A 57,671-nucleotide genomic window follows, 5' to 3' on the forward strand; every position below is an offset into this window, starting at 1 on the left:
GGTAGAACATTATCGCCTCAAGTCGCATAGTTTTGGCGAAGAACCAAATAGAAGATTGCGGATTTATCCGGCATAACCTCACCGAATTTACGATGTTTAAATTTTGGATTTTGGTGAAGCAGCGCGGTCTTGGGGGTTTCCCCCATGAGTGACTGCACCAAGCCGTAGGGATTGAAGATTCAAAATCCAAAATTTAAACAGGTCTGATATTATAGCAACCGCCAAGGCAGTTAGGACGCTGTACGAAGAACATCTTCTATGGCATCTCGGAGACAGTCAAATTCAATTATTTGTTTACGAATCCGACTCTTCAACCATGACCAACATCGCTCAATTTTGTGTTTTGGTCAGGTGAATAAGATGGCAAGTATTTTATAGTGACAGTCCGCCGCTTCAATTATAGCAACGGACAGGAAGCTTAGGACAACGATAAATTCACAATGTATCCTATTGAGGGCGTCTACCGCCAACTTGTCCTAACGGCTTTGGCGACTGCTATAAATCTTTAAGTACCCGGACAGAAATATTTACACATGGTTTTTAGTCTGGATAAAGGTTTCAGGTCTAATTTTGTGTAATTAATTCTGTCTTACTACTTAGTTATGCTCATCGTGGCGAATGGAACGGGAAATGCTATTTTCTCGGCGATTGAGTTGTTGTCGTTCACGACGATTTAAACGTCCATCTCTCAAGTCACGCCTCCGAGCCGCATTTAAAGATGCTTCTCTACGCTCCAATGAACGATATTCACGTTTGTTAATACTGCCATTTTCAACACCATGAGTAATCCGATGTTGCTGATTAACTTCCCGATGATAAACTTCTTGAGCAGAAGCTACTGTCGGCAAAAAAATTGCCGCCGCGCACATTGCAGCATATGCTAAACGTTTCATACTAATTTCCTCAAATAATTTTAGGAAGCAAGCGATAAATCTAGATTTTTTCAATATATCTAAATACTAGTGCTTGATATAACCACTATATTCACCTCTTTGCAAAAGCACCTGTGACTAAAGTCATCAGTCTGACTATGACTTTAGTCACTGTGTCTGGAGTGAGATCGCCGTGTTTTAAACGCTCATCACCACGGTGAAATGCTGCCAAGGTTCCTGGTGTTCCTACTTAGGTTATCAACGGCCATTACAGATTCTCTACAAGCAATTGCAAAAATCAACGCATTCAAGCGCGATCGCACTCTTAGCAACGGCTAGCTCTCCCGATTCGGACTTAACCCTTAACGGGGTACAAGTATAGTAACCGCCTTGGCGGTTGCTATATCTCCGCCAGATTACCCATAATAAAAGAATCCCACACCTTAATCCCCTCCCCGCTCTTCGGGAGGGGAGACAAAGCGTAGCATTGGCGGGGTGGGGTTCTTCGGGTTTAATAAGCAATCAAGCGGACATGATATCAAGTTGTAAATCCAGTTCCGCAAAAGACAGCCAATTACAGAGTTTAAACTCTCGTAAACCTTGTTTTAACCTTGCAGTATCAAGCTATAAAGCGTAGATTTGCGAGGGTTGAAATATGCTTCGGCTCAAAGGTTATGTATTATTTATCTGCTTTTTTGTAGCATTATCTGTTTCAGTCATTCTAGGGAGTATGAATTTTGTTCAGGCTATTGAGAGCCGCAACCCAAAGCTTCCCAAGCTAAATACTCTATACGGACAAGCTCCGATAGTAATCGGTCATCGCGGCGGTGGAACTGGTTATCGTCCAGAACATACGGTGGGAGATTTTGGACGTGATTTGATTGGTTCTCACAACTTAGGAATTGAATTTGGTGCAGACTACATTGAACCTGATTTGGTAATAACCAAAGATGGAGTCCTGATTGTTCGCCACGAACCTCTATTGGCAACAGTGAAAACAGATAACAATGGCAAGATTGTTTACGATGCTCATGGGAAACCTACTATCCAAGAAGCCACAACAAACGTTGCCGATGTTTCCGAATTTGCTAAACGTCTAACAACCAAAGTCCTTGACGGGAATAGTGTTACAGGTTGGTTTGCAGAAGACTTTACTTTAGCTGAGATTAAGAAACTACGGGCAATCGAGCGCCTGCCCAAGATTCGTCCTCAGAATACTAAGTATAATGGTGTGTTCCAAATCCCCACTTTTGATGAAGTTATCAATCTTGCCAAACGCAGCGAAGCAAAAACTGGTCGGAAAATTGGTATTTATCCCGAAACCAAGCACCCAACATATTTTGCTGAAGCTGGTAAATATTTAGATGGCACTCCTATCCATGTGAATACTTCACAACTTCTAATTGATCGCTTGGTTGCCAACGGCTACACTAATCGCGATCGCATTTTTATTCAATCTTTTGAAGTCTCTAATCTGAAAGAATTAAAAAATAAGATCATGCCTGCTGCTGGAGTCGATATTCCTCTGATTCAGTTAATTGATAGCAGTGGCGCTCCTTATGACTTTATTTACCACAAGCTTCCTCAAACCTACGCTGATCTGATCACTCCTAAAGGGTTGACCCAAGTTAAAACTTACGCAACCGGAATTGGCCCTGACAAGCGGCTAATTGTACCTGCCTCTCCACATTTGAATAACCAAGGTCAACCGATTGATATTAATGGAGATGGGCAGATTAGCGATGGTGATAAGTTCCTCGGAAAGCCAACTTCCTTAGTTAGTGATGCTCATAATGCTGGCTTGCTACTCCATCCTTACACCTTCCGCAGCGATTCATATTTTCTGTCCCCTGACTACCACGGGCAACCGCTTCTTGAGTTTGAACAGTTCATTAAGTTAGGAATAGATGGCTATTTTACTGACTTTGCTAATTTTGGATATGTTGCCAAGCAACAAGCGTTACATGCACCGGTGAACCTCAAAGAATTAGAATATGGGAACTTCCAAAAATAAAATAGCCCACAGTAAGGTTTACACCTCAACTACGGCAAATGACTGAGCGATCGCTCTTGCTCAAAAAGCACCTCTGATAACTACCAAGCTCGAAAAACTGGTTAAGAAGATGTTTGAAAAGTATTATTGCTAACATCAAAGCATCAGGAACCTAACCCCCCTAGCCCCCCTTCCCTATGAGGGAATGGGGGTTTCAAAGCCTCTCTCCGCTTCGGGGAGAGGTTTGGAGAGGGGTTTTTAGTATACTTTACGACTTTCAAACATCCTTTAAGCCTGAAGAAGATTCGATAGGATTGTATGTACTTGATGGCGGGGCAATCAAGGGAACAATTATATCCAGTTCGGAAATTACTGGACAAAAGCAAACAATAGTTTTATGATTAGTGTATCAGCTTGATGTTTGGCAAGTCGAAGCGGGGGCTAAAAGCCTGGGGGATCTGCCAAAATCGCCAGAACCTTGACAAATCAATAACTATAGCGTTTCATAAATGCGGGAAGTTGCAAATTACTTGCAATAAGGCAGGCTGGAATTGACCAAAATTTTCGATCTGCCAAAACCCTTCCCAGAAAGCTTGCTCTGTAACGGTTTCAGTATGGAGCGGTTTCCATCAACAAAATCCCCTCACGGGGACTGAAACCACCAGGATCTTTGAGCTGCAATGCCCAGGCGATGGTGGTTTCCATCAACAAAATCCCCTCACGGGGACTGAAACGCTAGAGCTTTGGATGTTCCCCCGGAGTCAATATTCAGGTTTCCATCAACAAAATCCCCTCACGGGGACTGAAACACGAATTCATAAAATATGGGACAAGCAGAGCGGTTGGGTTTCCATCAACAAAATCCCCTCACGGGGACTGAAACTTATCCTCTTGAAAACTCTCCAAAGCCTCACGCAACAAAGTTTCCATCAACAAAATCCCCTCACGGGGACTGAAACAGCCAACACTGATATTACTAGTATTTGTAGAAAAATTGTAGGTTTCCATCAACAAAATCCCCTCACGGGGACTGAAACCTGTAAATATCACTGGCTGTTGCTGTCCCCAAAGAAGTTTCCATCAACAAAATCCCCTCACGGGGACTGAAACGCTATCAAGGATCTCAATGGTCGAAATAGTAGGATAATGTTTCCATCAACAAAATCCCCTCACGGGGACTGAAACACCCCTCAACGACGGTTACACGGTAGAATGGAATAGGTTTCCATCAACAAAATCCCCTCACGGGGACTGAAACTGTAATTGGGGGGCTTCCCCCTTTTATTATTTGTGGGTTTCCATCAACAAAATCCCCTCACGGGGACTGAAACAGAACAAGAGAATAATTAAGTGCAAATGTGGCTCTAGTTTCCATCAACAAAATCCCCTCACGGGGACTGAAACGCGGAAAAAGGTGCAAGATAGCCAGAAATTCTAGAAGTTGTTTCCATCAACAAAATCCCCTCACGGGGACTGAAACCTAGAATCCCTCCGGGTAGCACCGAGTAAGGTAGATAAAACAAGTTTCCATCAACAAAATCCCCTCACGGGGACTGAAACCATTCTTTTATCCATCTGCTGAGGGATACGATGGAGTTTCCATCAACAAAATCCCCTCACGGGGACTGAAACGACAATGGGATTCCTCTTTATAACGGCTGGGTAAGGTTTCCATCAACAAAATCCCCTCACGGGGACTGAAACCTACTTACGGGTCATGCGCGTAAGTAGTGGGGTTGGGTTAGTTTCCATCAACAAAATCCCCTCACGGGGACTGAAACCAAAGCTTATCTCAACTACTCACTCAGGCATTGGTACTTGTTTCCATCAACAAAATCCCCTCACGGGGACTGAAACATAAGGAACTTTCTGAATTTAGAGAAATGGATTTTAAGTTTCCATCAACAAAATCCCCTCACGGGGACTGAAACCTAAAGGAATTTCAACTCATACTACCCGTCGGAGTTTGTTTCCATCAACAAAATCCCCTCACGGGGACTGAAACACGTCGTAACTGAACGTGACCAACCCAGAGGATTTTGAGTTTCCATCAACAAAATCCCCTCACGGGGACTGAAACTGGCAGGTAACGGGTCATGCGCGTTACCTGGGGAACGGAGTTTCCATCAACAAAATCCCCTCACGGGGACTGAAACTCAAATCAACAATAACAACAGAGGTTTTTAACGACAGTTTCCATCAACAAAATCCCCTCACGGGGATTGAAACTTATCAATCGCAGTCTGAACGTCGGGCGGCACCGTGCCCGTTGGTTTCCATCAACAAAATCCCCTCACGGGGACTGAAACATTCATAAAGTTGAAAAAAGCCTAACAGCATATACAAAGCCAGGTTTCCATCAACAAAATCCCCTCACGGGGACTGAAACCTATCAGGAGAAAGGCTAAGGGAGACAGTCGTGAGTTTCCATAAACAAAATCCCCTCACGGGGACTGAAACCAGCGACAGCGTGGGAGAGTGAACTACTCAGACTTGCCTATGGCTGAAGTCTGAGCTTCCCAATTCATTGGGAATAGCCTCAAAAACTCCGTAGTTTTTTTGGTCTGACATTCCCTCCAAGGGCAGGAGTCCTGGTTCCCAAGACCCAAATCTTTCTCTTGCAACATGTACCTATTAGCTTGGTTTTCGCTTGTGGCATTGATGGTCAAGACATTTTATATTCTACCAGAAAATCCTGGGCATTCGTCATACATCCAGAAGAGAGTTTTTACTGTGTAAAAAATCAATTCCAGATGTAATCCTCATCCCCCGCTCACAATCCCCACAGAGATGAGTACATTGAAGGTGGGGACTTCCGCGACACGTTAAAGGCGGGAGATACCCAAAGTTTCCTTCAACAAAATCCTCTCATGGGGACTGAAACGATGCAGGACAGAGAATTCACACTCAGTCAGCTTACCTTGGGCTTTTTGAATAAAAAGCCGGAAAACTTAGGTTGGCCAAGGTTTTTCCGCAATGCCTCCATGTAAATGTAAAACACTGGAGTTAGATAGAGAGTCAATATCTGAGAGAACAACAATCCACCAACGATCGCAATCCCCAATGGACGACGCGCTTCTGAACCTACACCCGTCCCCAAAGCAATGGGCAATGTCCCAATTAAAGCTGCCATTGTCGTCATCATAATCGGGCGGAAGCGAGTTAAGCAAGCCGCATAGATGGCATCAAAGGAATTTTTCCCTTCCTTTCGCTGTGCTTCAATGGCAAAGTCCACCAGCATGATACCGTTTTTCTTGACGATGCCCACTAGCAAAATAATGCCGATGAAAGAGTAAAGATTTAAATCAACTTGGAAAATCAGCAGCGTCAGTAATGCGCCAAAACCCGCCGAAGGTAAACCAGAAAGAATGGTGATCGGGTGAATGAAATCCTCATAAAGGATACCGAGAATCAGATAGATTACTACAATAGACACCAACAACAGCGCCCCTAAATCGTTGAAGGACTGTTGAAAAGTCTGGGCTGAACCCTGAAAACTGGGGGTAATTGTTGAGGGTAGCAACTCACTCGCTACTTGCTTGATCGCATCTGTAGCCTGACTTAGAGACGTTCCTGGGAGCGTATCAAAAGAGATAGTCGAAGAGGGGAGTTGAGCAACGTGAGCGACGGTGAGGGGTCCAACATTCTGGGTGATATTTGCGATCGCACTCAAAGGAACCAGTTTTCCAGTACTCGATTGCACATATAGTAGCGATAGGGCGCTGGGATCTCGCTGAAACTCCGGTTTCACTTCTAAGATTACATAAAATTGGTCATTTGGGGTATAGATAGTAGAAACCTGGCTAGAACCATAAGCGGCGCTGAGGGTTTGTTCAACTTGTTGGGCGGTAATCCCCAGAGTTGCGGCTTTGTTGTGGTCAAATTGGACTTGGATTTGAGGAGTGCTGAGTTGTAAATCGCTATCAACGTTCTGGAGTCCTGGTAGGGTTTTGACTTTATCTACAAGTTTCGGAACGTATTGGCGCAAGTCTTGCAAATTCAAGCTCTGCAAGGTGAACTGATAAGTAGAATTAGTTTGTTGTCCACCGATGGGAATGGCTGGCGGAGAGCGGAGGAATGTCTTAATCCCAGTTGTCCGTCTCAACTTTGGGGTTAATTCTTGAATGATTTGGTCAGCATTCAGTTGACGTTGAGAACGTGGCTTGAGCCGAATAGTAATTCGCCCGCCGTTGACTGAACCGTTGGGGCCACTTGCACCCACAATCGAGTCAACTGCTTCAATGTTGGGGTCTTTACGAATAATATCAACAACCGTTTGCTGGTGACGCACCATATCATCAAAAGAAATATCTTGGGCGGCTTTCGTGTTCGCCATCAGTTGTCCGGTGTCTTCCGTAGGAATAAATCCTTTGGGAACGATGACGAACAGATAGACGGTCATTAGCAGCAGAATGCCAGAACCAATCAGCGTCATCAGGCGGTATTTTAAGACGGGTTTGAGCGTCCAATCATATCCCCGCAGTAGAAAATCAAATCCCCCTTCTAAGACTCGATAGAGCCGATTTGGTCTTTGGTGATGGGATGAACTTAAGAATCGACTGCACAACATGGGGGTGAGACTGAGGGAAACAAAACCTGAAACCAAAATTGCCACTGCGATCGTCACGGCAAATTCATGAAATAATTTACCGATTATTCCACTCATAAACATGATCGGGATGAACACCGCCACTAGGGAGAGGGTCATTGACAAAATTGTGAAACTGATTTCTTTTGATCCCTTCAATGCTGCGTCTAGGGGAGATTCGCCCATTTCCCGATAACGGACGACATTTTCCAACACCACGATCGCATCATCCACGACAAAGCCCACGGAGAGGGTCAACGCCATAAGTGAGATGTTATCTAGGGAGAAGCCCGACAAATACATCACGGCAAAAGTGCCAATGATCGCTACAGGTAGCGCCAAACTGGGAATCAGCGTCGCAGTGATGTCACGCAAGAATAAGAAAATTACCAAGATAACTAGACAAACCGAGAGAACCAAGGTAAACTTTACATCGTTGACAGAGGCTCGGATGGTTTGGGAGCGATCGTACATAATCCCCATCTCAATGGATTTGGGAACTTGTTCGCGGAGTGTAGGTAAAAGTTCCTGGATGGAATCAACGATATTTACAGTGTTAGCACCCGGTTGCGGCTGCACGGCGAGAACAACAGAATGGCGGTTTGTTACCTTGCGATCGCTATACAAATTCGAGACTTTGACGTTTTGTGAGCTGTCAATTACGTCCCCCAAATCCTGGAGACGCACGGGCGCACCATTCTTGTAAGTTACAATTAGCTGGCGATAGCCGGCAGCATCGGTGAGTTGACCGTTTGCCTGAATCGTATAGCTTTTGTAAGCATCAGAGAGACTACCAGTTGGCAAGTTGACATTTCCCTGTTGAATTGCAGTTTTTACCTGAGTTAGACCAATTCCCCTTGATGCCAACTCTCGCGGGTCAAGCTGGACGCGGACTGCATATTGCTGTTGACCATAGACCTGTACCTGAGCAACACCATCAATCATCGAGATTGGTTGACCAACTGTTACCTCCGCGTATTCATCTACTGTGGAGATTGGCTGTGTCTCAGAATACATATACAGATACAGAACTGGTGAGACAGACGGATTGACTTTGCGGTAGGTGGGCGGGTGAGGCATTCCGGCGGGCAGTTGTCCGGCTGCGGCTGAGATGGCTGCCTGTACATCTTTGGCGGCATCTTCCACTCTGCGGCTAAAGTCAAATTGTAGGGAGATGTTGGTGCTACCAGTTGAACTGGTGGAATTAAATGAATTGAGTCCGGCAATTTCAGTAAACTGTCTTTCTAGAGGTGCGGCGACCGAAGATGCCATTGTTTCGGGGGTGGCACCAGGGAGACTAGCAGAGACAGAAATAAAAGGATATTCAACGTTAGGCAGGGCACTGATGGGTAATAGTACATAACTCATCAGACCGAAGATGAGGATACCGATCATTACCAAGGTGGTCATGACTGGACGACGGATGAAGAGTTCTGAAAGGTTCATGGGTTTTGTTCTCCCAGAAATGTGATGAGGATGCGATCGCTAAATAGCAATGTGCTTGGGTTAAGGCTTAACTCTTTACGAACCGCAGAGGCGCAGAGGACACTGAGAGAAGAAAGAAATGCTTAACTGAATGTTGGGTTTTAACACAGGAGACAGGAAAAAAACGGCTTTAATATCTGGTGTAAAAAACTCTCTTAATTCTCTTCTCTGTGTCCTCCGCGTCTCTGCGGTTCGTTTAAATATCACGATCGCCCGCCTGAAAATGAAAATACCCGACGGAACTTAACTTGAGTAAGTTTTTTCCGCCATGATTCCATATATATATAGAACACGGGAGTTAAATATAGGGTCAATATCTGAGAAAATACCAGTCCGCCCACAACTGCAATCCCTAGAGGACGGCGGGATTCGGAACCAGCCCCAAATCCGATCGCGATCGGTAAAGTTCCCATTAACGCTGCCATTGTCGTCATCATAATCGGGCGAAAGCGCACCAAGCAGGCTTGATAAATCGCTTCAGAGGGCTTTTTCCCTTCATTTCGCTGGGCTTCAATGGCAAAATCCACCATCATAATGCCGTTTTTCTTGACGATGCCTACCAAGAGAATTATGCCGATGAAGGAGTAAACATTCAGTTCGACATGGAATATTATCAGCGTTAACAATGCGCCAAAACCTGCTGAAGGCAAACCAGAAAGAATCGTAATCGGGTGAAGGAAATCCTCATAGAGAACACCCAGAATCAGATAAATTACTAAGACTGCGATCGCTAACAATAAACCCAAACTCGGCAGTGAACTCTGAAATACCTGACTTGCGCCCTGAAAGTTCGTGCTAATGCTGGCAGGAATCACCTGATTAATCAGTTTTTCAATCTCTTCGTTGGCATTTCCCAAGGACACACCGGGAGCGAGGTTAAAGGAAATGGTCGCGGCGTTCATCCGACCGTTATGATTAACCATTAACGGGCTGACTCCCTGAGATAGTTTGGCAAATGTCTTCAGAGGAACTGCCACTCCAGTACTAGAGTTAATGTATAATGCCAACAAAGCATTGATATTCTCTTGATACTGAGGCGCTAATTCCAGAATCACTTGATACTCATTGGTAGCTGCATAGATGGTTGACACTTGGTAGGAACCGTAAGCACTTCTCAAGGTATTTTCGATTTGCTCGGCGGTAATCCCATAAGTTGAGGCTTTATCGCGGTCAATGTCAATTTGGATCTTAGAAGCAAACTGTAAATTGCTGTTCACATCCTGGAGTTCTGTCAAGTTCTTCATCTTGAGAACAAGTTGGGGAACATACTCCTGCAAGGGTTTGACATCAGAACTCTGGAGTGCTAATTGATAAAGTCCTGTGCTTTGTTGAGCGCCAATCGGAATCGCCGGGGGATTTTGTAAAAATACTTGGATACCTGGAACAGTAGCAAGTTTAGTTCGCAAATTTTGAACGATTTCGTCGGCAGTAAGTTGGCGCTGCGATCGCGGTTTTAACCGAATAAACAAACTACCAGAATTAGCTGCAACTGCTGCCCCACCGCCACTACCACTCGCTCCCGCCCCGATATTGGAGTTGACTGCATCCACGTTTGGGTCTTGGCGAATCAGGTTAACAACTGTCTGCTGATGCTGCACAAGATTATCGAAGGATGCATCCTGGGCTGCTTGGGTAATGCCTGTAATTTGTCCGGTATCTTCGCTAGGAATAAAGCCCTTGGGAACTATCACCAACAGCCAAACTGTCACCAGCAATAGAAAGCCAGATAAAATCATCGTGGTGCGGTGATATTTTAAGACTTTTTTGAGACTCCAATCGTACAGACCGAGGAAGCGCTCGAATACATATTCGGAAGCTTGATATAACCGACTTTGATGGGCGTGATCCACCGGACGCAGAAAACGGCTGCACAACATCGGAGTTAGACTCAAAGACACAAAACCAGAGACGAGAATTGCAACTGCGATCGTCACAGCAAATTCATGAAATAATCGTCCCAAAACTCCACTCATGAATAACATGGGGATGAAGACTGCAACTAAGGAAAGGGTCATTGATAGGATGGTGAAACCAATTTCTCTTGACCCATTTAACGCCGCTTCTAGGGGACGTTCCCCCATTTCTATATGACGGACGATATTTTCTAGCATGACGATCGCATCATCCACTACGAAGCCCACCGAAAGGGTCAACGCCATCAGCGACAGGTTATCTAGTGAGTAGTGCAGCAAATACATCACCGCAAAGGTGCCAATCAGCGAAACGGGTAACGCCAAACTGGGAATCACCGTCGCCGAGAGGTTCCGCAAAAATAGGAAGATTACTAAGATAACTAGAGCGATCGTCAGAATCAACGTAAATCTGACATCATCTACTGAATCTCGAATCGACTGAGACGCATCATAGAGAATCCCAATTTCCACGGATGCCGGAATCTGCGATCGCAGATTCGGGAGCAATTTCTTAATCGTGTCTACGACTTCTACCGTATTGGTTCCGGGCTGTCTTTGAATGGTGATAATAATCGCGCGAGTATTGTTATACCAGCTTGCTAACTTGTCATTTTCTACACTGTCAACAATCCGACCCAGTTGATTCAGATAGATGGGCATTCCATCTTTATAAGACACAATCAACTGGCGATAAGCAGCCGCATCCTGGAGTTGCCCGTTAGTTTGGACTGTAAAATTCTTGTGATTTCCCGAAAGACTGCCGGTAGGTAAATCGACGTTACCCTGTTGAATCGCCGTCGCCACCTGATCTAGCCCAATTTGCCGCGTTGCCAATTGCTGCGGATCAAGTTGAATTCGAGCCGCATACTTTTGGGAACCGTAGACAGCTACCTGTGCCACCCCATTGATTGTAGATAACTTTTGCGCTAGATAAGTCTGGGCATAATTATCTACTTGGGAAAGGGGCAGAGTCGGAGAGTCGAGATAAAGGTAAAGAATAGGTTGATCTGCGGGGTTAACCTTGCTGTAAGTGGGAGGATTGGGTAAATCCGTCGCAATTTGCCCCGATGCTCCCGATATCGCGGCTTGCACATCCTGCGCCGCGTCATCAATATTCCGACTCAGATTAAATTGCAGGGTAATTTGAGTCTGTCCCAGAGTGCTAGTTGAGTTGAGGGAATCGAGTCCCGCAATGCTGGAAAATTGCTTCTCTAAAGGACGGGCAACCGATGCGGCCATCGTTTCGGGGCTGGCTCCCGGTCGAGCGGCACTTACCTGGATTGTGGGATAATCCACACTTGGTAAATCGCTGATTGGCAGCAAGCGATAACTCATGAAACCGAAGATTAAAATCGCCGCCATCACCAGAGTCGTCATGATCGGGCGGCGGATAAATGGTTCTGAGAGGTTCATGATTCACCTCCGCCTGACTTAGGAGATTGTCCCCCCTGCTCCCTGCCCCCTGCCCCGCTTCCTCTTCTCGATTTCGAGGAATTCCCATCTGTATTTGAATTATTGCCGGCTGTTTTGATGCGGATTTTGCTACCCGTAACCAGATTAGCTTGACCATCGGTGACAATTTTATCGCCTGGTTGCGGTCCTTTCTGAACCACATCTAGCCCATCAATGCTGCTGCTAACTGTAACTGGAACATTTTCCACTGTCATGTCTGGCTTAACTACAAAAACAAACTGTCCATCTGGGCCATTCTGCACAGCTTGGGAGGGAACAACCGTTGCATTCGGTTGTTGAGTCAGCGTCAGCGTTGCATTCACAAATTGACCGGGAAATAAATGTCCTTGCGTGTTGTCAAAGTCGCCAATCAGTTGAATTGTTCCCGTAGTGTTATCAACCGTATTATTGACAAAAGACAAAGTACCTGGTAACGGACGAGCTTGATTATCCGGGAACGTCACATCTACCTTCAGCTTGCCATTCTGCATATACTTTTGTACTTGGGGTAGATTTGTTTCGGGAATCGAAAAAGCAACTTGAATCGGGCGAATTTGGGTAATATTCACCAATGGAGTCGTGCTATTAGCTTGCACCACATTGCCCAGAGTCACTAGAATATTGCCAGCGCGACCATCAATGGGCGCATAAATTTTGGCGTAAGATAATTGCACCTTGGTATTATCTAATGCTCCCTGGTCTGAACTGACAACGGCTTGAGCATTAGCGATCGCAGCTTGATCGCCTTTAACAACGGCTTGAGCATTACTTATAGCCACTTGATCGCTTTTCAAAACAGCCTGAGCATTAGCGATCGCTTCTCGATCTGCTTGCAGAGTTGCGGTAGCCGATTTGCTATTAGAAACGTATTGCTGTGATTGATCTAAACTAATCGCGCCCTTCTTATACAAGGCACCATAGCGATCGCTTTGTCCTTTGGCAAATTCTGCTTGCGCTTGATCCTTGGCCAAAGTCGCCTGGGCTTGTCGCACCAAAGCTTGGTCTTTAATTAAATTCGCTCTAGCTTGGTCTACCTGACCCAAATCTCTAGTTAATGCAGCTCTTGCTTGTTGTACCTGCGCTTGGTCTTTGGCGACAGTTCCTTGAGCTTGCTGGATTGCAGCAGTTTGCGATCGCTCATCCAGGGTAAACAAAAGTTGTCCCTTTTTCACCTCTTGACCTTTCTTAAAATAAACTCCAATGATCCGTCCACTGGCTTGGGGCGTAATCGCTACCGTAGACCCCGATTGCACGTTACCGATCGCCTGCAATTGGATTGGAACCGTTTTTTGTGTCACCATTGCCACAGTTACAGGTGTCACTTGCTGCTTATTACGATCAGCTTTTCCCGTTTTCTCTGTCTTGGCTGCACCCGCATGGATACCAAAAACAACTAGTCCAGCCAGCACCATCACGCCCAAAATTACCCAAGTAATCTTTTTTGGCGATCGCGGGAGCTTCGGTTCCATACTCTTCTCAGTTAAACTCTCGTTAGAAATTTCATGGATCATCAGAACCTCCAGAGGATTTTAGTTTATTAGAAATAGCCAAATCCTTTACTCCCTCAACTCCCGCTTCTACCAATTTCATTTGCGATCGCTATACTTACAGCACCTACGCAAAAAAGTTCTGAAGTAGTGGTAATTCATGAATTACCACTACGATAAATCAGGTTTTTGAGACAATTTTGCGTAAGGAACGTGGATTAAATAAAATACAAAACGTCATCCTGTCTCACGATCCCTCTCCTTTATAAGGAGAGGGATTGAGGGTGAGGTAAGTCGGGGACATAAATTGGATCTTATTTAATTCTTATTCCTAAGTTCTGACTTATTTCCCACGCTGTAAACTTAAATGATTAGCCTCAGACTGAATCAATTTGCTCAGGTCAGCAACGGCGTTAGCATACTGAGGATCAGCTAATGTCCCCAAGGTTCGATTTTGCACTAAGGCTTTCTGTTGTGCCTCAGTTAATTCCACAGTAATATCTGGTGCAATGCCGATATGATTGATATCTCGACCTTTCGGTGTGTAGTATTTAGCGATCGTTAGTTTCAGCGCCGAACCATCCCCTAGTGGCTCTACGGATTGAACTAAACCTTTACCAAAGGTGCGAGTCCCGACTAACCGGGCGCGATGATCATCTTGCAGCGCTCCCGACAGAATTTCGCTGGCGCTAGCAGATCCCTTATCGACCAGTATCACTAAGGGTTTATTGGTGAGAGGATGTCCCGACGCATTGTAGCTTTCTTTAACTTTGTCTCGATTTACCAAAGACACGATCGCTCCTTGCTTTAACCACATACTGGCAATTTGCAAACTCGCATCCAGGAGTCCACCTGGATCGGAACGCAGATCCAAAACGTAGCCCTGCACCTGTTGTTTTTCTAATGCTTGAATTGCTCGATGCATCTCTGCCGCCGCAGTTTGCGTAAATTCTGGTAAACGAATGTAACCAATCTTACCTAATTGTGTTGTTTGTGTATTGTAAGTTACAGGATGGATCGCAATATTTGCGCGGGTAAGTTTGAAAATTTGCGATTGGCTACCCCGTTGAATCGTGAGTACTACCTTGGTTCCCACCGGGCCGAGAATCTGCTTAACGGCATCCTCAATTTTCATCCCCTGAGTTCTTTGACCGTTAATCTGGACAATTACATCGTCGGGCAAAATACCCGCTTTAAAAGCAGGCGTTCCTTCAATCGGGGCAATAACAGTTAAGGCTTTGGTTTTTTCATTCAGTGCTAGTTCCAGCCCGACACCACTAAGGTTGCCAGAAAGGTCGTTATTTAGGGCTTGAAATTCCTGGGGGTCGAAAAACTCGGTGTAGCGATCGCCTAATTTGCCCACCATTTCTTGAATCGCCACATAAGCCTGTTTCTTGGAACTATAGGAACGGCTAATATACTGCTGTCGAATTGCTTTCCAATCTTGATGATTAAAGCTAACATCAACATAGTTTTTATCGAGGATTTGCCACACCTGATCCACGAGTTTTTGAGGACTAGGTTGAGGTTGACCTAGAACTTTGGAGGCGTAGAGACTAGTTCCTGTAAGGATTACTGCGATAACGGCGAGTTCTATCTTGACGAGTAATTTTTGCTTGAACATACTTTAATTATTGAATAACAATCCAAAATTCAGTAATACTTGAAGTAGGCGACTGAATACCCCACTGTCTCTGGTTCTCTCGTTACCATGCTCTGCGTGGGAATGGCTCATTAGGGGCTGCTGCCTCGAGTCAAACATTGAGTCAGAGCCTCAATGAATGCATTCCTATGCAGAGCATGGGAACGAGGAACTAGGAACAGAATGCAATCAGTAACGGGTTTCAATCCCACTGATTTAAAAAGCAACACCGAAATTTATATCCCAAGAAAACGACCAAATTTAAATGTCTAAAACCCTTACGTAACAGTAATTAAAAATTAGGAATTACGAATTATCTTAGGATTGCCCTTTACGGTGAGGATAGGCAGTCTTAAAAATATCCTGAATTTTAGTCTTTTGTTCAGCCGTAAGATTCAGGCTCAACACTGCTTGACGCATTTTTTCACCTTGTTGCAATTTCGCTGACAATTGCTTTACCTGATCTGGGGTCAGAACTGCCTCAATTTGCTTGCGAACTGCTTCGCGCTTCTGGGCGCGTTCTGGCGTATTCGCTCCAGGAGAGCTTGGCGCAGAAGTGTTGGTATCAGATACCTTTGTTCCACCAGAGTTGTCACCTTGAGACACATCTGGAGACTTAGAACTGTTGCAACCTGTCATTCCTCCAATAAGGATAGTTGCAAGTAGAAGGGTTGGTAAAATTATCTGTTTTTTAATCATTTACTTCTCTGGTTTTTGTTGTGTGTAATATGACTGTTCTGACTGAATTTCGATTTATGACTGCTTGAAGATGTTTGAAAAGTTGCTGCTTGACTCATACCAGCTAATCTTAAAAGTTGGCATGGGTTTGTGCATGAGCTAGAATTCCTAACCTGTCCAGTAAAAAAGTACTCAAGTTATTGTGACTTTTTTCCTAATTCAGGAATAGTTAATCAGTCAGAACGGCTCTATCGATATTAGAGACAGATTCGTTATATAGAAAGAAGAATTTCATCCTAAAATTGTGAAAATACCTATGGTTTTGTTACAAAGGCCATTGAGTTGGAACAGTTCTATGGTTCGCTTGACCTACCCATCGTTTCGTCTGTTGCTTTACCTAGAGTGGCTGTTATTAGCCACGGCAGTGTTTATGGAAGTTCTGCTGCCGTTTCAGTTGTGCTGGTCTTTGCTGCTACGAGTTCTGGCGATCGCCACTTTCAGCTTGATGGGCTTGAGACTACCAATGCTGAAGCTGGAAACAAAATTAGTTTATACAGCCTTGGAATTCGTTTTAATTTTGCTGCCAGCGACTCAACATATTTTATCTCCTCGCTCCGTTTTCCTGCTGTGTCTGGTACTGGTGATGCGGAGTTGTCTGATATTTAAACTATCAGGACAGTTGGTTGTCTTGGGTTCATCTCTGCTTTCTTATGGAATAATTCTTTTGTCAAGACCGATTGTACCTGAAAATTTTATGAGAGATAAGCTGATCGCTATGTCTTGGGATTGGCGATTAAGTAATATTTTATTGTTTTGCTTAACGTTAATATTCGCTTTATTGTTAATTAATGCCCTGCTTGCAGAGCGCCAAAGTCGAGAGCAGCTAGAAATTGCCCATCAGCAATTAGAGATCATCAATCAACAACTGTGCCAGTATGCGCTACGGATTGAAGATCAGGCAACTTTGCAGGAACGCAACCGAATTGCCCGCGAAATTCATGATGGGTTGGGACACACTCTCGCCGCCCAAACCATTCAGATTAATAACACTTTGTTATTCTGGCAATCAAATAATGACAAAGCATTGACATTTCTCAAACAGGCAAAGCAACAGGGGGCTGAGGCGCTGCTAGAAATTCGGCGATCGCTTTCTGTTTTGCGTTCAAATCCTTTGCAAGGGCAAACTCTCAAATCAGCCATTGAAAAGCTGCTGACAGATTTTCAGCAAACCACAGGTATTGAACCGTCCTGTAAAATTGATCTACCGCAGACTTTACCAACAGAAGTAAATACCGCCCTTTATCGGATTGTGCAAGAATCGTTGACAAATATTTGCAAACACGCTCAGGCGACGAATGTCACGGTTGGACTACTGGCTCATGCTGGGATAATTCATCTGTCAATCGAAGATAATGGTAAAGGATTCAACCCCACTCAAAATACAACCGGGTTTGGGCTACAAGGGATGCGAGAACGGGCGGTTGCACTGGGCGGTCAGTTGAATCTCCACAGTCAATTAGGAACAGGTTGTTGTATTTCTGTTTCTTTGCCACTATCAAAGCTATTGGTGTTTTAGCTATGATTCGGATTTTATTAGTTGACGATCAGCATCTGATTCGCCAGGGACTTAAGAGTATGCTTGAGTCGAATGCCCAGATGCAGGTAATCGGTGAAGCGGAGAATGGGCAACGGGCGCTTGAACAAATTGCCGCACTACAACCCGATATTGTGCTAATGGATATCAGGATGCCTGTTATGGATGGCGTTGCCGCCACAAAGGCGATCGCTCAACAATATCCTGAGATTAAGGTTCTCGTCCTCACCACCTTCGATGATGATGAGTATGTTTACCAAGCGATGCGGCTGGGTGCAAAGGGCTATTTGCTCAAGGACACCGAACCAGATGAATTAATGTTAGCAATTCTATCCGTTTACAAAGGACAAACGCTACTGGGTCCTGGATTGTTTGAGAAAGCGCTCATGCCGATTGCCGCACCTGTCGCATCTGTGGAACCTCGAAAAGAATTGGCGCAACTCACAGCCAGAGAATTAGATGTATTGCGGTTAATTGCTTGTGGAGCCAATAACCGGGAAATTGCCGAATCGCTGTTTCTTTCAGAAAACACTGTTAAGAATTATGTTACCAATATTCTGAGTCGGTTGAATTTGCGCGATCGCACTCAAGCCGCTTTGTTTGCCCATTCGTTGTTTGATGGACTTACCTAACGTTCTTCATGACTTTCGCTAATTAAAAATCAAATTAACCTCACCCCGATAAAAAATAAGCGGTTCTCCCCTCTCCTTAGTAAGGAGAGGGGTTGGGGGTGAGGTTTTGAAATGTACTGTACTAGATCGGGAAACGCTATAAGTAAGTGGGTCAAATTAAATATAAAACCTCACCCTGCCTCCGGCTTCCCTCTCCGATACTTTGGAGAGGGATTGAGGGTGAGGTTTGATCTTATATTTAATTACGCCTACCTACTTAATCTGATTTTCATGAAACACTAGGCTGATCAGCAGTTTTTATCTCTCGCAAGATTCGTTCGACTTGTTGAACTTTTTCACCTCTATTCTGTGTTTTAAAAATATTTAAAGCTTTTTCTAGAGAAGATAGTGCCTGGTCTTTTTTATTTGTTTGCCACAATGCCAGTGCAAAATTAGTCAGCCCCTCGCCATAATTAGGATTAATTTCTAGAGCTTTTTGATATTCAGTAATAGCTTCTTCCCAGCGACTTTGGCTAGCATAAACAATACCGATCGCATTGTAAGCTAGGGCGTATTTTGGCTGGAGGCGAATGGCTTCTCGATAAGAGCTAATTGCTTCTTCTGGTTGCTTTTGCCGAAAAAGTACGTTTCCCAGTTGAAAGTGTGCGAAAGCGTCTTCTGGGGATTTTTTAATGAATTTCCGTAAATTTTCCTCTGCACCTGTCAAGTCTCCCTGATTGTATAAAGCATTGGCTTGTTGCAGGAGCTGCGATCGCTCTGGTGTATCTGTGTTTGAAAACTGTGCTATTTTCTGCGGTTGTCTCTCAACAGACTGTTCAGGCGAATCCAAAGAAACTTTTGCAGGAACCGCTAACACTAATGGTGATAGACTAATTACAGTGATGATACTCAGCGTCATGCCACTAAAAGATTGAACAAATGCTGATTTTGATTTACTCTTCAGCTTCATCGTCCTCAATGCCTCAATAATGTCCTATTCTCATGATAAATGTGGGCGCGTTAGCGCGACAATTTCAGTTTCGCTGAATCTTAATAGGACTTACGCATCAAGTACGAAATGTCGGGGTAATTCATGAATTGCCCCTACCATAAATCAGGACTTTCACTGCCTTTTTGCATAAGTCATGCTTAATTTAGAGTTTTCATACACTAGCAGCTAGCTCTGATTCAGGCAGAAAAGCTAAAACGATATCTGGTGGAGAAATCCCCATTGCTATCAAATCTTGGGTTATGCCGTGTTCTATGCCATCATATTCAATATAAACCTTACCATTTTGTAGCGTTATATAAATTAGATTTCCTCTGACTCGCCGTTCTCTATCCCAACCCACTTGCATCAAAGCATACCTATCATGCGTTTCATCAAAGATTGGGTCGAGTCGAATATTTCCATGCGAGGGGCGAAGTTTAGCATATTGTGTAATTATCTGCTTGACTATTTCTCGATAGGTCGTGCTGGTATCCATTGTATGACCTCTACTGTTTGTAAATTGATGATAATTAATTTCAGTGGCATTTCTGTAATTACTAGTTGGCCAATTGGTTCATTAAAAATATTGTTATAGATAGTATCTGTAATTGCTAAATATAGTTCTCGCTCTGGTTCTATTCTACTCAGTAAAAGCTGATAGAGTGTATACTGTCCAACGGCTTGCTCTAAATCAGCAATAACAGATTGACCGCGAAAATCTTTAATTTCAATTGCTATTCGCTGATTTTCTTTTGTTGCACCGAAAAACTTCCTTGAGCTTGGTTAAATGTCGATGATATAGTAGCAGCCAAATCTATAAATAAGAATCGTTCCCCGTAAGAAATAACATAAGGGTCGTCAGTTATTTTCCAACCATCATTAATGATCGCTTGTTTGACTATATAGTGAATGCTATCTCTTGGTGGCATTAATTAATCAAAAGTAAGTTAATACTAGGATGTGTTTGATAGCCATGTATAACGATATTTCGAGCGTTATACATGGCATCTCCAATACAGGAAATGCCAATGCCTTCTCCCTTGGCGCTAACAGCAGTCGCTGATGCGGGAAACCCCTGTTCCCGCGCTGCTTCACCAAAATCTAAAATTGCTACGTACCTTCGCGCAATTTATCCAACACACTTCTATCTTCTAAGGTCGAAGTATCCCCAGATACCTCTTCACCAGCAGCTAGATTCCGCAGCAAGCGCCGCATAATCTTACCCGATCGCGTTTTGGGCAAAGCGTCTGTAAACCGAATTTCTCCCGGACGCGCGATCGCACCAATTTCGTTGACAACGTGCTGCTTGAGTTCTTTACTCAACTCTTCACTCCCCTGATAAGTACCTTCTAAAGTCACAAAAGCGACTACTTCTTCACCTTTAAGTTCGTCCGGTTTACCCACTACCGCCGCCTCTGCAACTGCTGGGTGAGAAACTAAGGCTGATTCTACTTCCATTGTACCGAGTCTGTGCCCTGATACATTCAATACGTCATCCACACGACCCATTACCCAGAAGTAGCCGTCTTCATCTTGTCTTGCGCCATCACCAGCAAAGTAAGTATAATTACCATCCTTGGGGGGAATGTGTTCCCAATAGGTGCGGCGGAAGCGTTCTGGATCGCCGTAGACTGTCCGCATCATTCCTGGCCAAGGATGTCGTACCGCCAGATAACCGCCTTCATTATTGGGTACGGTGTTTCCTTCTAAATCCACCACATCTGCGATAATTCCGGGGAAGGGAAGAGTTGCCGAACCTGGTTTGGTGGGAATTGCTCCCGGTAGCGGTGTAATCATGATACCGCCCGTCTCTGTTTGCCACCAGGTATCAACAATTGGACAGCGATCGCCACCAATTACTTTCTGATACCACATCCAAGCTTCTGGGTTAATCGGTTCGCCGACGGTTCCCAGCAAACGCAACGAAGATAGATTTCGCGCATTCGGATGTTGTTCTCCCATCTTAATAAATGCGCGAATTGCCGTAGGTGCAGTATAAAAAATATTAACGCCGTGTTTTTCAATTACATCCCATGTACAACCAGGATTAGAAGCACGGGGCGCACCTTCATACATCAAGGTTGTTGCACCGTTGGAAAGTGGTCCGTAGACAATGTAGCTGTGTCCCGTAATCCAACCTACATCTGCGGTACACCAATATACATCAGTATCTTGCAGATCGAATATCCACTTGGTGGTTATATGGCTATACAAATTATAACCAGCAGTTGTATGTACTACACCCTTCGGTTTGCCGGTGCTGCCAGAAGTGTAGAGGACAAATAGCATATCTTCACTGTCCATTGGTTCGGCGGGACAATCGGCTGATACACCTTTTTGTAAATCATGCCACCAATGATCGCGTCCCCCTAACTGCATATAAGTTTCTTGTCCAGTGCGCTTGACAACTAAGACATTTTCGACACTGGGAACAGCACCATCAGCTAAGGCTTTATCTACCTGTTGCTTGAGAGGGACGATCGCATCTTTGCGCCAACCACCATCAGCTGTAATTACCAGTTTAGCTGTGACATCAATTAAGCGATCGCGCAAAGCTTCGGCACTAAAACCACCAAATACCACGGTGTGGGGTGCGCCAATTCTGGCACAGGCTAACATGGCGATCGCAGCTTCGGGAATCATCGGCAGATAAATTCCGACGCGATCGCCTTTTTGTACACCCAGTTGCTTCAATACATTGGCAAGCTGGCAAACTTCCCGGTGCAGTTGGGAGTATGTGAGGGTACGCGAATCACCTGGTTCTCCTTCCCAAATCAATGCTGCTTTATTTTTGCGCCAAGTAGTGAGATGTCTGTCAAGGCAGTTGTAAGAAATATTAATCTTACCGCCAACAAACCACTTAGCAAAAGGCGGTTGCCAGTCTAATACTGTATCCCATTTTTGGAACCATTCTAATTCTGTTCGGGCCAAATCTGCCCAAAATTGCTGGGGATCGGCTTTGGCTTGAGCGTAGAGACGCTGATAGTCTTCCAAGCTTTTGATATGGGCTTTCTGTGAAAATTCCGAGGTAGGATGAAAGAGGCGATTCTCTTGTAGGATTGATTCTATAGTTGGTTGAGACATGGTTGGTTATGAGTGCGATCGCTATTGTTACCGGAAAAATGGGTTTAAAGCCCCGTGCTTCTAGCACGGCTTTTATTTAACTTCCGAATCATTTCTCTTAATACATCATTTTGAGTGCGGTCTGTTTGGGTACAGTATTCCAAAAGCATCTTATATTCTTCATCAGAACATCGCACAGTTAACTTTTTCATGCCGCCATATTGCCGTCAAAATATGCTAATATATTAGCATGAAGACATTAAAGTTTAAGTTGTACCAACACAAGCGAAATAGATACCTCAAGCGGTCAATCAATGCTGCTGGGGTAATGGAGGGAGGATGATCTTGACAGACTTAGCGCAATTTAAGGTTCAACGTATTAGAGCAGGCTCTAAATCGATTAAGGATTATGGCGGGATAAAAATCAACATAACCGAAAAAAAGGTTCAAGTGAAGTGTGATGTAATTGCCTGCGAACGAGTATGGCAAGGAAATTTAATTGACTACTTTGATAAAGACTTTCATGAGTGTCGATCGTGCAGGTTTAAAGGTAACAAGAACCCGCGAGGCATGGCAGGAAAGTCAGCTTGGAATAAAGGTCTAACTAAGGAAGATAACAACTCTATTAAGATGCAAGGAGAGCGGCATAGCGGTAAAATGAAGGGTGAAAAGAATCCTTGGTTTGGTGTGAAGTCAAATCATCATCCCTGTTATGGCAAAGCGCTGAGGGGAGATCAGAATCATTTTTACAAGGATGGAAAATGCTACGAAAGGGTTGGCGATCGGTTGAAGCCTGAACAAAAGAAATGGGCGAGATTGGTTAAAGAGAAGGGAGACTACACCTGTAATGCTTGTATACATAAAGGCGGCAGACTGGCAGCGCACCACCTTTATAGCTACTCTACTCACCCTCAATTAAGACTAGATATATCGAACGGGATATGCCTGTGTAATAGTTGCCACAAAAGCTTTCATGAGTGGAATGGAGGGCAAGTAAAACCATGTACTCCTGAAGATTATGTTTCATGGTTAAAACAATATGAAAACATTAAAATTTAAGTTGTATAACCACAAGCGAAATCGATTTCTGAAGAGAGTCATCAATGCTGCTGGGATTATTTACAATCACGCAATCGCTCTCCACAAACGATATTATCGAATGTGGGGTAAACATCTGAACTGTGCCAAACTTCAATCTCATATTGCCAAACGAAGGAAGCGTAATCAGTTTTGGCAATTAGTGGGATCTCAATCTGTGCAGGATATCTGTCAACGCATTGAGAAAGCCTACCAATTATTTTTTAAACGCAGCAAGAAAGGAGTAAGACCACCAGGATTTAAGAAGGTTAAAAAGTACAAGTCATTCACTCTAAAGCTTGCTGGCTATAAGCTTTTGGGCGGTAATCGGATCAAGATTGGGAATAGAGTTTATCAATATTGGAAGTCCAGAGAGATTGACTTAACTGTCAAAACACTGACCATTAAGCGAACGCCATTAGGTGAGTTGTTTATGGTTGTGGTTGTTGATAATTGTGCTGAACCAGAATTTGAAGTTAAGACAGGTAAAATCGCTGGCTTTGATTTCGGGTTAAAAGTGTTCCTTACTTGCTCTGACGGCTCCACAATTGAATCTCCTCAATTTTTGAAACAATCGATTAATACTATTAAAAAAGCCACTAGACATCATTCTAAAAAACTAAAAGGTTCCTCCAATCGAGAACGCGCAAGAAAGAATCTAGTCCGGAAATATGAGGATATCTCAAATCAGCGCTCTGACTGGTTTTGGAAACTGGCACACGATCTGACCAATAAATTTGATGTGCTGTGTTTTGAAACATTAAACCTTAAAGGAATGCATCGTCTTTGGGGACGTAAAATATCAGATTTGGCTTTTGGAGAATTTCTGCAAATATTAGAATGGGTTGCCAAAAAGAAACATAAACTGGTTGTGTTTATTGATCGGTGGTATCCCAGCACCAAGACTTGTAACCATTGCGGACATATTCTTAAAGAGTTGGATTTGTCGATTAGAGAGTGGCGCTGTCCATCATGTCAATCAGTTAATGGGCGTGATGAAAATGCCGCAAAAAACATTCTTATGGTTGGGGCATCAACCGTTAAGTTAGGTAATGTTAGACAGTCTCCGACTGCAATTACTGCTTGAGCTTAGAATCCTTGCCCTTGTAGGGCGAGGAGTATGTCAACTCAATTACTCACTTATACTTTTAAAAGTTTAGATCAACAACCAGCTGTTTGGGGACTGGCAACTAGCGGACTACGTTATCAATTTGTTTATTTAAGACATGAACAGCAACCAACTTATCAGTTAATGCCATTATTAAGTCTGAATCAATCTCCAGATGCGATTGAGTTCTTGCAAGTTTTTAAAGCCATCTGTAAGTTGCCGAATTTTCAGTAATAATGAATGTAAATCGCGGGGCGATCGCTGATGTCTGAACCTGCTACTCTAGAATTAATGTCTGATGGTCTTACAGAAGACGAAGTTATTTTTCCTCCTGGCGATATACTGAGTGACGAACCACCCTTGGAAAGTGACCTGCACCGAGAACAAATCGATTTGCTGATTCGCATCCTCAAATTATGGTGGCGAGAAAGGCAAGATTTCTATGCTTCTGGCAATTTGACGATTTATTACAGTCCTAACCAGAAAAAATCAGAACATTTCCGTGGGCCAGACTTCTTTGTAGTTTTGGGAACCGAGAAAAAAGACCGTAAGAGTTGGGTAGTTTGGCAAGAAGACGGCAAATATCCAAACCTGATTGTGGAAATTTTGTCAAGTTCAACCAGAGTAATTGATAAAGGCTTAAAAAAACAAGTTTACCAGGATACCTTCCGTACACCAGATTATTTCTGGTTTGATCCTGTAACAATGGAGCTTCAGGGATTTCATTTAGTTGATGGTAAGTATCAAGAGATTCAACCCACTACTGATGGACGTTTGTGGAGTCAACAGTTAGAACTTTATTTGGGAGTTTATGAAGGTAAATTAAGATTCTTCACTACTGAAAATCAATTGATACTATCATCTGAAGAACTGGCTGAACAAGAAAGTTTACGCGCTCAACAGGCAGAAGAACGCGCCCAACAAGCAGAGCAAGAAATTGCTCGACTGCGGGAGGTTTTACGTACACAGGGCATTGACCTAGAGAATATTTAATGACACCAGCAAATTAAGTAAAGACATTTTCAAGTTAAGATTTAGTTATAAATGTGTGAAAAAAGCGTTATCTTCTGAAAGTAGGGCATCGTTTGCAAGCTAAAGAGATTAAGGAGAAGCTAAAGTCCCTTATCGAGCAAGCCTCCTCGATAGATCATAATTTAGCGACAAGATTAGATGAAATCAATCGTTGGGTAAAGAATATTAAGCCAGGTTCGCTAACTGCAAAACCCTTTGTCGTTGCCTTTCTCCTAGAGGTGATTACGGATTCTACAATTTGGCTGATAATCAAATCCTTACCTTCAGAAGAAGAACAAAAAGCAAAGTTCGAGCAAATGACGGCGATTGAGAGATATTGGTATGGTTATCTCTTTCCTAGATGGTTCAATGCAAGTGACTCCAAGTTTTATATTTGGAAACAAAAATTGATGGCAGGCGAATTTAATCAGGTTGATCATGATATCATCAAATCAATAGCCCAAGATATTGTCAGTCGAGAAGGTAGTTTTTGGCAGCGTTATATCGCCGACCTTTCTATGGCAACAGATTTAATTGTTAGTCGTAACAATCAACCACTGTGTATTCAAATTACCAGTGTTAGTGAAGAACTTAATCACCAAAAGTACGAAGCTTGGCAAAATACACTGCGATCGTGGGAAATCGAGAGAGGACTATTCTTAAGTTACAATCCCAAGGACGCTAATTTTGTCAACCAGTTAGTCAACGTGGCACTGTATAACAGTGATTACCTTTCTGGTGGCAAATATTTAAAATTTTCGTGATTTTTCTGGAATTTGATATTCCAGATTTGGATTATAGCCTAAATACTTACGTGCTAATTAGAGCTTTTATGGCTAACAAAAGAGAAACTCACAGCTGCAACAATCAACTAGATACATTTGCGGAAGCTTTAGCAACAGCCCGACAAATGCAGCAAAGCTGGTTAACTTACGGGGTTGATTATGTCAATTTTTACGTTGAAGATGTAGATGGAGACTGGCTAGAAACGTGGGGAAATGACGAAATATTAGGTAATTATCGATTAGATGCTATTAAAGAATTTTTGGTAAGTAATGATAGTGTAGCTATCAAGGTAAGACAGTATTTAGGAGAGCGATCGCTGTTTGATTTTGCAGTAAACTTAGAAGAATCTTGGAGAATTTCTGAAACCAATGATCGGTTATCTGCTGTGAGAAACTTGTTAGCTGGTGAAGGGAATAGTGTTGATACAGATGATATTAGGTTATTGGATTTAGCAGATAGTCTGGTGGTAAAGTTGGCAGACATTTTGTGAACTTTTTAGTTGCGTAGTGGTAGAGTAAATTGCAATCAGAGGATGTTTGTAAAGTCAATAAGTATACTCGAAGCCTGTAATGAGATGAAGCTACACAAGTTTTGCCGCAGCCATATCTTTATTAATAAATCTCACACACTGCGTTCCTATCCCGCCTCGGAATAAATTCCGAGTCTCATAGCGAAAGTCCACTCAAGTGGACTGAATTGTTCATTTAGTCCACTTGAGTGGACTTTCGCTATTAGCCCTGAACTTCAGTTCTGGGCGGGATGTCGGTGAGCATGACATCTTCCGCATTCATTACACACCTCAAAATGTATAAATTTTATGAGGCAATTTCGTCTATTTAGCTGAAAATAGCTTTAATGTTTTCCGAGAGTCAATACCGCTCGCTTAAGCCCAAAAAATAAAATAAAAATGTGTAGCGACTGTCTTAAAAGTCAAGCGATCGCTTCTATCTTAGCAGCACCTACAGAGGATCGGACTTATCGCCCTGCTAACCATGACTGCAAATCAGCCACACTGGTAAAATCTAACAGTGCTTCACTCAAGTCTTCCAAAACAGGTAAAGGTAAACCAGTGATGGCAGAACGCATTTCTGGAGTTAGTTCGCCAAATCGCTTTGTTAGCTGTCGGTTAACTAGATTAACTGTTGCTTCCTCGCGCCCTTCTTCGCGCCCTTCCTCACGTCCTTCTTCCTTAATTTCCCGATAAACTCGCGTTTCCTGGAGTGTGATTCCCAGCATCGACTCTACCTCCCTTCTACTTAACTGCTCAAACTTGTACACCATAATCGTTATGATCATCTCTATTATGGCGCGACTTGTGGGCGATGATAGTTCTTGCCGAGTTCTGATTAATAAATACCTGGCTTGTTCTGGTGCAATTTCTTCCTTAACTGTCGTTAATACCATCAGCGCTACCCATAAAGGTAAGGTCTGAATATCCCCCAATTCATCTAAGTATATTCGATGCACTTGTCCGCCATTGAGCAATGAGCGATGGGGATGAATCTGGCTTTGTTCCAAACTGCGAGATGGGTAAATGATGACTACCTGCCAATCGCTAAATCTCTCACGGTTGCGGTAAAAATATAGTGATGACTCAGCAAATACTCTTTCGTAAAGCTGTTCATCTTTTTGGAATTGGACTTCACAAAAATACACTACTCCTGTACCGGCATTTTCTGGTGGGAGGAATACGCCGTCTATTTCAAATTTGGGTTCTTTGACTGCTACTGAGTCAAATCGATAGGCGTTAGCGTTTGTTGGGGGATTGGTCAATAATTCAAATAATAATGTGGGAGATTGTTGAAATAGTTTGTAAAATATTGAGTCTCGCCGCATGAAGTATTCTGATCTTGCTGAACTTGTTTACCTGTTAATTTTAGCTTCACAGACCAATAGTGCGACAGCGAATAGCCCGTCGTAGACATCGCCTGTTGTAGCTCTGGCTACGCAGCGATATCTAGTAAGAAATCGCTTTTCGTCTACACACTCCCCAACAAACGGGAGGGGTGTCAATACGGTTCGGTTAAGATCCCCCCGCCTACGGCGACCCCCTTAAAAAGGGGGTAAAAGATGGTTATTTATAAGCCCCCCTTTTTAAGGGGGGTTGGGGGGATCTTCGAGGAATAAACACCTTAACCGAACCGTATTGGGAGCGGTGTGACTCGTGACGGGAGCGGTGTGACTCGTGACGGGAGCGGTCTAACTCGTGACGGGAGCGGTCTAACTCGTGACGGGAGCGGTCTAACTCGTGACGGGAGCGGTGTGACTCGTGACGGGAGCGGTCTAACTCGTGACGAGAGCGGTCTAACTCGTGACGGGAGCGGTCTAACTCGTGACGGGAGCGGTGTGGCTCGTGACGGGAGCGGTATGACTCGTGCGTTCTTACATTACTGATTAGATACCGAACAATTACCGATATAACCTGAAACTTTTATCAGACAAAATTGCGAGTTCTGCTGAACCGGAATGGAGTTTAATTGAGGCAAACTAGCTATAGCAGCATTTTAAAGGAGTAATTTTATGTCTCGTCAAAAACGTACATCCCGTATTTTAGAAAAAGCTCAGTTAAGATCCTCTGGACTGAAATCGATTGTTCCAAACATCAAATTTGATGAATATTATAGTCTGGAAAAAATGATTGAGTCAATTGATCTGTTACGTAATAAACTCGATGTTTATAATACTGCTCTGTCTGTGGTTGACTCTTCTAAAACTGAAATTGAAGAGATGGAAAAAAATTTGAGTCAGCTTTCTGAGAAGATGCTGATGGTAGTTGCGATCAAATACGGCAAAGACAGCCGCGAATATGAGATGGCGGGGGGTGTTCGTAATAGCGATGGCATCCGCAAAATCAGGTCGAGTCGCTTGAAAAATGTTGTAGAGCAAGCATTAGACGAGAATGCTAAAACTGCATAGAAAGCAGGAAGCAGGGGGACATGAGGCAATACTGCGTAGGTTTTGGCTAAAAAATCACTCTGGTGTAGGTTGGGTTGAGGAATGTAACCCAACATTTTCAGGGCTTTGTTGTGTTTCACTCCGTATCACTTCCTGGATCTTGCTACAACCCAAGCTTAAATATAGCGGTTCTCGTTTGGATGAAGTACATTTTTAAACCTCACCTCCAACCCTCTCCTTGCTAAGGAGAGGGGAGTGTTTGCGCCAGCAAATACGGGGTGAGGTTTAGACTGTATTGCACTGAAGTGAGAACCGCTATAGTTTAACGATGAGCAACTGCAACAAAAGAATGCCAGGGGAAGATAACCAACTGCTTTAGCTAAAGCTTCAGCCTCCTGACGCTCTAAATCTTTATAGCTTTATCAAGAAAAGTTAAATAAATTTTCATTTTGGGAACTATAGACCTATTGAAGCTCAGACAAGTAGGTCAAAAGCATTGATTAGTGAAACTGCGGAACTTTTGTACCCCTCGGTGGAGAAATTGGTTGAAGAAATTGTGGCGGTTAACCACGCTTGGAAAGTCGCTTGTGAATTATTTGGGCATGATTCACCCCTATCTACTTCTTCACGGGATTTAAAAACCTGTTTGCAGGTGCGTTTATTGCGAAGCTATGCACCAGAACAGGTTTATCTAATTGAGGACAAAAAGGCAGAAGGTGAGCCAGTTTATAGCTTACGCCTCCGGGAACCTATAGGAAACCGCCTGTATGCAGAACATCTCCCAATGCGGATAGCTGAAGAAGTTCTTGCGGATAAAGAATTAGAGCAATTCAAAAAGATATAACCAAGATAAACAAGAGGGGTGCAGCGTGGATATAGCAAAAGTCTGGGGCATTATTTGGCATAACGAACCTTTTCATTGGGCAGTTGCTTTTGTATTAGTAGCCGCAATTCTTATCGAACTTTACACATTATGGCAGTATTGGCTCTCAGAGTGTGGCGCGACTGAAGCCTCGATTACAATTTTGAGTAATTTGAAAAAGGGTAAAAATGTAAAGCTTTCAAACGAAGTTCGCAACTGGTTAAAAAAGCATTTAGGAACCGATGATGTAAGTATAATTCAACAAGCGCAAAAGGATGGCGAGTTCGTACTGATAAAGTATCCATCTGTCTTAGCCCGCCCAATACCTCGAAGTTCCCTGCGTTTCGTGACAACCTTGTGTACTGCCATTGGTCTTTTAGGAACCTTTTATGGTATACAACAGGGACTTCAAGGAATTAATTTATCTACAGAAGATCCTAAAGAATTGATGACTGCCAGTAAAGAGCTACTGGTGGGAATGAAAACAGCTTTCTCCACTTCCATGATGGGGCTTGGTTCTGGTAGCTTGTTTCTTCTAGTTTTGTTTGGGTGTGATTCACTACGGCAGATACGGCGTGATAGTTTGCGTCAGAAATTGAAAGCGAGCGCAACTTTAAAAACGGTAGATAATACTAACCATGAAGTAGCTGAAGCACTTAATCTTGTCGCAAAAAACTTGACCGGGCTAAAGCAGCTAAATGCAGAAGGCATTGGTCAAGCTGTAGGTAGAAGTATTGCAGAACAGTTTGCCGGGTTAAATCAGTTGTCAGCCCAAGCTATAGGTCAAGCGATAGGTCAGCAGATTAAGCCAGCCTTGGGAGAAATGTTCAAAGAACAGAAAAAACTCCGAGAAATTCAAGAAAACCAGGGACAGAGAGTTTTAGAAGAACTCATCAAAGATTTGCGAATTCAAGTACTCGAACCGATTGCAGATCGGCTAGATAAAAGTGCAGAGTTAACTCAACAAGCTTCCACCGCAGTGTTGACCCTACATAAGGAACTCGGTGGTATCTCTCAAAGTTTGGCAAGTTCCATTCTGACAATTCAGAACTTTCAAAAAGAGACTTTGGTAGAACTCCAAGGATTTGCTAACAATTTGGGGAAGACTCTAAATCAATTTCAAACAGATACAAAAGGTGTTTTACAACAAACAGCGCACGAAATTAATCGAGCTGTAGATCAAAGTATTCAAGGACTGACAGCCCAGAGAAGTGCTTTTGAAGCAAGTGCAGTGCAAGCTGCTGCTACCTTCCGAGGAATTCGAGAGGAACTTCAGACAGCGCTACAAGAACGCGCAGCAGTAGAACAGCAGATGCTGCAAGGATTTGCTAACAATATGGGACAAACTTTGAGTCAATTTCAAACTGAAACTACGGGAGTTTTACAACAAACATCCCAGGAAATTAATCGAGCCGTAGACCAAAGTATCCAAGGAATGACAGCCCAGAGAAGTGCTTTTGAAGCAAGTGCAGTGCAAGCTGCTGCTACCTTCCGAGGAATTCGAGAGGAACTTCAGATAGCGCTACAAGAACGCGCAGTAGTAGAAAAGCAGATGCTTCAAGCTACTCAGACTGGAATTATCCGAATTCTCACCGAAGCAAATACAACCTTTCATGAGCAAACTAATACTCTAAAAACAGTGGGTGATCAAGCTTCTGGTTTGATGAATGATGCGAAGGATAATCTTCTGGGCACTTTAGGAAATATCGCCACAACACTCACAGCCACACGCCAAACAGTAGAGGAAGATTTGACAAAATTCCGGCAAGAATACCAAGCGAATTTACAGATATTTTTTCAAGAACAAAACAACTTACTTGAGGTGACACTAGGCAAACAACAGGAAGGATTATCTGGAGTTGTGAAAAATCTTGATCAAGTCTTCCGTGAGGAATTTGAAAGGCGTAGTAAATTGACTCAAGAAGTAGACGAAAGTATGACTAAAATTCAGAGGTCTGTCGAACAAATTAACAGATTAGTTAGTGCGGCTGGATTAAATGATGCACAACGACTAATACAACTAGAAAATCTTGCTCGTGGTATTGGTCAGGAAGTGCAAAGAGTGGACGATTCATACAGGAATTTGAATCGAAAATTTGACAATAGCCTTCAGTCTTTGCAGAGTCATCTTGAAGTTTCTATGCAAAGGAATGTTGACTCACAGTTAAGCTTTTTCCAACAAGCAGATACTTCTATGGCTAGAGTTTGCGGAGGTTTACTAGAGACAGCAAAAGTTCTAGTCGCTGCACATGATAACCGCCAATTTGGTACTGGTGGAAGCAATCATGGATGATTTGATCAGAGGTGAAATCAATACAGAGATTATAGAGGATGATGACTCTAGTATTTATCTGTCTATTGCCGATTTAATGTCTAGTTTACTAATGTTTTTTGCTTTGCTATTTATCACTGCACTACTCCAGCTTGCTCAAAAGGATGTACCAAAACGGGTAGTAATTGGTAATGTTGTAGGACAGATGAAAAGCAACAATATCAACGTCAAAGTCAACCCAGACAATGGGGATATAAGTATCCAAGAATCAATTCTTTTTGCCAAGGGAAGTACAGAACTTAAACCAGAAGGTAAAGCTTTCCTACGCCGCTTTATTCCTGTTTACAGTGGTGTGATTTTCTCTAAACCAGAATTTGATCAGGAAATTAGCCGTGTAGTTATAGAAGGTCATACTAGCTCAGAAGGAGATGACAAAACCAATCTACAACTAAGCTTGTTGCGAGCATCATCAGTTTATACATACATTTTTTATGACATGAATTTCCCTACCAAAGCACCTTTGAGCCAAAAGATATTAGCTGCTGGTCGTGGAGAGATTGAATCTGATAAGAAACGTGATAATCCAGCCGATCGCAAGGTAGTTTTCCGTTTTCAGTTTCGCAGTGATGAGTTAAAGAAAGATATCGTAAAAACCTCTCTTTAAAGGAGAAAAATCTTGAATTCTCAGTTTTCTATTGCTTCCCTACCTGAAACTCCCCAGTGTAGTCCTAATCAACTTATTCAGCTTGCAAGTAACTTACCAGATGCAACAATATCAATACCAAGTGTTGATAAAGTATTGGAAGCTATTGAACAGGGTAAAGCTGATCAAGTAAGTCCGTTGGACTGGATTTATTGCATCCATGCTAAAGCACAGTGGGATCAGCAAAATATTGACCGATGCAGGAAAACATCAGCAGCTATTTGGAAGGTAGCAATTTCTAATTCATGGTTGCAACATCAGCTATTGTGGCGTTTAGCTCTTTATTATGGTAATCAGCAAGAACAGGTGTTAGCACAGTCTCTAGCTGAATCTTTTAATATTTTTGCTAATTCTGACTTAGTTAGTCACCTACTACCAGTTAGAATTATTCGGGCGCTTCGCAGTACACAAGCAGGTAGAGAATTGGCGAAAATTGCTTGTGAAAAACGTGTTAATCGAACTGGGTTGCTAAACAACATACGAGACATTTTACCTGCTTATATTCCATTGTTTAGCCAATTCATAGAAGATATAACTCCCTATTTCTCTACAATTACTTCTCCAAATCATCAGCAGGTACAATGGCTGTTAATATGTTTAGATGAAATGTCAGATACTCAGCAAATAAAAGCTGTTAATTATTTACTCACTAATGTTTCCAATAATATAGCAACCAATCATTCTTTACTGGTTGATTGGTTGCGAAATAACTATAGAAATGGGAATAATTGGTATAAACTTTCAGATCCAGCAAGGCAAAAACTTAGAGAGTGGATTGGAGGGATCAATTATGGTGACTTCCAAAAGTTAGTAAATCTCATATTGAATAGGCTCGATTTACAAGACTTCGAGTTAAATCAGCTACGTAGACGCAAAGACTTTTGGGCTAATTACAGTAACCGCTTTGAACGGCTTCGCATCTTGTTACCTCAAACATCACAAATTGCCATCGGGTATCAAATTCAAGATGATGTTGATCTACTAGAGGATGATGGTAGCGATCGCACAGAGGTCTGTATATTTGATTTTGCTGAGTGGTTTGTAGTCGAATTCTTTCGTGGAAGAGGTAGTGAGACGCGCCTGTTTCCGAAAAATTCCAGAAATGAGGAAATCCTTTTTGGTGAATCCACTCTTTCAGTGAAACGCATTCGTTGTCTAGGTGGCGATAGACACGATCATGTTTATCTTTGGCAGGTGCAGGAATTTTCCCCAACTTGGCTTAAAAATCATGGAATTCTGCCTAATCCAAATACCCAGCCTTCTAGAAACCCTACAGCAGATGAATTGCAACAGCGAGAAAACAAGCTTGAGCCGTGGAAAACAGAAATTGAACGTCTAGAACGTCAAGCTAAAGCCTACTGTAACAAAATTTGTTTTTTAATAGACTGAAAATTATTACCTTGAATCATCATCTAAAAACAGCGCCTCTAAATCGCGGTAGCCACTTACTATCCGCACAACTTCAATTCCCTCTGCAATTGGCCGATAAAATATCAAATAATCATCAACTGGAAAGCTACGCAATGCAGGTAAAAGTTCATCCCGTCTACGTCCCATACTGGGAAACTTTGCCAAAGTATCCAACTTTTGAGTGATTACTGTGAGCAACCTATCTGCAACATCTGGATTTCCAGCAAACAGGTAATCGTTTATTTCTTGTAAGTCTTGGGTAGCTTGAGGCGATAGAAAATATAAACTCATTATTGTGCCTGAGTCTTTCTCAAAGCTTGGTTTCTTTGACGCAGTTGCTCGATTACTTCTTTACCGTCAAGTCGTTCTCCGCGCTCAAGTTGCTCAACCCCAATCATAATTTCCCTTTGCAGTTCTTCAAATCGACCCTTGTAAATGCGTTCCCGTTCCTCCAACAGCCTAATACCAGCAATAATTACTTCCTCAGATGAGGTGTACTTACCGTTTGCAACCTGACTTTGAATAAACTGCTCAAGCTCGGTGGTTAAGGAAATATTCATAAATTATTACCATATTTTTGTTCTCATATTCTAATTCTAGATGCGAACTGACAGCAGTCCATTGCGATCGCATAGAGCTGCATATTAAAACTTTTGGCGTATTGAATAACACACAATACACCCCAGTTGTACGGCGATCGCATCCATTCAACCCCCTTCAAAATGCACCACAACCACGTTAAGCTGGATTAGAGTAGCAATTTATTGCGCTTTTTAACATGAAAATCTCTTGTTCTTGTCAAATTTTAATTTTTTCTGCTTGAGAAACCCGGAATGCTAGACCAAATTTTTGATTACCTCAACTTTCATGTCAGCCTTGAAGCCCCAATAGTTCTGCTGATCCTGATATTTTTAGAGGCGGTGTTATCTGCCGATAATGCGATCGCCCTGGCTGCGATCGCTCAAGGGCTGGAAGACAAAGAACTTGAGCGTAAGGCCCTCAACTTTGGTTTAGTCGTTGCATATATACTGCGAATCACTCTAATTCTTACCGCCACCTGGGTACAAAAATACTGGCAATTTGAACTATTAGGCGCTGCTTACCTGCTGTGGTTGGTATTCCAACACTTTACCTCTCAACAAAGTGAAGACGAGCAGCATCACGAACCGCGTTTTAATTCCTTGTTGCAAGCGATACCCGTGATTGCATTTACAGACTTGGCATTTTCTTTAGATAGCGTGACAACTGCGATCGCAGTTTCTCAAGAAAAATGGCTAGTGCTGACGGGTGCAACAGTTGGTATTATAACGCTGCGATTCATGGCGGGATTATTTATTCGTTGGCTAGACGAATATGAAAACCTAGAGGATGCAGGCTATGTAACTGTGGCCTTAGTGGGCTTGCGCCTGTTGTTAAAAGTGGTGAACGATAGTTTAGTTCCACCAGAATGGATCATGATTCCTGCGATCTTCCTGATTTTAGGCTGGGGATTTTCCAAGCGTGTTGGCACCCAATTACCGCAAGTAGAACCAGAAAAGAGCGAAGTCTCGAAGTAAGGAATAAGAATTAAATAACATACACCTGGCTTACCTCACCCTCAATCCCTCTCTTTATAAAGGAGAGGAATCGTGAGACAGGATGAAGTTTTGCATTTTATTTAATCCACATTCCTAAGAAGAGGAAGATGAGGGAGATGAGGAAGAATAATAATTGTTCATTTGCTCTCCCCACTCCCTAATCTTTTACTCGTGCAACCAAGGGGTTAAGTGTGGTTGCCAATTAACCAATTCTTCATCTTTAAACCATAGAGCTATTTCCTGTTGCGCGGTTTCTGGAGCATCAGAACCGTGGATCAAGTTGCGACCAATATTTAAGCCAAAATCGCCGCGAATCGTTCCTGGCTCTGCTGTTAAGGGGTTTGTCGCACCAATAATCTTTCTGGCAGATGCAATAACGCCATCACCTTCCCATACCATCGCCACCACTGGACTAGAAGTGATAAATTCGACTAGACCACCAAAAAAGGGACGTTCCCGGTGAACATCATAATGTTGTTCAGCTAATTCCCGACTGACTTTCAGGAACTTTAAACCAACTAGGGTAAAACCTTTAGTTTCAAAGCGACGGATAATTTCCCCCACCAATCCACGCTGTACTCCGTCAGGCTTAATTGCTAAGAATGTACGTTCCATTGCTGTTTCCCAAAGCTTAATAAAGTTTTTATCTAGTCAATTGTCCCCGAAGTTCTGTTCGCTGCAAACCAGCGCCAAGACTTCTCTTTTTGTCATTTGTCATTTGTTCAAGGGTTTTGCACTAATGACCAATGACTAATGACCAATGACTAATGACCAATCAGAGTTTATCTCAGAAATTATCTTTGGGTGCATATACGTTCTCAAATGAATGCGCTAAATTGTTAATTTGTGGGTGAAAAACAGAGGTCAGGAAGAAATGGGTGTTGATTCAACTGCTACATCTGAAGAGGTGGTACTACCGTCCAATGGACAAAAATCTGAAGTGAAAAATCATAAGCAAAAAAAACTCTTACCACCTAGTACTACCACAGGAGATTTACCTCGCTCCTGGAAAATTGAGGATAGCGAAGCGTTATACAGGATTGAAGGTTGGGGACAACCTTATTTTTCCATTAGCGCTGCTGGTCACGTCACCGTTTCACCCAAGGGCGATCGCGGGGGATCTCTTGACTTGTTTGAATTGGTCAACGCCATGAAAGATCGCAACTTGGGGCTTCCCATGTTGATTCGCTTTTCCGATATTTTGGAAGACCGGATTGAGCGCTTGAACGCTTGTTTTAATAAAGCGATCGCCCGCTACAACTACCCTGGTGTCTACCGTGGCGTGTTTCCGGTCAAGTGCAATCAAGAGCGGCATTTGATTGAGGATTTAGTGAAATTTGGCAAGCCTCATCAATTTGGTTTAGAAGCCGGTTCCAAGCCAGAATTAATGATTGCTTTAGCTGTCTTGGATACACCAGGAGCATTGTTAATTTGCAACGGCTACAAAGACCGAGAATACATCGAAACGGCAATGTTAGCCCAAAGACTAGGACAAACACCAGTCATCGTCTTAGAACAGATTGAAGAGGTTGATTTGGTGATTGATGCCAATCGCCAGTTAGGTATTAAGCCGATATTAGGTGTTCGTGCTAAACTCAGTACCCAAGGTATGGGACGTTGGGGAGCCTCTAGTGGCGATCGCGCTAAATTTGGTTTGACAATGCCTGAAGTAATCGAGGCTGTTGACAAGTTACGGGAAGCTAACCTCCTCGATTCTTTGCAGTTGATGCACTTCCACATCGGCTCACAAATTTCTGCCATCAATGTGATCAAAGATGCCATCCAAGAAGCCAGCCGCATTTATGTGGAATTGTCGATGCTGGGGGCAGATATGAAATACCTTGATGTTGGTGGTGGCTTGGGTGTAGATTATGATGGCTCCCAAACCAACTTCTATGCCTCGAAAAATTACAACATGCAGAACTATGCCAACGACATCGTGGCAGAGTTAAAAGATACCTGTGCTGAACGGCAGATTCCCGTACCAACACTGATTAGTGAAAGTGGACGAGCGCTCGCTTCCCATCAGTCGCTGCTGATTTTTGATGTTCTGAGTACTAGCGATGTCCCCCTCGACGCCCCAGAACCTCCGCAAGAGGGAGAATCCCCAATTATTAATTATCTTTGGGAAAGCTACCAATCGATCAACCAAGAGAATTACCAAGAGTTGTATCACGACGCTGCCCAATTCAAAGAAGAAGCCATCAGCCGCTTCAACTTAGGAATTTTACGCCTCAGAGAACGAGCTAAAGCCGAACGCCTCTACTGGGCTTGTTGTCAGAAAATTCTCAACATCACTAGACAGCAAGAATACGTACCCGATGAACTGGAAGACCTAGAAAAGATTATGGCTTCCATCTACTACGTGAATATGTCAGTGTTTCAATCAGCACCAGATTGCTGGGCGATCGATCAGCTATTCCCAATTATGCCCATCCACCGCTTGGATGAAGAACCAACGCGGCGAGGAATTTTAGCAGACCTCACCTGCGACAGTGATGGTAAAATCGACCGCTTTATTGACCTGCGCGATGTCAAATCTGTTTTAGAGTTGCACACCTACAACCCCGGAGAACCCTATTATTTGGGGATGTTCTTGAATGGAGCTTACCAAGAAATCATGGGCAATTTGCACAACCTATTTGGCGACACCAACGCCGTTCACATCCAATTAACGCCCAAAGGCTACCAAATTGAACACGTTGTCAAAGGTGACACCATGAGCGAAGTGGTGAGCTACGTCCAGTATGACTCCGAAGATATGGTGGAAAACATTCGCCAGCGTTGCGAGAAAGCATTAGAAGAAAAGCGCATCACCCTAGCGGAATCTCAGCGACTGCTGCAAACCTACGAGCAGAGTCTTAGAAGATATACGTATCTAAATAGTTAGGATTGGGCATTGGGCATTGGGCATTGGGCATTGGGCATTGGGCATTGGGCATTGGGCATTGGGCATTGGGCATTGGAAAACTCTTCCCCACTCCCCAGTTCCCATTCCCCATTCCCCATTCCCCATTCCCCATTCCCCATTCCCCATTCCCCATTCCCCATGCCCCATGCCCTAATTAGTGTTTGTCCCCAACAATTCCTCTATCGCTTGTCGCTCAACAGGGTTATGTAATGGCACTCTCTGACGGGCATCGGTAATCAGCCAATCTAAAGCAGCCGCTTGAACATCGATCGCAGCCCCAGTTTTATCTACACAATAACGTCCAAATACCAGCTTATCGACTAACCGGACTCCCGGACCCAGGCGCGACCATTCAAAAATCACGCTGTTATCTACTGTTGCGCCACTACATATCCAACAATTGGGGCCAATCATCGCTGGTCCGACAATTTTAGCTCCGTCTTCGATTCTGGTCATGCCACCAATGTAAACTGGCCCTGTGATATCCACTTTGTCCCAATTTACGGCGACATTTAAGCCAGTGTAGATGCCAGGGGCGACTTCATGACCGGGGATTTGCACATTTTTGATTTCACCCAGCAGTACACCACGAATCGCCCGCCAATAGTCTGGGACTTTACCAATATCTACCCATTCAAAGTCCATAGGGATGGCGTAGAAAGGAGCTTTGATTTCTACCAATTTGGGAAACAATTGGCTACCAATGTCATATTCGACATCAGAGGGAATATAGTTAAACACCTCTGGCTCAAAGATGTAAATACCTGTGTTGATGTTAGTACTGAGGGCTTCTTCAATTGAAGGCTTTTCTTGGAAAGCTTTGATGCGACCATCTTCGTCAGTCACAACTACACCGTAACTAGAAACTTCTTCCTTGGGGACAGATTTCGTAATAATAGTAGCGATCGCCCCTTTAGCTTTATGCCATTTAACCGCCGCAGTTAAATCCAAGTCAATCAAAGCATCACCGCACAAAACCACAAAGGTATCATCAAAAAACGGTGAGAAGTCTTGGATGCGGCGCATTCCTCCAGCTGAACCTATTGCTTCCCCCTCCAGTTTCCCCTCGTCATCAATTTTCCCTTCAAAGGAATAGGCAATCTGTACCCCAAACCTTTGACCATCACGGAAATAGTTTTCTATTTCTTCAGCCAAATGACTAACGTTGACCATGATTTGGTCAAATCCATGTTTGCGTAACAGTTCCAGCAAGAACTCCATCACTGGCTTTTGCAGGATGGGAATCATTGGTTTGGGAATTGTATAGGTAATTGGACGCACGCGAGTACCTTTACCAGCCGCGAGAATCATCGCTTTCATAAAAATTTATTCCTCAACCACAAGCCAGTTTACTTTTATCAAGTGATAAGCTAATCATCAGTTTTTATTTCTGCTCTAAGTTATCTCTCAAAACAGGGATAACAGGAATTTAGTGGTTATTGCAACCATAACTATACTTAGATGATAAGCGATCGCTTATCTTTTCAATTTACTCGGATTTTGGGGCTGAATCAAAAATCTGTAAATTATCTGTAGGGCTACTTTTGGCTTTCTTAGTTCATCGGCTGCTCAAAAGGTTTGCAGGAGTTAGCTGAATCTTTAAGTAAGCGAATTTTAATCTCATGGTAAAACTCTTCTTGAAATAGCTCTACTTTTGATTGAGCCGAGAGTAATAGTAGCGCCCAGAAAACGCTAACTAGCTGACTGCGTTTAGACTCATGTCCAGAGCCATTTTGGTTGAGAAGCTTTGTCTGAGTCCACAATTCTACAAGTTGTTCTAAATTCAACCAATTTTGTTCTAAATTTAACTCTCTTGCTGACAAATTCAACACCTGCTCTAGTTCCCTGGCGACTTCAGTCAGATTTTCCTGGTGAGCTAACTCCAACGCCTCCCGCATACTTTGGACACTAGGCAAACGTCTGGGACGGATAGGTTTGCTGACTTTTTCTACCAGTTTCAGTTGGTTCGCCATAATCTGCAATTGCTTGATTAACTCTTGCAGAGTCACCCGGCGCTTTGGTGGCGGCATTGCCGATGGACGACGACGCAATTGCCGTTCTAATGGTAAACGATGACCCTGATGTGATACACCGTCTTCACCTGACAAGAGAGCATCATCTACTACACCATCCTCTGTATCTCCTACTGTTGACAATTGCATCAATGTATTAGCTTTGAATAATACCAGCATTGATGCTGACAAAAATGCCTGTCCAGATTGAGACAAGTCCGCTTCATAGCCTCTTCCTATTGACTCCGGTGCCATCAGTTCTAAGTAACGGTCAATCACCTCAATCACTTGGACATCCCAAGGATCAATTTCCCCCTGCTGGGCTTGATAAATCAAGAGTGTGATTGTTTCTAATAGCTCGGAAGCTTCCATCAACGGGTTCTAAGTTAATTAATGAGAATCAAAAGACCGTAAATTCAACACTAAACTCATTGACTATTGACAAAGCGTGTACTTTATAAATTTGCTTGATCAGGAATCGCCTGCTAGCAGCATCCTCTGAAATTTGTAATCAATCACCATTGTGAATTGTGAGATCAGATTGTGCAACTTTTGACTTTGGCCAAACAGGGCAATTCAATTTTGGATTTGGGATTTTAAATTTTGGATTAAATTTCAATTCTTTAATCCAAAATCGTTCGACTGAGCGCTCACCACGAAGTCTAAAATCTAAAATTCTTGCTCCCCCTGCCGCCTTAATCGGGGGGCGGGTCATGGGCAATAGTGACAGTTGATACAAAGTCACTCGGCTTGCCGCTCTTGATCGCATCGAAAGTGCCTTTAATAGTACCAGCAATGGGAACAGCAACAAGCGTCCCCAACAACCCAGCAATTTCAAATCCCATCAAAATAGACACAAAAATCCAGATAGGATTCAGTCCAATAAAGTTGCCGAGTAACCTGGGCGCTAACAGGTTATCTTTAACCTGCTGCATGAGAATTGCCGCTATGGCAACTTGAACTGCTAACCACCAATTTTGCAGTAGTACTAAAATCGTCACCAGAGCAATGCCTAGAGACGCCCCGATAAAGGGAATGAGTTCTGAAATACCAATTAATATGGCAAACAACAGGGCAAAGGGCACCTTCATCACTAAGAAAATTGGTGTCAGGGTTAGCATCATAAACAGTCCTAGCAACAACTGGCTAAGGAAGAAGTTCTGGAAATTTAGGCGCAAGGATGCGGTGAGGGGATCTCCAATATTAGAGGGCAAAAGATTGATTAGACCATACCAGACGCGATCGCCATATAAAAGCATATAAAATGCAAGTACGATGACTAACACTACGTCAAGTAATCCTGACAGCAGTGTTCCAGCAAATCCTACTGCACCAGAAGCTAGCTGTTGTACTACATTTTGAATGTTGGCATTGATTTGACTGCTTACAACCCTCAGATCAATTGGCAAACGTCGTTGCTTTGCCAGCATCTCAAACCGCTCTAAGTTTGCTTGACTGGCGCCTAACCAATCAGGGATATTCTTTAACAGTTGGATTGTTTGGTCAATAATCAACGGCACTAGAGTCACACCCAGAATCCCAAACAGGGTTAATGTTGCAAGTAAAACTATGATCACCGCCTGAGTGTGGGTGATCCGAGCACGTTCAAAGAACTTAACTAGGTAATTTAGGAGAAAAGCCAGAATTGCTGCAATGCTCAAGACAGTAATCGGATGCTGGAAATAGCGAAAAAGCACAGACAGCAGCCAGACATTAAGAGCGATAATGGGACCGCTCAGACCATAAATTAACAGGCGTTGAAGGGAGGCCGAACGGCGCATTTTATGCAACCTATTTTATATATTTTTTGAGAGAATTTTTAAAATTCTTGATGGCGTTGATCATCATCATAGATATTTTTAACACAGACTGATCCCAAGGAAACAAATCACAATGGACAAAACTGTAGCTGACCTTCGCAAGGATTACACCTTGGAAGGTTTGAGCGAACTGGAAGTAGACCTCAATCCTTTTATCCAATTTAAAAAATGGTTCGATCAGGCTCTAGCAGGACAACTTCCTGAACCCAATGCGATGACCATTGCTACCGCCACCCCAGACGGTAAGCCCTCGGCCAGAATGGTGCTTCTCAAGGATTTTGATGAACGGGGCTTTGTCTTATTCACCAACTACAATAGTCACAAAGGACAAGAACTGGCAGAAAATCCCCAGGCGGCTTTAGTTTTCTGGTGGGCAGAACTGGAGCGTCAAGTCCGAATTAGTGGATATGTAGAGAAAGTTTCCGAAACTGAGTCTGACCAGTATTTTGACAGTCGCCCTGCCAACAGTCGCCTGGGTGCGTGGGTATCTAATCAAAGCGAGGTGATAGAAAGCCGAGAAGTTCTAGACCGAAGCTTGCAGGAGTTTAACAGCAAATATGAAAATGAGGAGATTCCTCGACCGCCTCATTGGGGAGGCTTACGAGTGATCCCCACAAAAATTGAGTTTTGGCAAGGACGCTCTAGCCGTCTGCACGATCGCTTGCTCTATAGCCGTTTAGATAATGGCACTTGGAAAATTGAGCGTTTGTCACCCTGAAGAAGAGGCAGGGAGCAGGGGAGCAGGGGGAGCAAGAATTTTAAATTTTAGATTTTGGATTTTAGATTGAAATTTAATCCAAAATTTAAAATCCCAAATCCAAAATTGAATTGCCCAATGCCCCATGCCCAATGCCCAATTTTAAATGTCAATACATTACCACTGGCCGATCGCATCTTGAATTGCTGCCCGTGCTTCTAATAGAGATTGGGTACGGGCATCACCTTCGTTCATGCTATTAGCGTTAATAAATTGAATGTCTGTAAGCCCAATAAAGCCGAAAATCGTCCGCAGGTAGGGTTCTTGGAAGTCATAGGGAGCAGCAGGAGATGTCGGACTAAAGTCACCGCCGCGAGCTGTAATGACAACTGCCTTTTTACCCTCAACTAACCCTCTAAAGCCGCCTTGAGCATCTATAGCAAAAGTCCGGTTAGCGCGAACGATTTGGTCGATGTAAGCCTTAAAAGTGGAAGGTATATTGAAGTTGTACATTGGCACTCCAAAGACGTAGCGATCGGCTGCCAAAAACTCATCAATCAGTTCGTCAGAAATCCTAAGTGCCTCAGTTAATTCTGGAGTATGGGTTTCTGGTGGTGAAAATGCAGCTGCAATCCAAGGTTCATTAACGTGAGGAACTGGATAATGTCCTAAATCTCGATAGGCGATCGCGTCTTCAGAATGCGCTGCCTTCCAACCACTGACGAATTCCTTAGATAGTTCTCTGGAGTGCGATCGTTCACCACGGGGGCTGGAATCGATATGTAGAATGTTTACCATCAAATATCTCCTGATTAGCTAGGATTTACTGCTTTGACTTTTTTTGAGTTTCTATTTCAAAGCATTACATCAGATACTAAAAGTAACTAGTTACTAAAGTAAAGTAGTTACCATAAAGTAACTGTTGGACAATTTTGGCTAACTTAATGTTTAACTGATCGCCCGAATGTAATCTTTAATATAAATAAACTCACCAGGTAGATCGAAGAATCTCATAAAGATACGGTCATCAATATATCTTCCGTGCAGTTTGCGGATGACAGCTGGTTCATAGACCAATTTCGGTCGGAAATTGCTCAATGACGCAATCGGGCAGACACCGAGGATCAGTCGATGCTTGCGGCGATGGCGACCAACAACTAGAGCCTTTTTGTTCATACCCCAGAATACATTATAGATGTACAGCAATTGACCTTCCGAGAAAGAATGCGTCGATTTTTGGACGTTAGCAGCAACCAGAGGAATGTTATCCTTGGTCGAGTTAATGTCGAGTAATGTACCACCACAGAAGTAGCCAAGCAGAATCTCATTGATCTTCTCGATGTGTTGTTCCTGCATAGAAGGCGTATTTTTGCAAAAAGGTGAGAGAAGTGTAAAAAAGCCGATGCATTCTCCATCGGCTTAACTGACAATATTGAACAGATGAATAGTCTACTGTTCCTGGATCGCCGCTACTTTGGCAGGAAACTGAATTCTGGGATCTGGCATGAAATTGTATCTCAAGTACAATCCTCCCCAGACAAACAGGATAATTAACAACGCACCAATACCAAGGGGACTGGGAAGCCAGAAAACAGCTTCTATGTGATTTAGCTCACCAGGCTGGAGTTTCCACACTAGTCGATTCCCATTTTTTTCTGGCGTAACGGCAGTTTCAGTTTGTTGAATATTTTTAGCTCCCCAAGGAGTCTTCAAGCTAAATTCCAAGTCGAGAATTGCACCAGCATTAGCCAGGACGTTACCTTTGCTGGCAATTAGAGACAGCGATCGCAAATCCAAATCATAAATTAACCGATTTCGGACTAAAAGTAAAAAATTGTTCTGCTCCAAGAGGACGTTTGATTCAATTTTTGGCAGTTCTGAATCAGATTCGCTCTGCACAGTCTCAGAGGATTGATTCGCACGGGAGTTAAAAAATCCGTTGAACTTCTCTTGCAATTCCCTACCACTGCTAAAAGGAATTGTGACAATGATTTCTTCAGGGGAAACGCGTTGCACTTTCCCCTCAACTTTACGGGCGCGGCGTTCTATGCTCTTTAACCATTCGTACACAGAATCGCCACTAAAGCTGGTTAGCCGTTCTCCCAATTTAATATGCTGTACTAGTTCACCACTATTTGAATTATCAAAATTAACCCCCACATCGTACTTCACACAGCCAGACACTAGCAGAGATGTTAACAGCACTACCCACAGAATCGGATTTCGGATGGGAAAAACGCGGTTCATTCGATTTCGACCATTCAGTGGTGAGAGAAATTTCATATTTGTCAACACAAAACTAAATGGTCTGATTAACCACAAGAAAATCTTTCCGAAAATTGAAGAAGTTAAAACCATAAATTTCTCCAAAAGTCAAACTTTTAACCAATCTTGACTTATTAGTATTGTTTGAGATTCCTAGAACACCGTTTTGGTAAAGAATTTTAATCCAAAATCCAAAATTGGTATCAGCCAGGGGTTCCTGAAAAACTCAACCAAACCAAGTACGAGATAGTTAAACCAATGGCAATTAGCGCCACCCAGATAAAGCGATTATCTCTGGTATTGACCTGAGTGAGGTCAACAAATTCTAGCTCCGTAGGTTTAGGCTTCTGCTGCACAGAAGATTTAGTAGACTTAGTAGCTACAGAAATTTTGAGTTCATTATCGGATAGTGCGCCCAAATCTGGGATTTGGGTCATCCATTCGCTGGGTCTTTTCAGCTTTGGTGCTTTTAAGATGTAAAGCATCTGCCGCGCTTGTTTGCTGGTTTCAAAATGGGGATGGCGTTTGAGTCTTTCGCAAAGAGCGATCGCCTCATCCGTGCGTCCAGCTGCTTCATAAGCTGTCACCAACCAAATTTCTACTTCCCCCCCAAGGCGAGAATTAGGAGCTAACAAGGCGCTGGCCTTTTCTAAATTTTCTACGGCTTCGCGGTACTGCCCATTCTCAAAGGCAGCTTTCCCCGTTTGGTAGCGGGTTTTAGCAATTTCTAAACTTTCTGCACTCACGTCTTCTATAAAAAATCAGCACTATTTTTATTTTGCCAACGCCAGCAATCTTTTTGGAATCTTTTCAAAAGCTGGCAATCTGAAAGGGTTGAAGGAGACAGAGCCGTTTAGTGGGGGTTTTAGTTTTGTTTTACCCTTGCTCCCTTTGCTCGTAGCCTACAGCCTACACACAAGTCTCTCGGACGCCATTTAGGGTTTATCGAATAGCCCAAAGAAACCTCACCCTGGTTATGCTTGCGCAAAACCTGTCCCTCTCCTTAGTAAGGAGAAGGATTAACGTCAGGACAGGGTGAGGTTTTTGTTTTGGGTAATTTGATGAGTTGCGTATACACCGTAGGACTCCCTCATCTCCCTCTACGGGTTAAACTGCGAACCGAGGATCATTGTGCCGATGCCAACATCAGTAAAGATTTCTAGTAACAGGGCGTGGGGAATGCGACCATCAATGATGTGTGCTGCACGGACTCCTTGAGCAAGCGATCGCACACAACAACTTACTTTAGGAATCATCCCACCGCTAACTATACCATCAGCAATCAACTCGCGGGCTTCGCGGATATCTACTTTCGGAATCAAAGTAGATGGGTCTTTGTAATCTTTTAAAATTCCACTGGTGTCGGTCAGTAAAATTAACTTTTCTGCTCCTAGTGCAGCAGCGATTTCTCCAGCTACAGTATCAGCGTTAATATTATAAGCTTGCCCTGTTTCGTCTGCGGCGACGCTGGACACTACCGGAATATAGCCATTGCTAGCGAGGGTGTCCAAAATCTTGATATTCACATTGCTGACTTCCCCCACAAAACCGATGCCTTCTTGACCTTGGGGACGGGCTGTAAATAGATTACCGTCTTTACCGCAAAGTCCTACAGCCAATCCACCAGCTTGATTAATTAACGCGACAATTTCTTTGTTAACTCGACCAACTAAAACCATTTCCACCACATCCATTGTGTCGGCATCAGTGACTCGCAGACCATTTTTAAATTGTGGTTCGATGCCCAGCTTATCTAACCAACTGTTAATTTCTGGGCCACCGCCGTGGACTACAATTGGACGCAAGCCCACGCAGGATAAGAATACAATATCGCGGATAACTTTGTCTTTGAGTGTGCTATCTTTCATCGCTGCGCCACCATACTTGACAACAACAGTGCGACCGGCGAATTGTTGAATATAAGGTAGTGCTTCGCTTAATACACGTACACGAGTGGCTTCAGTTTGCCTGATGTATTCAGAATCGTTGAACGTCATGAGGAGCCTAACAGAGAGAGTTAAAACCTATTTCAGTCAGTGTAGAAGACTTTGTAACTCGTCACAATCTCTGATGCCAAAGTCAGCATTTAAACGAGTGAAAAATTCTTCAATATCCATTGAATTCTTTGGTGACACAGCAGTAAAACTTCAAGCTCTAGAGTCAATCCCACAAATATGTGTGATAGATGAGACGGGCTAGAGCAAAATGGTGCGTTACTTTGTTAACGCACTCTACAAATTAACTATTCCCACATTCCCTGACACAATAAGCAAGCGATCGCTCCTTCAAACCTCTAGAATTAAAATCATTCGGCTGAAGCTAGGGAATGAAAATGACCACGCTGCTAATTCAAACTGAAAGCACACCCTTAACGGTAAATTTCCCCTTCCTTGTGCAGATGACAAATGAGCAGTTCTACGAATTTTGTCAAGCCAATAGAGATTTACGAATTGAGCGTACTGCTAATGGGGAAGTCATCATAATGCCACCAGCTTTTTCAGATACGGGCAACCGTAACTTTAACATTGCTGCACAGCTTGGGTATTGGACTGAACAAGATGGCACTGGCATAGGCTTTGACTCCAGTACAGGTTTTACGCTACCTAATGGAGCGATGCGTTCCCCTGATGCTTCTTGGATTGAACTGGAGCGTTGGAACGCCTTAACAGATGCACAAAAAGCCTCATTTGCACCAATTTGTCCCAGCTTTGTGATTGAGTTACGCTCCTTGAGCGTAGGCGTAGCCCGTCGTAGACATCGGCTGATAAAATTACAAGACAAAATGCAGGAGTACATCGATAACGGTGCATCACTAGGCTGGTTAATTGATCGGCAGAATCGAAAAGTCTACATTTACCGGACGAATCGGGAACTTGAAGTTTTGGAAAATCCCGAAGCAGTTACTGGCAATCCAGAATTATCAGGGTTTGTCCTACGGATGGCCAAAATTTGGTAACTTGAGTCTTCCTAATGAGAAACTTGTGTTTTCAGAACGCTAGGAATTGCCTCAAGTACTCTGTTGGCAACGTCTTCAGGTGTATCTCCCTCTCGCTCGATGATGTGCAAATCTGCTTGAGAATAAAGTGGTGTTCGTTGTTCGAGGAGCGATCGCAATTTACCTTTAGGATCAACATCTTGTAGCAGTGGTCTTGTGGTATCCTCAGCTAAACGGCTGTAAATTATCTCCACTGGCGCATCTAGCCACACTATCAAACCGTGGTGCAAGTAACCCCAGTTTTCTCGCCGCATTACAATGCCCCCACCGGTTGCTATAGTCAACTTTGTAAAAGCACAAACTTGTGAAAGCACGTCACTTTCTACCTGGCGAAACCCGGCTTCACCAACTTGTGCAAATAACTGATTTATGGATTTACCTGTTGCTTGGGCAATGACATTATCGGTATCCACAAACCCATAAGCCAATTCCTTTGCGAGTAAGCGCCCTACCGTCGTCTTACCAACGCCCATAATGCCAATTAAGTACAGGTTGACTCCTTGTAATAAGCTGCTCACCAGTTGCTTCGCTCCAATTCTGAGTTCTGAGTCACAGTTTCAAATTATAAACTCAACGACTCAATCTAGGATTTAAAAATACGGAGTTTTGCACCTATCGCGCAACCAGATAAAATTACTTGATTGGCGATCGCTAATAAATCGATAACTTATAATGTTTTACTCTATTGCATTAAAGCGATACTTTCTGGTGCGAGACGCTAGGCGTAGCTTGATTAACAGTAGGGGGTACGCTAACGCATCTTGGGGCGACTCCAGTTTTTCAGCTTCACTAAGTATCTACTTGGTTACTCAGCATTTCTCCTATGTATTTATATAATCAATTAGAAAGATAAACTCTAACAGTACTGCTACTACGACTTTGATAACCGACATTAGTAATTTCCGCAGGAATACAACTACAAAGTAAACCTCTGATAAATCTATTTTCAATGTTTTTCAAGGCTTTTGCCTTTGCGGACATCAAATTTACGTATAAATTTTCTAACTCCCAATTGTTTTTAGTTTCGACAAATTCATCTTCTATTTGAGTTGAATTAACTGCCGTTATTACTGTTATGAATGTATTTAAAGTAACTTAGTCAATCGATTAACGATTTTTCTGTAAAATTACCTAAAATAATAAAGGATGAATTTCTAAGGAATGTAGTAACTTGGTAATTGCTGCTTGAATATCCTTAGACTTAGCGAAAAAATTAATATAGCTTGTTTGAAACTTTATCCAAACAATTTCTGTCTATCTAAATAATCCGGGTTTTCACTTTGGTGTGTTATTTTAAGTATACGTAATACTGTGTTCCTAAAAGTACGTACTCGTTATTCTAAAAGTTCAGTTATAACAAGCTCGGCTCAATTAAATGTTTCTGAAAAAGGTATAAATGATGACTTATCTAGTGCGATCGCTCAAAAAACCCTGGCAAATTTCAAGTTTTGGCACAAAAACTACTGCATATTTCACCCCAATAAGCCTGAATTAATAAATAGTAGGATGAGTGAGGCATCAACTATGACTCGAATTCGTGACGTTGTACAAAAAGCCTTAGCAACTGGCTATTTGACAGTGGAAGCTGAAAATCAACTACGACAACTGTTGACTACCCGGTATGACTTGGAAGATTTTAATGCTTTCATGACTTTGCAGGAAGCTGGCATGACTGGTAAGGTCAAGCAGGAGTCTAGAGAGCAGTGTGGCATCAAGTAGAGATGTAGCCTGCTACATCTTACCGACGGGGGCGTTTACCATCATCATCAAAATCATCATCATCATCAAAAAATTCCCAATCATCATCATCCGCTTGATTGGTAGTCGGTGGCTGATAAGGGGGGATGATTACCCGGTAATCAGCATCGTAAACTGATTCAGTTTTTCCCGCAGCCGTATTTTTTGGCTCACGGTAGCTGTAGGAGTAAACTGAACCAGATTGAGAACTGCTTTTGGCTTCTGATTGACGTTCGTAAGTTTTAGAATCTCTAGCAGGTTGAGCTTGAGGATTAGGGGTAGGCGCTTCTTCTGACTTTTCATCAAAGTTCCAATCATCATCTTTACTGCTATTTGTCTCCCAATCATCAAATACATCACTGCTAGGCGCTTCTTTTTTACTAGCTGGTGGTGGAGGACTGGCAGGGCGAGATGTAGGTTCTTCTCTCCGGGTTGCCTTCGCACGAGGCGAAGTTGCAGTTGAGCGGTCAGGAGTTCGGCGTTGTCCTCCCACAAAATAATTAGATAAGTTAAACAAGGTAGCAATCAATATAGATGTGAAAGCACCAGTGGCAGTACTGAACAAAATCCATATCGCTAGTGGTAATGGTTGAGTTCGCACGCCCAAAAATACTAGGGATAGGGCAGGTGACCAATTTTGGACTAACAACAGCGTTAGTCCTCCTAGTACCGCCACCAATAGAATTAAGCGAATTACAGCCATAGCAATTTTGTCTGTTATCAGTTGTCAGTGGTCAGTTGTCAGTTGTCAGTCTGATTACTGTTTACTGACTACTGACACTATCATTACCCTTTTAGCAATTTCGCCGTAAGCCTCCCACTCAATTCCGTCTTCGGAATCAGTGGTGAGATATAAGGCGTGGCAATAACGAAAACATCTCCGACCAATATCAACCATTTGGTTGATGAGAGAGTGGGATGGTTGAGTTATTGCCAAATCATCTGCGGATACAAAAACCACTTCTCCTTTTAATGGATTGAACTTTGTTGACGCTGACTACTTTATTGGCAACACCAGGATAGTCGGCTATCTTCACACCAGTTCCTAAGTTTTGCATTCCAATAACCCGATAAACTTTTTCTTCAAACTGCACATAATCATTGGGATTGTAACGATAACGCTGTTTCTTGATGCGACGTTGCCCAATGGAAACTTTCTGACCACGACTCACTTTTAAGTTTTCACCATTGAGGTTTTTGTTGCGAGTGCGCCTGCCGGAATTCAAAATAGAACCAGATACTTTTTCACCAGTCCGTTTGTCGATATACTTGGCATCGTAGAACTGCTCCATTGAGCGTTTATGACGACGGATTTGCTCAATCATTAAAGACTCTGTGCGTTTTTGGCTAGTTCCGCCAGCAATTATAAAGGCATCATTATGGTGACTTTTGACTATGTTTAATTGTTCTCGTTGGAAGTCTGTTTCATAGCCAAAAGCTTGTTCTGCTTCTAACATCTCCACTATGTGTTTATAAATAGTAGACATAAAAGTTTCTGCTTTAAATGACTTAATTTTTGGCTCCCATCCATGCAGCAGTTTTCCCTTTTTGTGATTGGGTGAGCTATGGCACTTGTCGCACAGTGTAATTAAATTACTGGGTCTATTGCTTCTGTCTGGTGGAATTTTCCAATAGCTCAGATGGTGAACTTGTAGAATCTTCTTACACTGCTTGTTTTTGCAATCTGGGTTTTGACATTTATAACAGTCTCGATGACGAATATAGTTTGTCAGATTCCTGTAACCTAACTGCTCCCCTTGTTGATATTCCTCGCCTTGAATATCAGCTTTTTTGATTTTCTGGATGTCAAACTTGGCTGTTTCTACCACAATATTGGTAATCGGTAGCCTAGATTTCATCCGTTCTACTAATCGTAAATGAGTATCTAATTTGTGTTGAATCGATGGTGCTAACCATCCCTCTTTACGCTTGCGATTATCAAATCTAGGTGTGCGATGACGTAATCGATTACGGCGAGTCCTGCGATACTTCCTGCGTTCTGTGAGCCTTTCTGACATTCCAGGCAGAAGTTCTACTTCACCACCGATTAATTCCTCGATTTCTGTAATAGCGCTAAACCCAATGTGTTTATAGCCTGTGTCAATTCCTAAGATAATTGGTTGTTTATAACCACTACTTCCATAAATCAGTTGGATGGTAAAAGGATCTCTTCCAACAATTTTGGCTTTGGCTGATTGCAAAAGTATTCGCGCTTTTCGTCCTGTCGTGGGCATCAAGGGTTGTCCATGTTTATTTTTGACGTAGACTTTCATTTTGTTTTTTCTGAACTATTAAAGAGTTCTGCCCTTGCGGGTGGTTTCCTTTGCCAATGTTTACCCAAGGTTTCAAACTGGTAACACTTCCCCTCTACCTGTAGGAATGTTTAATTACCAATCGCAGTGAGCCAGACGCGCAGAACAGGGGGTTTCCCCCATGAGTGACTGGCGAACCCGTAAGGGTGTCCGGGACGAGGAAATGGGTTACTAACCCTATACCTCGGAGTGCCTATACATTCTTGGAAAACGTAGTAATTCTTGTATAACGAATTACTCAGGCTAATGACGTACTTCTTAATTTCTTAAGAAGCCCACACTGACCCTACGGGTACAGTGTGTGGAGTCGTCACGACTATTGTGAAATATTACGATCAATCTGCTGAAGTCCTTAGCGACGACCTTGCCACCTCTGAATTGGGATGCAGTCAATATCTAGTTGATCTAAAGCACGGGCAACGACAAAATCAACTAAATCCTCGATGGTTTGGGGATTGTGATACCAGGCGGGAATAGCGGGAACAATTCTCACTCCAACTTCTGCTAAAGAGGTTAAGTTACGTAGGTGGATGAGGCTAAAAGGCGTTTCACGAGGAACAATGACCAGCTTTCGCCCTTCTTTGAGTTGGACATCCGCCGCCCGTTCAAGTAAATCGGAACTCAAGCCACCCGCTAGCTTTGCCACTGTACCCATGCTGCATGGAATGATCATCATCCCCAGAGTGGCAAAGGAACCACTGGCAATCCCGGCTCCAACATCACCCCAAGGATGGCAACGCAGTTTCCCCAAAAGTTCAACTCCAGCTTGCTCTCGCCAGAATTGTTCTTGCCCAGTTGGTTCTGGTGGCATCCGAATTTCCTGTTCTGACTGCCAAACCATGTAAGTTGATTTAGAGGCAACCAATTCAATACTATACTCCGCTTCTAGCAAAAATTTGATCGCACGAACAGCGTAAATCAGACCAGATGCGCCCGATACGCCTAAAATTAGAGGCTTAGTGTTATTTGGCACGTAACTTTTACTGGATTTTACTCATCCTCAGAGTAAGAGTCTAGGTCATCAGGCTCAATATCATTTGGTAAGTAGAGGTCTGAAAGCTCCTCATGGGAACCATTGCCAGTTAAATTTTTGGCGACACCATCGCTACCGACTGTTACCAAATCAATTTGCTGACGGTAGTAATCGACACTTTTAACTTGGACGGCGACGCGATCGCCTAGTCTGTAGGAAGCACGATTTTTGCGACCAAACAGTGCTTGTTGTCTGGCGCGATATTCATACCAATCATCTTTGAGAGAACTGACGTGTACCAATCCTTCTACCCTCAAAGGTACACCAGGATTACTGCTGGACTCCACCTCGGCGGGTGGTACTTCAATTTCCACAAAGAAACCGTAGGATTGAACACCAGTAATCACACCTTGAAATACCTGACCGATGCGCTGCTTCATCAGTTGGGCTTTTTGCAGTCCGGCTAAATCGGCTTCAGCTTCTTGGACTTCTTTTTCTCGGTCGTTGATTTGGACAATTACCCTAGTTAAATCACTTTGGAGTTCTTGTTGCAATTCTGGGGGTAAAACGTTCCAGTTAATTTCCTCGTGGCTGGAGGAGTGGCGCAGGTTAACGCGCTCTCTGACACGGGTATTGCGGCGATCGCGTCCGTTTTCAAGTAGCGTGTAATACACTCTCTGCATGAGCAAATCTGGGTAACGCCGCAAGGGGGCACTAAAGTGAACATATTGCGATAGTGCCAGACCAAAGTGAGATCCTTTGGTGGTGCTGTAGGCAGACGGCTTAAGTGTATCTTGCAATAAGTAGGTAAGAACTTGCTCAGAGGGAGATTCGGCAAAAGCTGTGGTCAAATGTTGATAATCTAAGGGTTGGATATCGACTTCTGGATCTAGTGTTAAGTCAACGCCTAAATTGACTGCCAATTTCAGCATTTCCTGGACATCTTCAACATCGGGTGTGCCTTGGACTCGCCAGATGGCGGGAACACCAAGGGCATTTAAGTGAGTTGCTACTAGTTGATTAACTAGCAGCACCAACTCCGTGAGTAGCGATCGCACCGGTAAATCATTCACCACCACAGTACCGAGAATCCCCTCATCATAATAGGCGTTTTGGCTGGGCGGCAGATTCAACTGGAGGCTACCACGAGTCAACCGCACCTGTTTCACGGCTGTTTGCAAGGCTTGGAGGTCTTGCAGAATCTGAGAAACCTGTGGGGATTGATCTTGAGATTGACCTGTAAGAATTGCTTGGGCTTGTTCTGTAGTCAGTGCAGTCTCGACGTTGATCACACTGGCTTGAATTTCCCATTCCAGAACTTGTCCTGATTTGGGATCAATTGTAATTAAAAAAGAGATGGTTAAGCGATCGCTTCCAGGTACTAAAGAACAGCGTTCTGCCACACTTGCAGGCAACATTGGCAGCACCAATTCTCCCAGATATACCGATTTACCCCGTTTGAATGCTTCTCTATCTAGGGCTTCGTCAGGTTGGACATAGTGAGAAACATCGGTGATATGAACGCCTAAAAGCCAATTTCCGGCTAAGTTTTTTTCTAAACTAAAAGCGTTTTCGATAACTTTGGTATCGCCACCATTTACCCCTTCAATAGTGAGAGTAAACAAATTACGCAAATCTAACCGATTTTTCAGGTCTGCTTTCAGCAGCTTTTTGGGCAACTTAGCGGCTGCTTCTAGGACATTATCTGGAAAAGTCCGGGAAAGGTCGTGTTTGCACGTAACTAAATCTATATCAGCAGCAGCTTCAGCATCGCTACCAAGAACTTGCACCACTCGACCCAGTGGGGGATATTGTGCCAACGGGTAACGCAAGACTTCCACATGAACCAGGTGATCGATCGCTTCTTCCAACTTCGCCCCGCTAGGTTGGATCTTCAGTTCAAACAGCAATCGATCATCTAAAGGTACAGCCCGGAAACCGCTTTCCACCTGCTTAATTCGTGCCAATAACGTGTGATTGGAACGTTCTAGAATCAGCTTCACCTCCCCTTCAGGAGAGCGACGGCGACTGCCTTCTTTGAGAACTCTGACCAAAACGCGATCGCCATTCCAAGCATTACTCAGATGACTTTCGCGGATGTAAATATCCTCAGCGCCTTCCACATCTTGAATCGCAAAGCAAAAGCCTTTACTAGAACAACGGAGTTTTGCCTCAATTATTCCCTCTTCTGAGACACGGCGATATTTGCCTCGTTCTTTCACTAAAATACCGATTTTTTCAAGAACATCTAAGGCAATGTGAAGTTTTTGTAAACTTTTTTCATCTTCACAGCCAAGTTTCTTTTCCAAAACCTTCCGAGCTACCAATTTATCATCGGTGAAATTGGCAAGGAGTGTAGCGATTGAAAATTCCATGCAGTGAACCGACCTTTGGTCAAAACATCATTTGTTGTTTAATCTGGTTCTTTTCTGTATACCCTCACGGCTTACAGAAACAAGCTGGAAACGAATTGTCCTGAGACAAAGCTTCCTAAGTTCTAAGGAAAGGAAGCCCGACCCAGCAAGAGCGGGAAACTACTCCCGCAGTTCCTTTGCAAGGAAGCCGACCCACGAACAACTCTGGGCATATACGAACTTCTCACTGCACGATGCTCTCAGAGTTCGCCTGCGTTCAAGTTTCTTCACCTAACCAAACTTCAGATTGCACGCCTGATTAAAATTTAGCCCCGCTAGGTAATTACGCGACGGGTTTTTGAGAAGCTAGTTTAGAGAATCCATGCTGCCCAAAAGCGCTATGCAGGAAAGCCACTGCGCTCAGAGGGGTCTCCCCAAGTGGAGCAAGTGGCGTGGAAACTACAGGTGTTTGATTGTCCAGAGTGAAGGTAATTTTACGCCATTAGACTCTGATTTTAACTAGGAGGAACTGCCGATGAACCCAATTTTCCCACATGTAGAATCGGTAACAATTAGGTGAGCAGCTTAATAAGCAGTGAGGGCGAACCTTATCTTCATTATTGTAGATTTAGAGCGCATTTCCAGAAAATAGTTCTAGATATCCAGTTGGGTAATTAGTATAGCATTGCAAGCAAGACTACCCAGGTAAGTTGGCACTAGCCAAAAATCTCGTCAAAAAAGAGCTACTGCTACAATTGGGACACCGGACAAAGCAAAAATATCACCTTGATCACCCAGAGCATGAATTATACCTGCTCATCGCCTGCTAAGAAACTGATCACACATAGCAAGCAATTAAAAATAAAGAAATGCAATATTGACACGCATCCTGGGGATCGAGTGGATGTAAATTAAAGTAAGGGCAGTTTACCTTGCTTGAGCATACAGGCAGTATCGACCCCGTTATTAAAAATATTTAGATTGGTAGCAGTATTATGTTGGCTCAATTCCAGAGCTTGTATCCCAAGGGCAGTCTGATTTCTGAATTAGTGCAAATTTATCAAGGAAAATATATTGTCCGGGCAAGCGTGCAAATTGAAGGCGTAACCCGTGCTACGGGTATGGCAGCAGCAGAAACAGTAGAAGCAGCAGAAGACCAAGCCAGAACTAGAGCGCTGATAGTTTTGGGTATTACAAATGCGCCACCAGCATCAGTGGCATTTACCTCAAATCCAATTTCCCCCGAGCAGCTAAACCCTTCCTTAAATACCAAAAGTGGATTAAATGAATCTGCCTATTCGTCTGTAAAAGATGAGGATTTTGTTGGTAGTCAATGGCCAGTGGTCAGCGACAAAGAAATATCTATCCCGCCCTCCAGAGTACGGAACATCAAACCAGAAGTAGTAACAACCAGTAACGAACAGTACGGGTACAGCAATGCTGCGCCTTTAGAAAGCGATACCTATAGCCAGGATTTAGGTCAAAACTTTCCTGTGACTGGCAACCGGGAGTTAGAATTTGATCC

The 57,671-nt window shown here is 43.3% G+C and carries 53 protein-coding genes, 3 pseudogenes and 1 CRISPR repeat array (2 of these 57 cut by a window edge); of the genes and pseudogenes, 23 read left to right on the forward strand and 33 right to left on the reverse strand.

Features of this window, described 5'->3' with window-relative positions:
- A protein-coding gene (locus V7K31_RS27340) for a R3H domain-containing nucleic acid-binding protein (protein ID WP_335098670.1) crosses the window boundary here: on the forward strand, positions 1-76 show its 3' portion. 1,667 nt of this gene lie to the left of the window's left edge; the window shows 76 of its 1,743 coding nt (coding positions 1,668-1,743); its start codon lies off the left edge, out of view; it ends in the stop codon at positions 74-76.
- Between the two features lie 154 nt (positions 77-230).
- On the opposite strand, the pseudogene V7K31_RS27345 reads toward V7K31_RS27340, so the two are convergent.
- Positions 231-401: pseudogene (locus V7K31_RS27345) on the reverse strand (transposase); the annotation flags it as partial.
- Between the two features lie 195 nt (positions 402-596).
- Positions 597-893: a hypothetical protein gene (locus V7K31_RS27350; RefSeq protein WP_335098673.1), complete on the reverse strand. Its 297-nt coding sequence runs from the start codon at positions 891-893 to the stop codon at positions 597-599.
- Between the two features lie 634 nt (positions 894-1,527).
- Between V7K31_RS27350 and V7K31_RS27355 the strand changes: the two genes are divergently transcribed.
- Entirely contained in the window at positions 1,528-2,886 is a 1,359-nt protein-coding gene (locus tag V7K31_RS27355; protein ID WP_335098676.1) for a glycerophosphodiester phosphodiesterase, read from the forward strand.
- Between the two features lie 601 nt (positions 2,887-3,487).
- Positions 3,488-5,325: a CRISPR direct-repeat array (repeat unit 37 nt; unit sequence GTTTCCATCAACAAAATCCCCTCACGGGGACTGAAAC).
- Positions 5,326-5,776: 451 nt separating this feature from the next.
- Here the strand turns inward: V7K31_RS27355 and V7K31_RS27360 are convergent.
- The 5 genes from V7K31_RS27360 to V7K31_RS27380 all read right to left on the reverse strand — a co-directional run bounded on the left by V7K31_RS27360 (position 5,777) and on the right by V7K31_RS27380 (position 16,131).
- Complete coding sequence (locus tag V7K31_RS27360; RefSeq protein ID WP_335098679.1) at positions 5,777-8,899, reverse strand: efflux RND transporter permease subunit; 3,123 nt, start codon at positions 8,897-8,899, stop codon at positions 5,777-5,779.
- Positions 8,900-9,141: 242 nt separating this feature from the next.
- A complete protein-coding gene (locus V7K31_RS27365) occupies positions 9,142-12,264 on the reverse strand; it encodes an efflux RND transporter permease subunit (RefSeq protein ID WP_335098681.1) in 3,123 nt (1,040 codons plus the stop codon).
- Complete coding sequence (locus V7K31_RS27370) at positions 12,261-13,772, reverse strand: efflux RND transporter periplasmic adaptor subunit (RefSeq protein ID WP_335098684.1); 1,512 nt, start codon at positions 13,770-13,772, stop codon at positions 12,261-12,263. Before V7K31_RS27370 ends, V7K31_RS27365 begins: the two co-directional genes overlap by 4 nt.
- A 361-nt stretch (positions 13,773-14,133) precedes the next feature.
- Positions 14,134-15,414 (reverse strand): S41 family peptidase, encoded by a 1,281-nt coding sequence (locus V7K31_RS27375; protein ID WP_335098687.1) that lies wholly within the window; start codon positions 15,412-15,414, stop codon positions 14,134-14,136.
- 336 nt (positions 15,415-15,750) lie between these two features.
- A complete protein-coding gene (locus V7K31_RS27380) occupies positions 15,751-16,131 on the reverse strand; it encodes a hypothetical protein (protein ID WP_335098690.1) in 381 nt (126 codons plus the stop codon).
- Positions 16,132-16,426: 295 nt separating this feature from the next.
- Between V7K31_RS27380 and V7K31_RS27385 the strand changes: the two genes are divergently transcribed.
- Positions 16,427-17,686 carry a sensor histidine kinase gene (locus V7K31_RS27385; RefSeq protein WP_335098692.1) on the forward strand — a complete coding sequence of 420 codons (1,260 nt, stop codon included), beginning with the start codon at positions 16,427-16,429 and terminating at the stop codon, positions 17,684-17,686.
- A gap of 2 nt (positions 17,687-17,688) precedes the next feature.
- Positions 17,689-18,336 (forward strand): response regulator transcription factor, encoded by a 648-nt coding sequence (locus tag V7K31_RS27390; RefSeq protein ID WP_335098695.1) that lies wholly within the window; start codon positions 17,689-17,691, stop codon positions 18,334-18,336.
- Between the two features lie 268 nt (positions 18,337-18,604).
- On the opposite strand, the gene V7K31_RS27395 is transcribed toward V7K31_RS27390, so the two are convergent.
- The 6 genes from V7K31_RS27395 to V7K31_RS27420 form a co-directional block, all read right to left on the reverse strand.
- Positions 18,605-19,285: a tetratricopeptide repeat protein gene (locus tag V7K31_RS27395; protein WP_335098698.1), complete on the reverse strand. Its 681-nt coding sequence runs from the start codon at positions 19,283-19,285 to the stop codon at positions 18,605-18,607.
- 193 nt (positions 19,286-19,478) lie between these two features.
- Positions 19,479-19,802 (reverse strand): XisI protein, encoded by a 324-nt coding sequence (locus V7K31_RS27400; RefSeq protein WP_335098700.1) that lies wholly within the window; start codon positions 19,800-19,802, stop codon positions 19,479-19,481.
- Positions 19,772-20,044 carry an element excision factor XisH family protein gene (locus tag V7K31_RS27405; RefSeq protein ID WP_335099169.1) on the reverse strand — a complete coding sequence of 91 codons (273 nt, stop codon included), beginning with the start codon at positions 20,042-20,044 and terminating at the stop codon, positions 19,772-19,774. The genes V7K31_RS27400 and V7K31_RS27405 overlap by 31 nt, the downstream gene beginning before the upstream one ends.
- Positions 20,041-20,235: an element excision factor XisH family protein gene (locus V7K31_RS27410; protein ID WP_335098702.1), complete on the reverse strand. Its 195-nt coding sequence runs from the start codon at positions 20,233-20,235 to the stop codon at positions 20,041-20,043. Before V7K31_RS27410 ends, V7K31_RS27405 begins: the two co-directional genes overlap by 4 nt.
- Positions 20,236-20,416: 181 nt before the next feature.
- Positions 20,417-22,390, reverse strand: a complete 1,974-nt coding sequence (gene acs, locus V7K31_RS27415; RefSeq protein WP_335098705.1) for an acetate--CoA ligase — start codon at positions 22,388-22,390, stop codon at positions 20,417-20,419.
- Between the two features lie 44 nt (positions 22,391-22,434).
- Positions 22,435-22,581, reverse strand: coding sequence for a CopG family transcriptional regulator (locus tag V7K31_RS27420; protein WP_196525298.1), 147 nt, complete (start codon positions 22,579-22,581; stop codon positions 22,435-22,437).
- A 38-nt stretch (positions 22,582-22,619) separates the two neighbouring features.
- Here V7K31_RS27420 and V7K31_RS32000 point away from each other — a divergent pair.
- From V7K31_RS32000 to V7K31_RS27450, 7 genes and pseudogenes are all read left to right on the forward strand, one after another.
- Positions 22,620-22,700: pseudogene (locus tag V7K31_RS32000) on the forward strand (transposase); the annotation flags it as partial.
- A 14-nt stretch (positions 22,701-22,714) separates the two neighbouring features.
- Entirely contained in the window at positions 22,715-23,428 is a 714-nt protein-coding gene (locus V7K31_RS27425; protein WP_335098708.1) for a hypothetical protein, read from the forward strand.
- Complete coding sequence (locus tag V7K31_RS27430; RefSeq protein ID WP_335098711.1) at positions 23,409-24,533, forward strand: RNA-guided endonuclease InsQ/TnpB family protein; 1,125 nt, start codon at positions 23,409-23,411, stop codon at positions 24,531-24,533. The genes V7K31_RS27425 and V7K31_RS27430 overlap by 20 nt, the downstream gene beginning before the upstream one ends.
- Before the next feature lie 33 nt (positions 24,534-24,566).
- Entirely contained in the window at positions 24,567-24,788 is a 222-nt protein-coding gene (locus tag V7K31_RS27435; protein ID WP_335098713.1) for a hypothetical protein, read from the forward strand.
- Positions 24,789-24,818: 30 nt separating this feature from the next.
- Entirely contained in the window at positions 24,819-25,547 is a 729-nt protein-coding gene (locus V7K31_RS27440; RefSeq protein WP_335098715.1) for a Uma2 family endonuclease, read from the forward strand.
- Between the two features lie 92 nt (positions 25,548-25,639).
- Entirely contained in the window at positions 25,640-26,329 is a 690-nt protein-coding gene (locus V7K31_RS27445; protein WP_335098717.1) for a hypothetical protein, read from the forward strand.
- A 68-nt stretch (positions 26,330-26,397) separates the two neighbouring features.
- The gene (locus V7K31_RS27450) at positions 26,398-26,841 is read left to right on the forward strand and encodes a hypothetical protein (protein ID WP_335098719.1); all 444 of its coding nucleotides are present in this window, start codon (positions 26,398-26,400) and stop codon (positions 26,839-26,841) included.
- 485 nt (positions 26,842-27,326) lie between these two features.
- Here the strand turns inward: V7K31_RS27450 and V7K31_RS27455 are convergent, their stop codons facing one another.
- Positions 27,327-28,187: an Rpn family recombination-promoting nuclease/putative transposase gene (locus V7K31_RS27455; protein ID WP_335098721.1), complete on the reverse strand. Its 861-nt coding sequence runs from the start codon at positions 28,185-28,187 to the stop codon at positions 27,327-27,329.
- Positions 28,188-28,508: 321 nt separating this feature from the next.
- Here V7K31_RS27455 and V7K31_RS27460 point away from each other — a divergent pair, with 321 nt between their 5' ends.
- The 6 genes from V7K31_RS27460 to V7K31_RS27485 all read left to right on the forward strand — a co-directional run bounded on the left by V7K31_RS27460 (position 28,509) and on the right by V7K31_RS27485 (position 34,472).
- Positions 28,509-28,745 (forward strand): hypothetical protein, encoded by a 237-nt coding sequence (locus tag V7K31_RS27460; protein ID WP_335098723.1) that lies wholly within the window; start codon positions 28,509-28,511, stop codon positions 28,743-28,745.
- 126 nt (positions 28,746-28,871) lie between these two features.
- On the forward strand, positions 28,872-29,267 hold the full coding sequence (locus tag V7K31_RS27465; protein WP_335098725.1) for a hypothetical protein: 396 nt from the start codon (positions 28,872-28,874) through the stop codon (positions 29,265-29,267).
- A gap of 475 nt (positions 29,268-29,742) precedes the next feature.
- Positions 29,743-30,090, forward strand: coding sequence for a hypothetical protein (locus V7K31_RS27470; protein ID WP_334869430.1), 348 nt, complete (start codon positions 29,743-29,745; stop codon positions 30,088-30,090).
- A 25-nt stretch (positions 30,091-30,115) separates the two neighbouring features.
- Positions 30,116-32,401: a hypothetical protein gene (locus V7K31_RS27475; protein ID WP_335098727.1), complete on the forward strand. Its 2,286-nt coding sequence runs from the start codon at positions 30,116-30,118 to the stop codon at positions 32,399-32,401.
- Positions 32,358-33,044, forward strand: coding sequence for an OmpA/MotB family protein (locus V7K31_RS27480; protein ID WP_335098729.1), 687 nt, complete (start codon positions 32,358-32,360; stop codon positions 33,042-33,044). Before V7K31_RS27475 ends, V7K31_RS27480 begins: the two co-directional genes overlap by 44 nt.
- Positions 33,045-33,056: 12 nt before the next feature.
- Positions 33,057-34,472: an EH signature domain-containing protein gene (locus V7K31_RS27485; RefSeq protein WP_335098732.1), complete on the forward strand. Its 1,416-nt coding sequence runs from the start codon at positions 33,057-33,059 to the stop codon at positions 34,470-34,472.
- A 6-nt stretch (positions 34,473-34,478) separates the two neighbouring features.
- On the opposite strand, the gene V7K31_RS27490 is transcribed toward V7K31_RS27485, so the two are convergent.
- Together V7K31_RS27490 and V7K31_RS27495 are read right to left on the reverse strand one after the other, a co-directional pair.
- The gene (locus tag V7K31_RS27490) at positions 34,479-34,784 is read right to left on the reverse strand and encodes a type II toxin-antitoxin system RelE/ParE family toxin (RefSeq protein ID WP_335098734.1); all 306 of its coding nucleotides are present in this window, start codon (positions 34,782-34,784) and stop codon (positions 34,479-34,481) included.
- On the reverse strand, positions 34,784-35,053 hold the full coding sequence (locus V7K31_RS27495) for a type II toxin-antitoxin system ParD family antitoxin (RefSeq protein ID WP_335098736.1): 270 nt from the start codon (positions 35,051-35,053) through the stop codon (positions 34,784-34,786). Before V7K31_RS27495 ends, V7K31_RS27490 begins: the two co-directional genes overlap by 1 nt.
- Before the next feature lie 273 nt (positions 35,054-35,326).
- Here V7K31_RS27495 and V7K31_RS27500 point away from each other — a divergent pair, with 273 nt between their 5' ends.
- Positions 35,327-36,049 carry a TerC family protein gene (locus V7K31_RS27500; protein WP_335098738.1) on the forward strand — a complete coding sequence of 241 codons (723 nt, stop codon included), beginning with the start codon at positions 35,327-35,329 and terminating at the stop codon, positions 36,047-36,049.
- Between the two features lie 186 nt (positions 36,050-36,235).
- On the opposite strand, the gene ndk is transcribed toward V7K31_RS27500, so the two are convergent.
- Positions 36,236-36,685, reverse strand: coding sequence for a nucleoside-diphosphate kinase (gene ndk, locus V7K31_RS27505; protein ID WP_335098740.1), 450 nt, complete (start codon positions 36,683-36,685; stop codon positions 36,236-36,238).
- A gap of 259 nt (positions 36,686-36,944) precedes the next feature.
- Here ndk and speA point away from each other — a divergent pair, with 259 nt between their 5' ends.
- On the forward strand, positions 36,945-38,960 hold the full coding sequence (gene speA / locus V7K31_RS27510; RefSeq protein WP_335098742.1) for a biosynthetic arginine decarboxylase: 2,016 nt from the start codon (positions 36,945-36,947) through the stop codon (positions 38,958-38,960).
- On the opposite strand, the gene V7K31_RS27515 is transcribed toward speA, so the two are convergent.
- From V7K31_RS27515 to V7K31_RS27530, 4 genes are all read right to left on the reverse strand, one after another.
- Positions 38,949-39,128, reverse strand: a complete 180-nt coding sequence (locus V7K31_RS27515) for a hypothetical protein (protein WP_335098744.1) — start codon at positions 39,126-39,128, stop codon at positions 38,949-38,951. The two genes, speA and V7K31_RS27515, sit on opposite strands and share 12 nt — an antisense overlap.
- A 3-nt stretch (positions 39,129-39,131) precedes the next feature.
- Positions 39,132-40,301, reverse strand: coding sequence for an NDP-sugar synthase (locus V7K31_RS27520; RefSeq protein ID WP_335098746.1), 1,170 nt, complete (start codon positions 40,299-40,301; stop codon positions 39,132-39,134).
- Positions 40,302-40,534: 233 nt separating this feature from the next.
- The gene (locus tag V7K31_RS27525; RefSeq protein ID WP_335098749.1) at positions 40,535-41,365 is read right to left on the reverse strand and encodes a ScpA family protein; all 831 of its coding nucleotides are present in this window, start codon (positions 41,363-41,365) and stop codon (positions 40,535-40,537) included.
- Positions 41,366-41,688: 323 nt separating this feature from the next.
- The gene (locus V7K31_RS27530) at positions 41,689-42,774 is read right to left on the reverse strand and encodes an AI-2E family transporter (protein ID WP_335098752.1); all 1,086 of its coding nucleotides are present in this window, start codon (positions 42,772-42,774) and stop codon (positions 41,689-41,691) included.
- Between the two features lie 112 nt (positions 42,775-42,886).
- Between V7K31_RS27530 and pdxH the strand changes: the two genes are divergently transcribed.
- A complete protein-coding gene (gene pdxH, locus V7K31_RS27535; protein ID WP_335098755.1) occupies positions 42,887-43,531 on the forward strand; it encodes a pyridoxamine 5'-phosphate oxidase in 645 nt (214 codons plus the stop codon).
- 156 nt (positions 43,532-43,687) lie between these two features.
- On the opposite strand, the gene V7K31_RS27540 is transcribed toward pdxH, so the two are convergent.
- From V7K31_RS27540 to argB, 5 genes are all read right to left on the reverse strand, one after another.
- Positions 43,688-44,308 carry an FMN-dependent NADH-azoreductase gene (locus tag V7K31_RS27540; protein WP_335098758.1) on the reverse strand — a complete coding sequence of 207 codons (621 nt, stop codon included), beginning with the start codon at positions 44,306-44,308 and terminating at the stop codon, positions 43,688-43,690.
- A gap of 150 nt (positions 44,309-44,458) precedes the next feature.
- The gene (locus tag V7K31_RS27545; RefSeq protein WP_335098760.1) at positions 44,459-44,866 is read right to left on the reverse strand and encodes a hypothetical protein; all 408 of its coding nucleotides are present in this window, start codon (positions 44,864-44,866) and stop codon (positions 44,459-44,461) included.
- 93 nt (positions 44,867-44,959) lie between these two features.
- On the reverse strand, positions 44,960-45,868 hold the full coding sequence (locus V7K31_RS27550) for a DUF3153 domain-containing protein (protein ID WP_335098762.1): 909 nt from the start codon (positions 45,866-45,868) through the stop codon (positions 44,960-44,962).
- Positions 45,869-45,978: 110 nt separating this feature from the next.
- Positions 45,979-46,521 carry a tetratricopeptide repeat protein gene (locus tag V7K31_RS27555; protein ID WP_335098765.1) on the reverse strand — a complete coding sequence of 181 codons (543 nt, stop codon included), beginning with the start codon at positions 46,519-46,521 and terminating at the stop codon, positions 45,979-45,981.
- Between the two features lie 354 nt (positions 46,522-46,875).
- Positions 46,876-47,772 (reverse strand): acetylglutamate kinase, encoded by an 897-nt coding sequence (gene argB / locus V7K31_RS27560; protein ID WP_335098768.1) that lies wholly within the window; start codon positions 47,770-47,772, stop codon positions 46,876-46,878.
- 335 nt (positions 47,773-48,107) lie between these two features.
- Between argB and V7K31_RS27565 the strand changes: the two genes are divergently transcribed.
- Entirely contained in the window at positions 48,108-48,731 is a 624-nt protein-coding gene (locus V7K31_RS27565; protein WP_335098770.1) for a Uma2 family endonuclease, read from the forward strand.
- Between the two features lie 11 nt (positions 48,732-48,742).
- Here V7K31_RS27565 and V7K31_RS27570 read toward each other — a convergent pair whose 3' ends face one another.
- Positions 48,743-49,288, reverse strand: coding sequence for a shikimate kinase (locus V7K31_RS27570; RefSeq protein ID WP_335098772.1), 546 nt, complete (start codon positions 49,286-49,288; stop codon positions 48,743-48,745).
- A 248-nt stretch (positions 49,289-49,536) separates the two neighbouring features.
- A pseudogene (locus tag V7K31_RS27575) lies at positions 49,537-49,838 on the reverse strand (NB-ARC domain-containing protein); the annotation flags it as partial.
- A 456-nt stretch (positions 49,839-50,294) separates the two neighbouring features.
- Between V7K31_RS27575 and V7K31_RS27580 the strand changes: the two are divergent.
- The gene (locus V7K31_RS27580; RefSeq protein ID WP_334826394.1) at positions 50,295-50,489 is read left to right on the forward strand and encodes a hypothetical protein; all 195 of its coding nucleotides are present in this window, start codon (positions 50,295-50,297) and stop codon (positions 50,487-50,489) included.
- A 19-nt stretch (positions 50,490-50,508) separates the two neighbouring features.
- On the opposite strand, the gene V7K31_RS27585 is transcribed toward V7K31_RS27580, so the two are convergent.
- The 5 genes from V7K31_RS27585 to V7K31_RS27605 all read right to left on the reverse strand — a co-directional run bounded on the left by V7K31_RS27585 (position 50,509) and on the right by V7K31_RS27605 (position 56,167).
- Positions 50,509-51,210, reverse strand: a complete 702-nt coding sequence (locus V7K31_RS27585; RefSeq protein WP_335098773.1) for a LapA family protein — start codon at positions 51,208-51,210, stop codon at positions 50,509-50,511.
- A 54-nt stretch (positions 51,211-51,264) separates the two neighbouring features.
- Positions 51,265-51,468 carry a hypothetical protein gene (locus V7K31_RS27590; RefSeq protein WP_335098777.1) on the reverse strand — a complete coding sequence of 68 codons (204 nt, stop codon included), beginning with the start codon at positions 51,466-51,468 and terminating at the stop codon, positions 51,265-51,267.
- Entirely contained in the window at positions 51,446-52,780 is a 1,335-nt protein-coding gene (gene iscB / locus V7K31_RS27595; RefSeq protein ID WP_335098781.1) for an RNA-guided endonuclease IscB, read from the reverse strand. Before iscB ends, V7K31_RS27590 begins: the two co-directional genes overlap by 23 nt.
- 391 nt (positions 52,781-53,171) lie before the next feature.
- Entirely contained in the window at positions 53,172-53,792 is a 621-nt protein-coding gene (locus V7K31_RS27600) for a flavin prenyltransferase UbiX (protein WP_334826392.1), read from the reverse strand.
- 17 nt (positions 53,793-53,809) lie between these two features.
- Entirely contained in the window at positions 53,810-56,167 is a 2,358-nt protein-coding gene (locus tag V7K31_RS27605; protein WP_335098783.1) for a ribonuclease R family protein, read from the reverse strand.
- Positions 56,168-57,141: 974 nt separating this feature from the next.
- Here V7K31_RS27605 and V7K31_RS27610 point away from each other — a divergent pair.
- Positions 57,142-57,671, forward strand: the 5' portion of a protein-coding gene (locus tag V7K31_RS27610; RefSeq protein WP_335098786.1) for a hypothetical protein. The gene runs 355 nt beyond the window's last position; the window shows 530 of its 885 coding nt (coding positions 1-530); it begins with the start codon at positions 57,142-57,144; its stop codon lies beyond the right edge, outside the window.

The organism is Nostoc sp. (assembly GCF_036917675.1).
GTDB lineage: Bacteria > Cyanobacteriota > Cyanobacteriia > Cyanobacteriales > Nostocaceae > Nostoc.

Excerpts from the sequence above, each read along its gene's own strand:
- V7K31_RS27370 (WP_335098684.1), bottom strand. The coding sequence starts at position 13,772 with ATGGAACCGAAGCTCCCGCGATCGCCAAAAAAGATTACTTGGGTAATT.
- V7K31_RS27520 (WP_335098746.1), bottom strand. The coding sequence starts at position 40,301 with ATGAAAGCGATGATTCTCGCGGCTGGTAAAGGTACTCGCGTGCGTCCA.
- V7K31_RS27355 (WP_335098676.1), top strand. The coding sequence starts at position 1,528 with ATGCTTCGGCTCAAAGGTTATGTATTATTTATCTGCTTTTTTGTAGCA.
- V7K31_RS27605 (WP_335098783.1), bottom strand. The coding sequence starts at position 56,167 with ATGGAATTTTCAATCGCTACACTCCTTGCCAATTTCACCGATGATAAA.
- argB (WP_335098768.1), bottom strand. The coding sequence starts at position 47,772 with ATGACGTTCAACGATTCTGAATACATCAGGCAAACTGAAGCCACTCGT.
- V7K31_RS27580 (WP_334826394.1), top strand. The coding sequence starts at position 50,295 with ATGACTCGAATTCGTGACGTTGTACAAAAAGCCTTAGCAACTGGCTAT.
- V7K31_RS27400 (WP_335098700.1), bottom strand. The coding sequence starts at position 19,802 with ATGGATACCAGCACGACCTATCGAGAAATAGTCAAGCAGATAATTACA.
- V7K31_RS27420 (WP_196525298.1), bottom strand. The coding sequence starts at position 22,581 with ATGAAAAAGTTAACTGTGCGATGTTCTGATGAAGAATATAAGATGCTT.
- V7K31_RS27395 (WP_335098698.1), bottom strand. The coding sequence starts at position 19,285 with ATGAAGCTGAAGAGTAAATCAAAATCAGCATTTGTTCAATCTTTTAGT.
- V7K31_RS27435 (WP_335098713.1), top strand. The coding sequence starts at position 24,567 with ATGTCAACTCAATTACTCACTTATACTTTTAAAAGTTTAGATCAACAA.
- V7K31_RS27410 (WP_335098702.1), bottom strand. The coding sequence starts at position 20,235 with ATGCCACCAAGAGATAGCATTCACTATATAGTCAAACAAGCGATCATT.
- V7K31_RS27380 (WP_335098690.1), bottom strand. The coding sequence starts at position 16,131 with ATGATTAAAAAACAGATAATTTTACCAACCCTTCTACTTGCAACTATC.
- speA (WP_335098742.1), top strand. The coding sequence starts at position 36,945 with ATGGGTGTTGATTCAACTGCTACATCTGAAGAGGTGGTACTACCGTCC.
- V7K31_RS27430 (WP_335098711.1), top strand. The coding sequence starts at position 23,409 with ATGAAAACATTAAAATTTAAGTTGTATAACCACAAGCGAAATCGATTT.
- V7K31_RS27545 (WP_335098760.1), bottom strand. The coding sequence starts at position 44,866 with ATGCAGGAACAACACATCGAGAAGATCAATGAGATTCTGCTTGGCTAC.
- V7K31_RS27540 (WP_335098758.1), bottom strand. The coding sequence starts at position 44,308 with ATGGTAAACATTCTACATATCGATTCCAGCCCCCGTGGTGAACGATCG.
- V7K31_RS27515 (WP_335098744.1), bottom strand. The coding sequence starts at position 39,128 with ATGGGGCATGGGGAATGGGGAATGGGGAATGGGGAATGGGGAATGGGG.
- acs (WP_335098705.1), bottom strand. The coding sequence starts at position 22,390 with ATGTCTCAACCAACTATAGAATCAATCCTACAAGAGAATCGCCTCTTT.
- V7K31_RS27350 (WP_335098673.1), bottom strand. The coding sequence starts at position 893 with ATGAAACGTTTAGCATATGCTGCAATGTGCGCGGCGGCAATTTTTTTG.
- V7K31_RS27550 (WP_335098762.1), bottom strand. The coding sequence starts at position 45,868 with ATGGTTTTAACTTCTTCAATTTTCGGAAAGATTTTCTTGTGGTTAATC.
- V7K31_RS27585 (WP_335098773.1), bottom strand. The coding sequence starts at position 51,210 with ATGGCTGTAATTCGCTTAATTCTATTGGTGGCGGTACTAGGAGGACTA.
- V7K31_RS27495 (WP_335098736.1), bottom strand. The coding sequence starts at position 35,053 with ATGAATATTTCCTTAACCACCGAGCTTGAGCAGTTTATTCAAAGTCAG.
- ndk (WP_335098740.1), bottom strand. The coding sequence starts at position 36,685 with ATGGAACGTACATTCTTAGCAATTAAGCCTGACGGAGTACAGCGTGGA.
- V7K31_RS27500 (WP_335098738.1), top strand. The coding sequence starts at position 35,327 with ATGCTAGACCAAATTTTTGATTACCTCAACTTTCATGTCAGCCTTGAA.
- V7K31_RS27480 (WP_335098729.1), top strand. The coding sequence starts at position 32,358 with ATGATAACCGCCAATTTGGTACTGGTGGAAGCAATCATGGATGATTTG.
- V7K31_RS27440 (WP_335098715.1), top strand. The coding sequence starts at position 24,819 with ATGTCTGAACCTGCTACTCTAGAATTAATGTCTGATGGTCTTACAGAA.
- iscB (WP_335098781.1), bottom strand. The coding sequence starts at position 52,780 with ATGAAAGTCTACGTCAAAAATAAACATGGACAACCCTTGATGCCCACG.
- V7K31_RS27390 (WP_335098695.1), top strand. The coding sequence starts at position 17,689 with ATGATTCGGATTTTATTAGTTGACGATCAGCATCTGATTCGCCAGGGA.
- V7K31_RS27525 (WP_335098749.1), bottom strand. The coding sequence starts at position 41,365 with ATGGAAGCTTCCGAGCTATTAGAAACAATCACACTCTTGATTTATCAA.
- V7K31_RS27530 (WP_335098752.1), bottom strand. The coding sequence starts at position 42,774 with ATGCGCCGTTCGGCCTCCCTTCAACGCCTGTTAATTTATGGTCTGAGC.
- V7K31_RS27455 (WP_335098721.1), bottom strand. The coding sequence starts at position 28,187 with ATGCGGCGAGACTCAATATTTTACAAACTATTTCAACAATCTCCCACA.
- V7K31_RS27385 (WP_335098692.1), top strand. The coding sequence starts at position 16,427 with ATGGTTTTGTTACAAAGGCCATTGAGTTGGAACAGTTCTATGGTTCGC.
- V7K31_RS27360 (WP_335098679.1), bottom strand. The coding sequence starts at position 8,899 with ATGAACCTTTCAGAACTCTTCATCCGTCGTCCAGTCATGACCACCTTG.
- V7K31_RS27465 (WP_335098725.1), top strand. The coding sequence starts at position 28,872 with ATGTCTCGTCAAAAACGTACATCCCGTATTTTAGAAAAAGCTCAGTTA.
- V7K31_RS27375 (WP_335098687.1), bottom strand. The coding sequence starts at position 15,414 with ATGTTCAAGCAAAAATTACTCGTCAAGATAGAACTCGCCGTTATCGCA.
- V7K31_RS27365 (WP_335098681.1), bottom strand. The coding sequence starts at position 12,264 with ATGAACCTCTCAGAACCATTTATCCGCCGCCCGATCATGACGACTCTG.
- V7K31_RS27565 (WP_335098770.1), top strand. The coding sequence starts at position 48,108 with ATGACCACGCTGCTAATTCAAACTGAAAGCACACCCTTAACGGTAAAT.
- V7K31_RS27490 (WP_335098734.1), bottom strand. The coding sequence starts at position 34,784 with ATGAGTTTATATTTTCTATCGCCTCAAGCTACCCAAGACTTACAAGAA.
- V7K31_RS27450 (WP_335098719.1), top strand. The coding sequence starts at position 26,398 with ATGGCTAACAAAAGAGAAACTCACAGCTGCAACAATCAACTAGATACA.
- pdxH (WP_335098755.1), top strand. The coding sequence starts at position 42,887 with ATGGACAAAACTGTAGCTGACCTTCGCAAGGATTACACCTTGGAAGGT.